This window comes from Microbacterium sp. JZ37 (assembly GCF_035188445.1).
In the GTDB taxonomy this organism is placed as follows: Bacteria; Actinomycetota; Actinomycetes; order Actinomycetales; family Microbacteriaceae; genus Microbacterium; species Microbacterium barkeri.
Genome location: NZ_CP045253.1, coordinates 854,430 through 910,869, shown reverse-complemented (window position 1 = coordinate 910,869; position 56,440 = coordinate 854,430). Strand labels below are relative to the sequence as shown.

50 protein-coding genes, 1 tRNA gene and 3 rRNA genes (2 of these 54 only partly in view) are annotated in these 56,440 nt (G+C 70.0%); 18 read left to right on the top strand and 36 right to left on the bottom strand.

The annotated features are described in order from the left end of the window. Window positions 1-93 carry the 5' end (the start) of an extracellular solute-binding protein gene (locus tag GC092_RS04075; RefSeq protein ID WP_324014175.1) on the bottom strand. Its footprint begins 1,179 nt before the window's first position, so 93 of the gene's 1,272 nt are visible here — the first part of the coding sequence; the start codon lies at window positions 91-93; the stop codon falls past the left edge of the window. Window positions 94-129: 36 nt separating this feature from the next. Further along, window positions 130-1,263, bottom strand: a complete 1,134-nt coding sequence (locus GC092_RS04070) for an ROK family transcriptional regulator (RefSeq protein ID WP_324014174.1) — start codon at window positions 1,261-1,263, stop codon at window positions 130-132. A 121-nt stretch (window positions 1,264-1,384) separates the two neighbouring features. On the opposite strand from GC092_RS04070, the gene GC092_RS04065 reads away from it, so the two are divergent. The 3 genes from GC092_RS04065 (at window position 1,385) to GC092_RS04055 (ending at window position 4,852) form a co-directional block, all read left to right on the top strand. Next, complete coding sequence (locus GC092_RS04065; protein WP_324014173.1) at window positions 1,385-2,812, top strand: family 20 glycosylhydrolase; 1,428 nt, start codon at window positions 1,385-1,387, stop codon at window positions 2,810-2,812. 88 nt (window positions 2,813-2,900) lie between these two features. Continuing rightward, window positions 2,901-4,379 carry a L,D-transpeptidase family protein gene (locus GC092_RS04060; RefSeq protein ID WP_324014172.1) on the top strand — a complete coding sequence of 493 codons (1,479 nt, stop codon included), beginning with the start codon at window positions 2,901-2,903 and terminating at the stop codon, window positions 4,377-4,379. Between the two features lie 20 nt (window positions 4,380-4,399). Next, the gene (locus tag GC092_RS04055) at window positions 4,400-4,852 is read left to right on the top strand and encodes a GNAT family N-acetyltransferase (protein WP_271174518.1); all 453 of its coding nucleotides are present in this window, start codon (window positions 4,400-4,402) and stop codon (window positions 4,850-4,852) included. Between the two features lie 183 nt (window positions 4,853-5,035). Here GC092_RS04055 and GC092_RS04050 read toward each other — a convergent pair whose 3' ends face one another. The 9 genes from GC092_RS04050 to GC092_RS04010 form a co-directional block, all read right to left on the bottom strand. Beyond that, complete coding sequence (locus GC092_RS04050; RefSeq protein ID WP_271174519.1) at window positions 5,036-6,850, bottom strand: ABC transporter ATP-binding protein; 1,815 nt, start codon at window positions 6,848-6,850, stop codon at window positions 5,036-5,038. Next, window positions 6,847-8,757 (bottom strand): ABC transporter ATP-binding protein, encoded by a 1,911-nt coding sequence (locus GC092_RS04045; RefSeq protein ID WP_324014171.1) that lies wholly within the window; start codon window positions 8,755-8,757, stop codon window positions 6,847-6,849. The genes GC092_RS04050 and GC092_RS04045 overlap by 4 nt, the downstream gene beginning before the upstream one ends. A 94-nt stretch (window positions 8,758-8,851) precedes the next feature. Beyond that, window positions 8,852-9,721: a sulfurtransferase gene (locus GC092_RS04040; protein WP_324014170.1), complete on the bottom strand. Its 870-nt coding sequence runs from the start codon at window positions 9,719-9,721 to the stop codon at window positions 8,852-8,854. Between the two features lie 33 nt (window positions 9,722-9,754). After that, complete coding sequence (locus GC092_RS04035) at window positions 9,755-10,297, bottom strand: methylated-DNA--[protein]-cysteine S-methyltransferase (RefSeq protein ID WP_324014169.1); 543 nt, start codon at window positions 10,295-10,297, stop codon at window positions 9,755-9,757. After that, window positions 10,294-11,769, bottom strand: coding sequence for an AlkA N-terminal domain-containing protein (locus GC092_RS04030; protein WP_324014168.1), 1,476 nt, complete (start codon window positions 11,767-11,769; stop codon window positions 10,294-10,296). Before GC092_RS04030 ends, GC092_RS04035 begins: the two co-directional genes overlap by 4 nt. A gap of 130 nt (window positions 11,770-11,899) precedes the next feature. Next, complete coding sequence (purH, locus tag GC092_RS04025) at window positions 11,900-13,507, bottom strand: bifunctional phosphoribosylaminoimidazolecarboxamide formyltransferase/IMP cyclohydrolase (protein ID WP_271174524.1); 1,608 nt, start codon at window positions 13,505-13,507, stop codon at window positions 11,900-11,902. 31 nt (window positions 13,508-13,538) lie between these two features. Then, complete coding sequence (gene purN / locus GC092_RS04020; RefSeq protein ID WP_271174525.1) at window positions 13,539-14,129, bottom strand: phosphoribosylglycinamide formyltransferase; 591 nt, start codon at window positions 14,127-14,129, stop codon at window positions 13,539-13,541. Window positions 14,130-14,138: 9 nt separating this feature from the next. Further along, window positions 14,139-15,443: a cell division protein PerM gene (locus GC092_RS04015; RefSeq protein WP_324014167.1), complete on the bottom strand. Its 1,305-nt coding sequence runs from the start codon at window positions 15,441-15,443 to the stop codon at window positions 14,139-14,141. A 58-nt stretch (window positions 15,444-15,501) separates the two neighbouring features. Next, window positions 15,502-15,954, bottom strand: a complete 453-nt coding sequence (locus GC092_RS04010) for a nitroreductase family deazaflavin-dependent oxidoreductase (protein WP_282980299.1) — start codon at window positions 15,952-15,954, stop codon at window positions 15,502-15,504. Window positions 15,955-16,124: 170 nt separating this feature from the next. On the opposite strand from GC092_RS04010, the gene dhaK reads away from it, so the two are divergent. The 4 genes from dhaK to ligD are packed head-to-tail and all read left to right on the top strand — an operon-like array spanning window position 16,125 to window position 19,509. Then, on the top strand, window positions 16,125-17,111 hold the full coding sequence (gene dhaK / locus GC092_RS04005) for a dihydroxyacetone kinase subunit DhaK (RefSeq protein WP_271174528.1): 987 nt from the start codon (window positions 16,125-16,127) through the stop codon (window positions 17,109-17,111). Window positions 17,112-17,115: 4 nt separating this feature from the next. After that, window positions 17,116-17,748 carry a dihydroxyacetone kinase subunit DhaL gene (gene dhaL, locus GC092_RS04000; RefSeq protein WP_324014166.1) on the top strand — a complete coding sequence of 211 codons (633 nt, stop codon included), beginning with the start codon at window positions 17,116-17,118 and terminating at the stop codon, window positions 17,746-17,748. Beyond that, window positions 17,745-18,449 carry a dihydroxyacetone kinase phosphoryl donor subunit DhaM gene (gene dhaM, locus GC092_RS03995; RefSeq protein ID WP_324014165.1) on the top strand — a complete coding sequence of 235 codons (705 nt, stop codon included), beginning with the start codon at window positions 17,745-17,747 and terminating at the stop codon, window positions 18,447-18,449. The genes dhaL and dhaM overlap by 4 nt, the downstream gene beginning before the upstream one ends. A 7-nt stretch (window positions 18,450-18,456) precedes the next feature. Continuing rightward, window positions 18,457-19,509 carry a non-homologous end-joining DNA ligase gene (gene ligD / locus GC092_RS03990; RefSeq protein WP_324014164.1) on the top strand — a complete coding sequence of 351 codons (1,053 nt, stop codon included), beginning with the start codon at window positions 18,457-18,459 and terminating at the stop codon, window positions 19,507-19,509. Between the two features lie 103 nt (window positions 19,510-19,612). On the opposite strand, the gene sucD is transcribed toward ligD, so the two are convergent. The 3 genes from sucD to GC092_RS03975 form a co-directional block, all read right to left on the bottom strand. Then, complete coding sequence (gene sucD, locus GC092_RS03985) at window positions 19,613-20,515, bottom strand: succinate--CoA ligase subunit alpha (RefSeq protein ID WP_271174532.1); 903 nt, start codon at window positions 20,513-20,515, stop codon at window positions 19,613-19,615. 21 nt (window positions 20,516-20,536) lie between these two features. Beyond that, the gene (gene sucC / locus GC092_RS03980; RefSeq protein ID WP_271174533.1) at window positions 20,537-21,703 is read right to left on the bottom strand and encodes an ADP-forming succinate--CoA ligase subunit beta; all 1,167 of its coding nucleotides are present in this window, start codon (window positions 21,701-21,703) and stop codon (window positions 20,537-20,539) included. A 194-nt stretch (window positions 21,704-21,897) separates the two neighbouring features. Next, entirely contained in the window at window positions 21,898-22,050 is a 153-nt protein-coding gene (locus GC092_RS03975; protein ID WP_271174534.1) for a hypothetical protein, read from the bottom strand. Window positions 22,051-22,120: 70 nt separating this feature from the next. Here GC092_RS03975 and GC092_RS03970 point away from each other — a divergent pair, with 70 nt between their 5' ends. The 3 genes from GC092_RS03970 (at window position 22,121) to bcp (ending at window position 25,461) form a co-directional block, all read left to right on the top strand. Continuing rightward, window positions 22,121-23,350, top strand: a complete 1,230-nt coding sequence (locus GC092_RS03970) for an acyl-CoA dehydrogenase family protein (RefSeq protein WP_324014163.1) — start codon at window positions 22,121-22,123, stop codon at window positions 23,348-23,350. A 43-nt stretch (window positions 23,351-23,393) separates the two neighbouring features. Continuing rightward, entirely contained in the window at window positions 23,394-24,851 is a 1,458-nt protein-coding gene (locus GC092_RS03965; RefSeq protein ID WP_324014162.1) for a phytoene desaturase family protein, read from the top strand. 139 nt (window positions 24,852-24,990) lie between these two features. Continuing rightward, entirely contained in the window at window positions 24,991-25,461 is a 471-nt protein-coding gene (bcp, locus tag GC092_RS03960) for a thioredoxin-dependent thiol peroxidase (protein WP_282980312.1), read from the top strand. A 75-nt stretch (window positions 25,462-25,536) separates the two neighbouring features. Here the strand turns inward: bcp and GC092_RS03955 are convergent, their stop codons facing one another. The 3 genes from GC092_RS03955 to GC092_RS03945 form a co-directional block, all read right to left on the bottom strand. Then, the gene (locus GC092_RS03955) at window positions 25,537-27,123 is read right to left on the bottom strand and encodes an HNH endonuclease signature motif containing protein (RefSeq protein ID WP_324014161.1); all 1,587 of its coding nucleotides are present in this window, start codon (window positions 27,121-27,123) and stop codon (window positions 25,537-25,539) included. Window positions 27,124-27,261: 138 nt separating this feature from the next. Next, entirely contained in the window at window positions 27,262-27,906 is a 645-nt protein-coding gene (locus GC092_RS03950) for a response regulator (protein ID WP_324014160.1), read from the bottom strand. After that, window positions 27,903-29,570: a sensor histidine kinase gene (locus GC092_RS03945; protein WP_324014159.1), complete on the bottom strand. Its 1,668-nt coding sequence runs from the start codon at window positions 29,568-29,570 to the stop codon at window positions 27,903-27,905. Before GC092_RS03945 ends, GC092_RS03950 begins: the two co-directional genes overlap by 4 nt. A gap of 174 nt (window positions 29,571-29,744) precedes the next feature. Here GC092_RS03945 and GC092_RS03940 point away from each other — a divergent pair, with 174 nt between their 5' ends. Next, entirely contained in the window at window positions 29,745-31,220 is a 1,476-nt protein-coding gene (locus GC092_RS03940; protein ID WP_324014158.1) for a CitMHS family transporter, read from the top strand. A 64-nt stretch (window positions 31,221-31,284) separates the two neighbouring features. Here the strand turns inward: GC092_RS03940 and GC092_RS03935 are convergent, their stop codons facing one another. Beyond that, window positions 31,285-31,557 carry a hypothetical protein gene (locus GC092_RS03935; RefSeq protein WP_310089637.1) on the bottom strand — a complete coding sequence of 91 codons (273 nt, stop codon included), beginning with the start codon at window positions 31,555-31,557 and terminating at the stop codon, window positions 31,285-31,287. A 78-nt stretch (window positions 31,558-31,635) separates the two neighbouring features. After that, window positions 31,636-32,241 carry an NUDIX hydrolase gene (locus GC092_RS03930; protein WP_324014157.1) on the bottom strand — a complete coding sequence of 202 codons (606 nt, stop codon included), beginning with the start codon at window positions 32,239-32,241 and terminating at the stop codon, window positions 31,636-31,638. Between the two features lie 77 nt (window positions 32,242-32,318). Here GC092_RS03930 and GC092_RS03925 point away from each other — a divergent pair, with 77 nt between their 5' ends. Beyond that, window positions 32,319-32,738, top strand: a complete 420-nt coding sequence (locus GC092_RS03925) for a GNAT family N-acetyltransferase (RefSeq protein WP_324014156.1) — start codon at window positions 32,319-32,321, stop codon at window positions 32,736-32,738. 57 nt (window positions 32,739-32,795) lie between these two features. On the opposite strand, the gene GC092_RS03920 is transcribed toward GC092_RS03925, so the two are convergent. The 5 genes from GC092_RS03920 to nrdH form a co-directional block, all read right to left on the bottom strand. After that, a complete protein-coding gene (locus GC092_RS03920) occupies window positions 32,796-33,524 on the bottom strand; it encodes a sunset domain-containing protein (protein WP_324014155.1) in 729 nt (242 codons plus the stop codon). Between the two features lie 186 nt (window positions 33,525-33,710). Next, window positions 33,711-34,685 (bottom strand): class 1b ribonucleoside-diphosphate reductase subunit beta, encoded by a 975-nt coding sequence (nrdF, locus tag GC092_RS03915; RefSeq protein WP_271174759.1) that lies wholly within the window; start codon window positions 34,683-34,685, stop codon window positions 33,711-33,713. Between the two features lie 25 nt (window positions 34,686-34,710). After that, window positions 34,711-36,870 (bottom strand): class 1b ribonucleoside-diphosphate reductase subunit alpha, encoded by a 2,160-nt coding sequence (nrdE, locus tag GC092_RS03910; RefSeq protein WP_324014154.1) that lies wholly within the window; start codon window positions 36,868-36,870, stop codon window positions 34,711-34,713. After that, window positions 36,849-37,307 (bottom strand): class Ib ribonucleoside-diphosphate reductase assembly flavoprotein NrdI, encoded by a 459-nt coding sequence (gene nrdI, locus GC092_RS03905; RefSeq protein WP_271174757.1) that lies wholly within the window; start codon window positions 37,305-37,307, stop codon window positions 36,849-36,851. Before nrdI ends, nrdE begins: the two co-directional genes overlap by 22 nt. A gap of 26 nt (window positions 37,308-37,333) precedes the next feature. Next, the gene (gene nrdH / locus GC092_RS03900; RefSeq protein WP_271174756.1) at window positions 37,334-37,567 is read right to left on the bottom strand and encodes a glutaredoxin-like protein NrdH; all 234 of its coding nucleotides are present in this window, start codon (window positions 37,565-37,567) and stop codon (window positions 37,334-37,336) included. Between the two features lie 352 nt (window positions 37,568-37,919). Here nrdH and GC092_RS03895 point away from each other — a divergent pair, with 352 nt between their 5' ends. Further along, a complete protein-coding gene (locus GC092_RS03895; protein WP_324014153.1) occupies window positions 37,920-39,125 on the top strand; it encodes an MFS transporter in 1,206 nt (401 codons plus the stop codon). Window positions 39,126-39,131: 6 nt separating this feature from the next. Here GC092_RS03895 and GC092_RS03890 read toward each other — a convergent pair whose 3' ends face one another. Beyond that, window positions 39,132-39,404 (bottom strand): metal-sensitive transcriptional regulator, encoded by a 273-nt coding sequence (locus GC092_RS03890; protein WP_271174754.1) that lies wholly within the window; start codon window positions 39,402-39,404, stop codon window positions 39,132-39,134. Window positions 39,405-39,480: 76 nt separating this feature from the next. Here GC092_RS03890 and GC092_RS03885 point away from each other — a divergent pair, with 76 nt between their 5' ends. Further along, window positions 39,481-40,752 (top strand): DUF445 domain-containing protein, encoded by a 1,272-nt coding sequence (locus GC092_RS03885; protein WP_324014152.1) that lies wholly within the window; start codon window positions 39,481-39,483, stop codon window positions 40,750-40,752. A 57-nt stretch (window positions 40,753-40,809) separates the two neighbouring features. Here the strand turns inward: GC092_RS03885 and rrf are convergent. The 8 genes from rrf to galU form a co-directional block, all read right to left on the bottom strand. Beyond that, window positions 40,810-40,926, bottom strand: a 5S ribosomal RNA gene (rrf, locus tag GC092_RS03880). 102 nt (window positions 40,927-41,028) lie between these two features. Continuing rightward, a 23S ribosomal RNA gene (locus tag GC092_RS03875) occupies window positions 41,029-44,133 on the bottom strand. 361 nt (window positions 44,134-44,494) lie between these two features. Next, window positions 44,495-46,018: ribosomal RNA gene (locus GC092_RS03870) — 16S ribosomal RNA — on the bottom strand. Together the 16S, 23S and 5S rRNA genes form the textbook arrangement of a ribosomal RNA operon. A 537-nt stretch (window positions 46,019-46,555) precedes the next feature. After that, window positions 46,556-46,628, bottom strand: a tRNA-Ala gene (locus tag GC092_RS03865). A gap of 55 nt (window positions 46,629-46,683) precedes the next feature. After that, the gene (locus tag GC092_RS03860) at window positions 46,684-47,286 is read right to left on the bottom strand and encodes an SGNH/GDSL hydrolase family protein (RefSeq protein WP_324014151.1); all 603 of its coding nucleotides are present in this window, start codon (window positions 47,284-47,286) and stop codon (window positions 46,684-46,686) included. An 89-nt stretch (window positions 47,287-47,375) separates the two neighbouring features. Continuing rightward, window positions 47,376-48,380, bottom strand: a complete 1,005-nt coding sequence (locus tag GC092_RS03855) for a large exoprotein (RefSeq protein ID WP_324014150.1) — start codon at window positions 48,378-48,380, stop codon at window positions 47,376-47,378. A gap of 66 nt (window positions 48,381-48,446) precedes the next feature. Beyond that, window positions 48,447-49,076: a GNAT family N-acetyltransferase gene (locus GC092_RS03850; protein ID WP_271173540.1), complete on the bottom strand. Its 630-nt coding sequence runs from the start codon at window positions 49,074-49,076 to the stop codon at window positions 48,447-48,449. Between the two features lie 34 nt (window positions 49,077-49,110). Next, the gene (gene galU / locus GC092_RS03845) at window positions 49,111-49,998 is read right to left on the bottom strand and encodes a UTP--glucose-1-phosphate uridylyltransferase GalU (RefSeq protein WP_271173541.1); all 888 of its coding nucleotides are present in this window, start codon (window positions 49,996-49,998) and stop codon (window positions 49,111-49,113) included. A 77-nt stretch (window positions 49,999-50,075) separates the two neighbouring features. Between galU and GC092_RS03840 the strand changes: the two genes are divergently transcribed. The 3 genes from GC092_RS03840 to mscL are packed head-to-tail and all read left to right on the top strand — an operon-like array spanning window position 50,076 to window position 51,427. Continuing rightward, complete coding sequence (locus GC092_RS03840; protein ID WP_324014149.1) at window positions 50,076-50,663, top strand: 5-formyltetrahydrofolate cyclo-ligase; 588 nt, start codon at window positions 50,076-50,078, stop codon at window positions 50,661-50,663. 31 nt (window positions 50,664-50,694) lie between these two features. Continuing rightward, window positions 50,695-50,967, top strand: coding sequence for an FmdB family zinc ribbon protein (locus tag GC092_RS03835; protein WP_282979386.1), 273 nt, complete (start codon window positions 50,695-50,697; stop codon window positions 50,965-50,967). A gap of 55 nt (window positions 50,968-51,022) precedes the next feature. Further along, the gene (gene mscL / locus GC092_RS03830; protein WP_324014148.1) at window positions 51,023-51,427 is read left to right on the top strand and encodes a large conductance mechanosensitive channel protein MscL; all 405 of its coding nucleotides are present in this window, start codon (window positions 51,023-51,025) and stop codon (window positions 51,425-51,427) included. 73 nt (window positions 51,428-51,500) lie between these two features. Here mscL and GC092_RS03825 read toward each other — a convergent pair whose 3' ends face one another. Beyond that, window positions 51,501-51,698 (bottom strand): hypothetical protein, encoded by a 198-nt coding sequence (locus GC092_RS03825; RefSeq protein WP_324014147.1) that lies wholly within the window; start codon window positions 51,696-51,698, stop codon window positions 51,501-51,503. Continuing rightward, the gene (locus GC092_RS03820) at window positions 51,698-55,387 is read right to left on the bottom strand and encodes an AAA family ATPase (RefSeq protein ID WP_416383303.1); all 3,690 of its coding nucleotides are present in this window, start codon (window positions 55,385-55,387) and stop codon (window positions 51,698-51,700) included. Before GC092_RS03820 ends, GC092_RS03825 begins: the two co-directional genes overlap by 1 nt. Before the next feature lie 168 nt (window positions 55,388-55,555). Between GC092_RS03820 and GC092_RS03815 the strand changes: the two genes are divergently transcribed. Beyond that, window positions 55,556-56,068, top strand: a complete 513-nt coding sequence (locus GC092_RS03815; protein ID WP_282979389.1) for a methylated-DNA--[protein]-cysteine S-methyltransferase — start codon at window positions 55,556-55,558, stop codon at window positions 56,066-56,068. An 82-nt stretch (window positions 56,069-56,150) separates the two neighbouring features. On the opposite strand, the gene GC092_RS03810 is transcribed toward GC092_RS03815, so the two are convergent. Continuing rightward, on the bottom strand, window positions 56,151-56,440 hold the 3' portion of the coding sequence (locus GC092_RS03810) for a monocarboxylic acid transporter (RefSeq protein WP_271173548.1). The gene runs 1,318 nt beyond the window's last position; the window shows 290 of its 1,608 coding nt (coding positions 1,319-1,608); the start codon falls outside the window, past its right edge; the stop codon is at window positions 56,151-56,153.

Sequence of the window (56,440 nt, the reverse complement as noted above, 5' to 3'; positions counted from 1 at the left end):
GCCGGCCGCGTCGCCGCCGGCGGCATTGCCGGAGCAGCCCGCGAGGGCGAGAGCGCCGAGGACGGCGCTCGCGCCGATGAGCTTCCTGTTCATGGGGGTTTCCTTCACTCGGATGGGTGGGGGTGGGGGTCAGCGGATGCCGAGTCGGGCATCCAGGACCATGGCGAAGGCGCCGCGCAGCACGACGTCGTCGCCCTGGGCGGACAGGCGCACGCGCGCGTGCGTCGTGAAGGGCTCGAGCGTGCGCGCGCGCAGGGTCTCGACCGCCGCGTCGCGCAGCGGGCCGTCGAGGAGGTCGGCTGGCCCCGACAGGACGATGTCGTCGATGTCGAGGGTGCCGACGACGGGCGCGAGCGCGATGCCGAGCCGCTCCCCCGCGTCCCGGAGCACGCTGTCGCGGTCGCCCTCGGCGATGCGGGCCTGCAGCGCCGGCACGGCGAGCCACGCCTCGAGGCAGCCGTCGCGTCCGCATGCGCAGCGCGGGCCGCCGTCGGTGCCCACCGTGACGTGCCCGATCTCGCCGGCGGCGTCCCGGCTCCCGCGCGTCAGCTCGCCGCGCACGAGCAGCCCCGAGCCGACACCGCGGCCGATCCGCACGAGCATGAGGTCGTCGCTCGCGCCGCCGAGGGTGTACTCGGCGAGCGCGGCGGCGTTCGCGTCGTTCGCGACGACGACGGGGATGCCGAGCTCCTCGGCGAGCAGCGCCCGCAGGGGCATGCCCGCCCAGCCGACGTTCGGCGCCGTCAGCACGACGCCGTCCGACGTGATGACGCCCGGGGCGCCCACGCCGACGCCGAGAAGGCGGGAGGTCGCCTCGCGCGCCACCGCCGACGCGAGCTCGAGCACGGCCGCGCGCGCGGCGTCGGCCTCGCCGTCGGCCGGTCGAGGCACGGCGGCGCGCGCGACGACGGCGCCCGTGAGGTCGAGGAGGGCCCCGCGGTACTCGTCCGCGGCGGAGAGGTCGATCGCGACGATCTGCAGGCCCTCGCGGTCGATGTCGACGAGCGTGGCCGGCTTGCCGGGGCCCGTCCGCGTCTGCACGCCCTGCTCGACGACGACGCCCTCGCCGATGAGCTCACCCGCGAGGTCGGACGTCGTGACGCGCGTGAGGCCCGTGGCGCGCGCGAGATCCGCGCGGCTCATCGCCCCCTCGTGGAAGAGCGCCTGCAGGACGAGCGCGCGGTTGTGCGCCCGCGCGTGCTCGGGCAGCACCTTCGCGCGGACGGCGCGGCGCGGTGCGGGGACGGTCTGCGGCTCGCTCATATTTGTAAGTTGTATTTACGAATACGACGCGGCGCAAGCCCTGCGATCGATTTACGCAGGGAAGTTTACATATTCGTTACGCCGAACACACGGGAGCGCGGCTCCCTGCTACCGTCCCCTCATGCCGCTCCCGCTCATCCCCTGGCCGCGACGTGTGACGCCGGGCCCCGGGTCTGCCCTGCAGCTCGCGGCTCGGACGCGGGACGAGGCGATCGACCGCGCGCGCTCCGCCATCCGGCACGCCGACGATCCGACCATCCCGCGGGAGGGCTACGCGCTCCGCGTCGACGCGGACGGCATCGCCGTGCGCTCGAGCGACGAGGCGGGCGCCGCCTACGCCGCGGCCACGCTCGCCCAGCTCGTCGAGTGCGACGACACGGGGAGCTGGGTCATCCGCGCCGTCGAGATCGAGGATTCCCCGCGCTTCCCCTACCGCGGGGCCATGCTCGATGTCGCGCGGCACTTCCACCCCGTGCCGACCGTCGCCTGGTTCATCGACCGGCTCGCCGAGCTGAAGCTCAACCACCTCCACCTCCATCTGACCGACGATCAGGGATGGCGGATCGCCCTGCGGTCACGGCCCGACCTCGTCGCACGCGGCTCCGCGACCGCGACAGGAGGCGACGCGGGCGGGTTCTACACGCAGGACGACTGGCAGGCGATCCTCGCCCACGCCGCGGCACGCCACGTGACGGTCGTGCCCGAGATCGACCTCCCCGGACACACCCACGCGGTCGGGCTCGCGCATCCCGAGCTCATGGCGCCGCCCGTCGTGAGCGACGAGGTCCGGGAGACCACGCGCCGGCTCGGCGGCGCGCTCCCCGAGCCGGGCGTCCCGTACACGGGCCTCGCGGTCGGGTTCTCCTCCCTGCGGCCGCTCGACGCCGAGGTCGACGCGTTCCTCGTCGACGTGCTCGGCGAGCTCTGCGCGATCACGCCGGGCCCGTTCGTCCACATCGGCGGAGACGAGGCCCTCGGGACGGCGCCGGAGGACTACGCGGCGCTCACCGCGCGCGCGGCGCGCATCGTCGCCGACGCCGGCAAGACGCCTATCGCGTGGCACGAGGCGGCGAGCGCTCCGCTTCCGGACGACGCGATCGGGCAGTACTGGGGCTTCCTCGTGCCGACGGACGGGCACGACGCGAAGGCGCGCGCCTTCGCCGCCCGCGGCGGCCTCATCCTCTCGCCCGCCGACGCGGTCTATCTCGACATGAAGTACGACGAGCGCACCCCGATCGGGCTCACGTGGGCCAACGGCCCCACGAGCATCGAGCGCTCGTACCGCTGGGAGCCCGACGACGTCGTGCCCGGTCTGCCCGCGCGCGCCATCCGCGGCGTGGAGGCGCCCCTGTGGACGGAGACCGTGCGCGACCGGGAAGACATCGAGCGGCTGGTCTTCCCCCGCATCGCGTCGGTCGCCGAGATCGCGTGGTCGACGGCCCGCGATCCCGAGCGGACCTGGCCGGCGTACCGCGCACGCCTCGCGGAGCTGGTGAGTCGCTGGGAGGATGACGGCATCCGGGTCGGCGCGATCGTGCCCACATCGTGATTCCGATGTGCCCTGAGGTAGGGTTCTCGCCCTTACGATGAAGATTCGGACCACGCCGTGCACATCGGCGCGCATCTGGGGGTAGAAGATGACCGATCTCGCGACCAAGCCCGCACCGGGGGCAGACGACGCCGGCGACGCCGCCGCGGCCGCTGCCGCACCCGTCGAGTGGGCGCCCGCGGAGCCCGAGCCGCGCAAGCGCCGCCTCGGCCTCTGGATCGGCATCCCCGCCGCCCTGCTGCTCGCGGGCGCGGGTGCGTGCTCGGCCATCCTCATCGCTCCCGGGGTGGAAGCCGCCGGCGCCGACATCGGCTGGCAGACCCCTGGCGCGGCCGGCGAGGCGATCGCCGCGGGCATCGCCGACACCGAGGTCACGATCACGACCGCGGCGGGCGAGGCGACCTTCACGGGCGCGGAGCTCGGCGCCTCCGTCGACGCGCAGGCGGTCGCCGAGAAGGCGTTCGGCGACCATCCGCTCTGGAACGTGGGCGCCTGGAACCCCGGCGCCGTCCCGGTCGACGTGGCCGTCGACGTCGACACCGCGCTCGCGGCCGTCGAGGCCGAGATCCCCGGCATCTTCACCGCGCCCGTGAACGCCGAGGTCACGTACGACGAGGGCGCCGGCACCTACTCCGTCGTGGACGCGAAGGCGGGCTCCGGGATCGACGTGGACGCGCTCGCGGCCGACATCTCGCGCGCGCTCAGCGCGGGCGGCGACGTCTCGGTCGAGGCGCAGGCCAGCGAGGTCGAGGCCGACATCACGACCGCCGAGGCGCAGGCCCAGGCCGAGGCCCTGAACGGGCTCATCCACGATGCGGGCTTCTACGTCGAGGACGAGAAGGTCGTCGGCATCGACCCCGCGCAGGCGGCCTCGTGGGTGCAGGTGAGCAGCGAGGGCGAGGAGATCGCCCTCTCCGTGGACCAGCAGGCGGTCGCGGCCGCTGTCGCCGACACGGTCGCCTCTCTGCCCGAGAAGGTGAACCGCGAGGTCGTGAACGAGGAGATCGTCACGAACTCCGCGGGAGACCACCTCCGCACGATCCAGGAGGGCCAGAACGGCTGGGGCCTCGAGTCGACCGACGGCATCGCGGAGAAGTTCGCCGAGCAGCTCGCCGCCGGCAACGGCGTGTACCAGCTGCCGGTCAAGGAGATCCCCTTCGAGACGACGCTCCTCCACCGCTGGATCGAGGTCGACAAGAGCGCAGGGACGACCATCCTCTACGAGAACGACAAGGTCGTCGACACCTACGCGATCGCGCTGGGCAAGCCCGGGCACGATACCCAGGAGGGCCGGTTCACGGTCTACGGGCAGCTCACCATCCAGGACATGGGCTCGTGCGACGCCGAGGGCAACTACGTGCCCGGCGGGAGCTTCGACTACTGCACGGCCGACGTCCCCTGGGTCACCTACTTCAACGGCGATCAGGGCTTCCACGGCACCTACTGGCACAGCAACTTCGGGTCGGGCGCGTACATGAGCCACGGCTGCGTGAACATGACGATCGCCGCCGCCGAGCGCGTGTACTACTTCGCGCAGACGGGCACCGAGGTGTGGGTGCACGCCTGATTGCGCGCTAGCCTGTCGATATGACCGAACTGCGCCTCGTCGAGCTCTCGGCCGACACCATCGTCCAGGTGAACAACCTGTCGCTCAAGCCGGGACAGGAGCAGTTCCTCGCGCCCGTCTCGTACGGCATCGCCGCCTCCGTCCTCAACCCGAAGACGACCTGGCAGCGCGTGGTGCTCGACGACTCCGACGTGGTCGGCTTCGTCAGCGCCAACTTCGACCGCGACGCCAAGCCCGAGTACTTCCAGTCGGTGCTGTGGCGCATCAACGTCGACGCCGACGACCAGGGCCGCGGCGTGGGGCGGTTCGCGGTCGAGGGTCTCCTCGACGAGGCCCGCAAGCGCGAGTTCGACCGCCTCAACGTGATCTACGAGGCGGGCGAAGGCGGCCCCGAGGCGTTCTTCCACCGTGTCGGCTTCACGCCCGTGGGCGAGACCGAGTACGGTGAAGTGATCGCAGAGATCCGCCTCTAGGCGCCCCGCGGCCCTGCCGCGGACGAACCCGAGAACCTCAGCACCGCGTCACCCGCCGCGGTGCCGACACCTGGCCGGCGGCGGGGCCTCGAATACCCCTCCCCCATCGAGACCCCGTCGCCCTCCTCATGAGAATCGCCCCGGACATCCGTCCGGGGCGATTCCCTTTCGCGCAGACCCGCGTCAGACGAGCGAGCCCTTCCACGCGGCATGGAGCTGCGCGAAGCGGCCCGTGCCGGCGATGAGCGCGTCGGGAGTGTCGTCCTCGACGATGCGGCCCTGCTCCATGACGAGCACGCGATCGGCGATCGCGACGGTCGACAGCCGGTGCGCGATGATGATCGCCGTCCGGTCGGCGAGCAGCGTCTGCAGCGCGTCCTGGATCATCCGCTCCGACGGGATGTCGAGAGACGCCGTCGCCTCGTCGAGGATGAGCACGGCCGGGTCGGCGAGGAAGGCGCGCGCGAACGAGATGAGCTGGCGCTGCCCGGCCGACACGCGCCCGCCGCGCTTGTTGACGTCGGTGTCGTAGCCGTCGGGGAGCGTCTCGATGAACGCGTCGGCGCCCACGGCCCGCGCCGCCTCCTTGATCTCGTCGAGCGTCGCGTCGGGCCGCCCGAGCGCGATGTTGTCGGCGACCGTGCCGCTGAAGAGGTACGCCTCCTGCGTCACCATGACGATCGCGCGGCGCAGGTCGCGCCCGTCGAGCTCGCGCAGGTCGATCCCGTCGAGCGTCACGCTGCCCGCGGTCGGGTCGTAGAAGCGCGACAGCAGCTTCGCGAGGGTCGACTTGCCGGCGCCGGTCGTCCCGACGAGGGCGACGGTCTGGCCGGCGGGGATGTCGAGGTCGAACGAGGGCAGGATGGTCCGCCCGCTCGCGTAGCCGAACGTCACGCGGTCGAAGCGGAGGTGGCCCCGCGCCTCCTCGAGTCGGACCGGACGCACCGGGTCGGGCACCGTCAGCTCCTCCTCCAGCACGCCCGAGACCTTCTCGAGCGCCGCGGATGCCGCCTGGAACGAATTCAGGAACATCGCGACCTCCTGCAGCGGGCTGAAGAAGTTGCGCACGTAGAGCACCGCGCTCAGCAGCAGGCCCGCCGTGAACTCGCCGGTCGTCACGCGCACTCCGCCCCACAGGACGACCGCGCCGATGGCGCACGCCGAGATCGCCATGAGCCCGGGCTCGAACGTGCCGAACAGGCGGATCGAGCGCATGTTGACCTCGCGGTACTCCTTCGCGAGGCCGCCGAACTCCACCTCGTTGCGCGGCTCGGTGCGGAAGGCCTTGCCGGCCCGGATGCCGGTCATCGTCTCGACGAACTTGACGATGAGCTTCGCGCTGACGACGCGCGAGACGCGGTACGCGCGCTGCGAGTTCACGTAGAACCAGCGCATGAGCAGCGCGAGCGGGACGAATGCCGCGACGAGCACGAGCGACGACCGCCAGTCGACGAGCGCGAGGGCGATGAAGGTGAACGCTCCGTAGAGGACGCCGTGCACGAGCTGGTTGAGCCCGCCGTTCAGCAGCTCGCGGATCGTGTCGAGATCGCTCGTCTGCCGGGAGATGATGCGGCCCGACGTGTAGGTCTCGTGGAACTCGAGGCTCAGGCGCTGGGTGTGCCGGAAGACGCGCGTGCGCAGGTCGAGCAGCACGTTCTGCGTCACCCGGGCGGCGAGCATGTCGTACCAGGCGAGCAGCGCCGCCCCGCCGAGCGCCGTGACGATGTAGGCCGTGCCGACGAACCACGCGGGGCCCCAGTCGGCGCGGTCCAGCACGGCGGGCAGCGCGCTGTCGATGCCGAGGCCGATGAGCGCGGGCCCGAGCACGCGCACACCGGTCTGCGCGACGACGACCGACGCGACGAGCACGACCTGCCACTTCAGCGGCGCGAGCAGCGACAGGAGGAGCCGCCACGAGCGCCGACGGATCGCGCGGTTCTCCTCGCGCGTGAACTCGGAGCGGTCCTCTCCCGCTGTGCCGTGGACCGTGCTGCTCATCGGAGCGCCCCCTCGTCGTTCTGGTCGTGCTCGCCCGCGGCGCCCCCGACGATCGGGATGGCGCCGGTGACGACGTCGAATCCGTGCTCGGGATCCATGCGCCGCGCGCTGTCCTCCGAGTCCTCCTTCTCGAAGCTCGATATGACGCTGCGGTAGTGCGCGGACGTCGCCATGAGCTCGGTGTGGGCGCCGACCGCCGTGATGCGCCCGCCCTCGAGCAGGGCGACGCGGTCGGCGAGCGCGACCGTCGACGGACGGTGCGCGACGATGAGCGCCGTCGTGCCCTGGAGCACACGGCGCAGGCCCACCTGGACGCGCTCCTCCGTGTCGACGTCGAGCGCCGACAGCGGGTCGTCCATGACGATGACGGTCGGGCGCGCGGCGACGGCGCGCGCGAGCGCGAGGCGCTGCCGCTGGCCGCCCGACAGGCTCATGCCCTCCTCGCCGATCATCGTCTCTGCCCCCTCTGGCAGGTGCGCCACGAACTCCGCCTGCGCGACGTCGAGCGCCTCCTGGAGGACGCGGTCGGCCTCGGGCGAGTGGATGTCGAGGTCGTCGCGCCCGAGGAGGACGTTCTCGCGCACCGATGCCGAGAAGAGCGTCGCGTCTTCGAACGCGGTCGCGATGTGCGTGCGCAGCTCGACGAGCGAGAGGTCGCGCACGTCGACGCCGTCGAGCGTGACCCGGCCGCCGGTGACGTCGTAGAGCCGCGTCGGCAGCGTCGTGAGCGTCGTCTTCCCCGAGCCGGTGAGCCCGACGAGCGCCATGGTCTCCCCCGGCCGCAGCGCGAGGTCGATGCCGTTCAGCAGGTCGGGCTCGTCGGCCCCCGCGTCCTGGTAGCGGAAGTGCGCATCCTCGAACACGAGGGCGCCCTGGGGGTCGGCGAGAGTCGCCGGCGCATCGGGATCGGCGATCGTGTCGACCGCGTCGAACACCTCGAACACGCGATCCGCCGCGGTGCGCGCGTCGAGGAGGAACGAGAAGAGGAAGCCGATCGACTCGAGCGGCCAGCGCAGCACGGTCGCCATCGCGAAGTACGCGAACAGCTGCGAGACCGAGATCTGATCCGTCGAGGCCAGCCAGATGCCGAGCACGAGCGAGATCGCGAAGGCGAGCTCGGGCGCCGCGACGAGCCAGAAGTCGATGCGCGCGATCGCCCCGGCCTTGCGCATCTCGGTCTCGCGGAGGTTCTCCGCCTGGCGCGTGAAGCGGCGCAGGGCGTGCGGACCGCGGCCGAAGGCCTTGAGCACGCGGATGCCGTGCACGCTTTCCTCAACACTCGTGGCGAGGTCGCCCTGCTGGTCCTGGCTCTGCCGGCTGAGCACGCCGTAGGTCTGCTCGAACCGGAACCCCTGGTACCACACCGGCACACCCGACGCGATGAACACGACCGCGAGCGCCCAGTGCCACTGGAACAGCAGCACGGCGCCGATGAGGATGGTGAGGACGTTCACGACGAGCATGACGAGGCCGAACGCCATCCAGCGTCGGATGAGGCCGATGTCCTGCATCATGCGGCTCAGGAGCTGGCCGCCCTGCCAGCGGTCGTGGAACTCGACGGGGAGACGCTGGAGGCGGTTGTAGAAGCGCGTGCGGATGTCGTACTCGACGCTCGTGGCCGGGCCGAGGATGAACCACCGACGCAGCCACACCATCGCGGCCTCGGCGAGGCCGAGCGCGAGCACGGCGGCGGCGCCCCAGACGATCGCGGAGACGACGCCGGAGGCGATCGGGCCGCCGACGACCCACTCGAGCACGATCGGGATGAGCAGGGCCAGCACCGCCGCGGTGAGCGCGCTGAGCCCGCCGAGCACGAGGCGCGGGAGAACCGGCTTCGCGAACGGGAGGAGACGGAGGAGGGAGCGGAGGGTCGACGGATTCTGGGGAGATGTGGTGGGGCGAGACATGATCCTCGAGGGGCCCGCGGGAGAGCGGGCCGGGAGATGGCTTTCCGACCACCCGAGCGGGGGTCAGCCTTTCAGCCTATCCACACCTCGGCCTTCAGGAAAGGGATTTCGCGTCTTCCCCGCCAAATCGATCGGAACCGATCGCGACGGGGCGCGCGGTGTTGCTCCATGCACTCCAGGACCCCGCGAAGAGGCGCGGCGCGAAGCCCGCGACCGTGAGCGCGACGAAGGCGTGCGAGGCCGTGACCCCCGAGCCGCAGTACACGCCGACGGGCTGATCAGGCCGCGCGCCGACGGCCTCGAACCGCGCGCGCAGTGCGTCGGGAGGCAGGAGACGCCCGCTCTCGTCGACCGTGTCGCCCGCGAACAGGTTCCGCGCGCCCGGCACGTGCCCCGCGCGCGGATCGATCGGCTCGACCTCGCCCCGGTAGCGCTCGGGCGCGCGCACGTCGATGAGCACGCCATCGCGCGCGAGCACGGCGGCCGCATCGATCGAGAGCTGCGGCAGCCGCCCCGCTGTGAGCGTGATCGAGCCGGGAGCGGGCACGACGTCGCCGCGCTCGAGCGCGTGACCCGACGCGACCCACCCGCGCAGGGCGCCGTCGAGGATCCGCACGTCCTGCACGCCCGCGTCGGTCAGCAGCCACCACGCACGCGCCGCGGACAGCGACTTGAGATCGTCGTACACGACGACCGTGTCGCCGTCGTCCAGCCCCCAGCGTCGGGCGGCCCGCTCGAGTGCGGGGGTGTCGGGCAGAGGGTGGCGTCCGTCCGACGCCGCCCCGTGCCCCGACAGCTCGCTCTCGAGATCGACGTAGACCGCGCCGGGGATGTGCCCCTCGAGGTACTCGGGGCGACCGTCCGGCCGGTCGAGGCGCCAGCGCACATCGAGGATGCGGACGCGCTCGTCGCGCGCGGTCAGCTCGGCCAGCTCGTCGGGGGTGATGAGGATCTCGGAGCCCATGACCGCCACGCTACGCGGCGCCCCCGACGCCCGTCACGACACGGGTAACGCTTCGACATCGGCTGCGGGTGCGCCCGCAGCGGCACCCGCGCGCTCGCGCGCGAGGAGCGACCGCTTGATGTCGACGCCCCACGCGAAGCCGCCCATGGAGCCGTCGCCGCGGAGCACCCGGTGACACGGGACGAACAGCGCGGGGGCGTTGCGCGCGCAGATCGACGCGGCGGCCCGCACGGCGCGTGGCGAGCCGAGCGCCGCGGCGAAGCCCGTGTACGTGAGCGGTGCCCCCGGCGCGATGTCGCGCAGCGCCGCCCAGCCCGCCTGCTGGAGCACGGTGCCCTGCTGCCGCACGGCCACCGCACGGATGGCCGCGAGGTCGCCCTCGTAGTACGCGGCGACGGCGTCGCCTGCTCCGGTGGGCTCCTCGCGCACGTCGGCGGGACGCAGGCGCGGGTGGATGCGCGCGAGCACGAGCGAGGCGTCCGCCGTCCAGCCCGAGGCGAGCACGGCGCCGTCGGCGTCGGCGATCAGGGTGAACGGGCCGTCGGGCGTCGCGACGGTCTGGAGGCGAGCGGTCATGACGGGGTCTCCTTGCGGGATCGGGCGGGCTGCGCGGCGAGGGCCGCGCGCCACAGGTGCATCGAGAGGTAGGAGCGCCAGGGCGCGACGCGCGCCGCCCACGCGACGAGCTCGCGCGGTGCGGCGGGCAGTCCCGCGGCGGCCGCACCCGCGCGGAGCGCGACGTCGCCGGGCAGGATGATGTCGGAGTCGGCGAGCACGCGCATCCGCACGTAGTCGGCCGTCCACTCCCCCACGCCCCGCAGCGCGAGGAGGCGCTCCCGCTGGGCGTGGGCGTCATCGCCCGCGCTGAGGGCGAGGCCGCCCGACGCGAGCGCGGCAGCCGCCTCGGTGATCGCGCGGATGCGGGCCGCGGGGCCGCGGAGCACGTCGGCTCCGCGCTCCGCGATCGTCACCATCCGCGGGAAGAGACGCCGCCGCTCCCCCGCGATCTCGACGTCCTCGCCGAGCGCCTCGACGAGACGCGTGAGATGGGTGCGCGCGGCCGACACGGAGATCTGCTGGCCGACCATCGCGCGGATGAGCATCTCGTGCGGGTCGGCGGCACCCGGCAGGCGGATGCCCGGCGTCGCCGCCACGAGCCCCGCGAGCTCGGGGTGCGCACCGAGCGCCGCGTCGATTGCGAGCGGGTCCGCGTCGAGGTCGAACAGACGCCGCACGCGGGCGACGAGCGTCGCGAGGTCCGCGAGGCTCTGCAGCTGCGCGTCGAGCCGCAGGCGCCCGTCGAGGCGCAGCCGAAACCATCCGGCCCCGGCGGGCAGGCGCACGGTGCGCGCGAACGACGCCTCGTCGCCGGCCTCGACGCCAGGGAGCGCGCGCACGGACATCCACGCGAACAGCCCGGCGTGGTCGAAGGGCTCGCGGACCGGCAGGGCGAGCGAGATGCCGGCCGAGGCCGTGCGACCGCGCCGCGTCGCGCGCAGCTCGGTCGGCGTCAGCCCGAACACCTCGCGCACGGTCTCGTTGAACTGGCGCACGCTCGCGAACCCCGCGGAGAAGGCGACGTCGGCGGCCGGCAGATCGGTGCCGACGAGCAGCAGCCGCGCGGTGTGGGCGCGCTGGGCGCGTGCGAGCGCGAGCGGGCCGGCGCCCAGCTCGTCGGCGAGCAGCCGCGACAGGTGGCGCGACGAGTACCCGAGCCGCCCCGCGAGGCCCGTGACGCCCTCGCGCTCGACGACGCCGTCGGCGATGAGGCGCATGGCGCGCGCCACGACGTCGCCCCGCAGATTCCAGTCCGGCGATCCGGGCGCCGCCTCCGGGAGGCAGCGCTTGCACGCGCGGTAGCCGGCCTCGTGCGCGGCGGCGCTCGTCGCGAAGAAGGTGACGTTCGCCGGCTTCGGCGTCCGCGCGGGGCAGCTCGGCCGGCAGTAGATCCCGGTCGAGCGGACGGCGGTGACGAACTGGCCGTCGAAGCGGGTGTCGCGCGACGAGATCGCGCGGTACCGCTCGTCGAAGGTCATGCTCGTCGTCATGGCTCCAGCCTGTCACGCTCCGAGGGCGCGGGCTGGCGGTTTTCGGACACGGCGGTGGGGACGGCGAGAACGGCGCGAGCCGACCTCGGGATGGTGCCGAGGTCGGCTCGCGAGGGCCGGAAGCCGCGTGTCAGTGGAAGAAGTGACGCTCGCCGGTGAAGAACATCGTCACGCCGTTGGCGCGGGCGAGCTCGATCGTCTCGTCGTCGCGCACCGAGCCTCCGGGCTGGATGATCGCGCGCACACCCGCGTTGATGAGCACCTCGGGTCCGTCCGAGAACGGGAAGAACGCGTCCGACGCGGCGATCGATCCCGCCGCGCGCCCGCCCGCGCGCTCGACGGCGAGCTTGCACGAGTCCACCCGGTTGACCTGGCCCATGCCCACGCCGACCGTCGCGGCGTCCTTGGCGAGCACGATCGCGTTCGACTTCACGGCGCGGCACGTCTTCCACGCGAAGATGAAGTCGCTCATCTCCTCGTCGGACGGGCGCTCGCCCGACACGAGCTGCCAGCTCTGCGCGACGGACTGGATGTCGTCGGGGAACCGGTCGGAGTCCTGCAGGAGCAGGCCGCCCGAGACGAGGCGCACGTCCATCGTCTCCTGGCGCCAGTCGGCGGGCAGCTTGAGGAGGCGCAGGTTCTTCTTCGTCTTGAACACCTCGAGCGCGGCGGGCTCGAAGTCGGGCGCGACGATGACCTCCGTGAAGATGTCGCGGAGGTTCTCGGCCATCTTGAGCGTGACCGGTCGGTTCGCGGCGATGACGCCGCCGAACGCCGAGAGCGGGTCGCACTCGTGCGCGCGCAGGTGGGCGCTCGCGATCGGGTCGAGCGCGTTCGGCGCCGACAGCGCGATGCCGCACGGGTTCGCGTGCTTGATGATCGCAACCGCGGGATTCACGTAGTCGTACGCGGCGCGGAGGGCGGCATCGGCGTCGACGTAGTTGTTGTACGACATCTCCTTGCCCTGGAGCTGCGTCGCCTGCGCGATCCCGTGGCCGTCCACGCGCGAGTAGATGGCGGCGCGCTGGTGGGAGTTCTCGCCGTAGCGCAGGTCGCCGAGCTTCTCGGCCTTGATCGTGAGGTGCTCCGGCAGGTCGGCGCCCTCGCCGAGCGTGCCTTCGGCGAACCATGCCGCCACGGCGGCGTCGTAGCCGGCGGTGTGCGCGAAGGCGCGCGCCGCGAGCTCGCGGCGCTGTCCGAGCGTCGTGCCGCCCGCGGCGACCGCGTCGATGATCGCCGGGTACGACTCCGGCGAGACGACGATCGCGACGTTCGCGAAGTTCTTCGCCGACGCGCGGACCATCGCGGGCCCTCCGATGTCGATCTGCTCGACGACGTCGTCGCCCGCGGCGCCCGAGCGGACGGTCTCCACGAACGGGTAGAGGTTCACCACGACGAGCTCGAACGGCGAGATGCCGAGATCGCCGAGCTGCTGCTCGTGGTGCTCAAGGCGGAGGTCGGCGAGGAGGCCCGCGTGCACGCCCGGGTGCAGCGTCTTCACGCGTCCGTCGAGCGACTCGGGGAAGCCCGTCACGCTCGCGACGTCGGTCACGTCGAAGCCCGCGTCGCGGATGGTCGACGCGGTCGAGCCCGTCGAGACGATCTCGACGCCCGCGGCCGCGAGCGCCTCGGCGAGCTTCAGGAGATCGGTCTTGTCGCTGACCGACACGAGCGCGCGCCGGATCGGGACGACATCGCGGTCGCGGTAGAGCGAGTGGTCGTGGCGGGGGCCGGCCATGAGGACTCCTTGTCGGGGTTCGGGGTTCGGGTCAGCGCGAGGGGTTCTCGAGATCGATCTCGCCCGCGGCGATCCCGCGGACGACGTCGATGAGCAGGCGGCGCTCGACGGGCTTGATGCGCTCGTGCAGCGCGGCCTCGTCGTCGCCCGGGAGCACGGGCACGCGCTCCTGCGCGAGGATCGGCCCGCTGTCCACGCCGTTGTCGACGATGATGACGCTCGCCCCGGTCTCCTCGACGCCCGCGGCGAGCGCGTCGCGCACGCCGTGCGCGCCCGGGAACTCGGGGAGGAAAGCGGGGTGCGTGTTGATCATGCGCGGCGCGAACTCGTCGACGAGCGCGGAGGGCAGCAGGCGCATGAGGCCGCTCAGCACGATGAGATCCGCGCCGATGCGGCGCAGCTCCTCGGCCAGCGCGGCGCCCCAGGCCTCGCGCGACGGATGGTCGCGATACGGGACCGTGAAGGTCGGGATGCCGAACTCCTCGGCGTGGGCGAGGCCCGCCGCGTCGCGGTCGGCGCCGACGGCGACGATCCGAGCGGGGAATCCGGGTTCGCTCGCGGCTTCGAGGAGGGCGCGGAGATTCGAACCGGTGCCAGAGATGAGGACGGCGACCGAGAGCACGCGGCCAGTCTACCGGCGCGCGAGTTCGTCCCCGTCGGCGAGCACGGCCGCCCCGTCCGCCGTCCCGGCGGCATGCCCGTGCGGGCGGGGCGAGAGGAGCAGGATGGCCGCGCCGACGAGCACCTCGAGGCCCACCGCGAGGGCGACCGGACCGGGATCGGGGCCGACGGTCGCGAGCCGCCCAGGGCCGATGGATCCCGATGAGAGAGCCGCGATGCCGGCCGCCCCGGCTCCCGCGATGGCGGCGATGGCGATCGCGAGCACGACCCGAGGCGACACCGGCTCGTGCGGCGAGGGATGGTCCTCGTCCTCGGGGCGTTCGATCTCCCACTCCGCCGCGAGCGCCGAGCGCACGTGCCACCCGGCCAGCGCGCCCGCCGCGACGGGCAGGAGCGCGACGAGCAGCAGCCATCCCGAGCCCTGCTCCGGGAGGAGGCCGAGCATCGGGATGCCGGGCACGACGCCGAGCTGCGTGCCGGCCGGGGAGACCGTGGTCGCCGCGCCGACCGCGAAGCCCGGCCCCGCGATCCAGGACACGGCCCAGCCGATGAGCGTCGGCAGGTACGCGACCTGCGCGAGCGCGACGGCGGTCGCGCCGAGGGCGTCGACCTGCGCCTGCTCGAAGAGGGCGACGACGGCGTCCGCGCGGACGAGCACGGCCACGACGACCGCGAGCGCGGCGGCGCCGACGACGGCAGCGAGGGCGACGGCGCCGCCGCGCACCGCGAGCGTGGGGATCTCGCGCCACTTCGACGACCATCCGTCGACCCGCTCGTGCACGAGGTCCGCGAGGCCGCCGTCGCCCTCGCTCCAGCCCTCGGCCCACGCGCCGGCGGCCGCCCCGACCGCGTAGACGGCGGTCGGCAGGAGCACAGCCTGCCAGGCCTCGACGCGTGCGAGCTCGCTCCCCGAGGTCGCGAGAACGACCGCCGCGATGATCGCGGTCATCGCGATGCCCGCGAGGACGCCGACCGTTCCGGCGCCCGAGCGGACGGCGCGACGGCCGGAGCGGGCCGCGAAGAACGCCGCGAAGACCGCGAACGCGAGCGGAGCGAGGGTCAGCGTGAAGGTGGCCGCCTCGTCGGGCAGGCCGAGCGCCACGACGGCGTCCTCGTCGAACGCGAGAGACAGCGGGACGAGGTTGCCGAGCTGCCAGATCCGCGCTGTCGTCGGCCACAGGCCTGCCCAGTCGGCCGTCAGGCCGAACGTGAACGTCCACAGGAGCGTCAGCGGCGCGAGGACGACGGCGAGGCCGACCAGCGCCGCCACGAGCGCGTCGAACGCGGCGAGCAGGGCGATGAGGATCCGATGCATGGCGTCACGACCCTACCCGCGGGCCCCGGGAGATCCCCGGACCCGCGCCGGGGCCGCGCTACGCCGCGATCGGCTCGAGGACGAAGACCGCGATCCGGCGCTCCGTGCGCTCCTGGTACTCGGCGTACGGCGGGTACGCCGCGACGGCGCGCTCCCACCACTGGGCGTACTCGTCGCTGTCGACGTCGAGCTCGCGCGCGAGGTAGTCGCGCTTCACGGCGCCGTCCTGCAGCTCGACGTGCGGGTGCGCGGCGATGTTGAAGTACCACGCGGGCGGCTTCGGCGCCCCGCCCTTCGAGGCGACGAGCGCGTAGACGCCCTCGTGCTCGACGCGCATGAGGGCCGTCTTGTGCAGCTTCCCGCTGCGGGCGCCGACGTTCGTCACGACGACGATCGGCCAGGACGTGCCCGGCAGGACGGAGGCCTCGGCGCCGTTCGACGCCTCGTAGGCCTCGGCCTGCTGACGTGCCCATTCGGATGTGCTCGGTGCGTACTCTCCCTGAAGCGGCATGCTCCGAGCCTACGATCCCCTCGGGCCATCGGCTCCGGCCATCCGCATGCACATCCGTCCCCTCCCCTTGACACCCCGCGATCGTCCTGCCGATAGTGAGGCGTACACGGCTGGCGCTGGCATCGACGCGAGGGAGCAGGGATGTCCGGATGGGCTCGGAGGAGCAGGCGATGAAGAAGCTGATCGGCGACACCGCGGCGGTCGTCACAGATGCCCTGGTCGGCATGGAGGCGGCCCTGCCGCAGCTCCGCGTGGACCACGAGAACCGGGTCGTCCTCCGCGCGACACCCAAGGACGCAGGCAAGGTGGCGCTCGTGTCGGGCGGCGGATCGGGACATGAGCCGCTGCACGGCGGCTACGTCGGCTACGGGATGCTCGACGCGGCGTGCGCGGGCGAGGTGTTCACCTCCCCCACCCCCGACCAGGTGCTGGCGGCCACGAGCGCGGTCGATCGCGGCGCGGGCGTGCTGCACATCGTGAAGAACTACACGGGCGACGTCATGAACTTCGAGATGGCGGCCGAGCTCGCGGAGGCGGAGGTCGCGTCCGTCCTCGTGCACGACGACGTCGCGGTGGAGGACTCGCTCTACACGGCCGGGCGCCGCGGGGTGGGCCTCACGGTGCTCCTCGAGAAGATCGTGGGCGCTGCCGCCGAGGAGGGCGCGCCCCTCGACGAGGTCGTGCGGATCGCGGAGGCGGTGTCGGCGCAGGGACGCTCGATGGGCATGGCGCTCACGAGCTGCACGGTGCCCGCGGCGGGCAAGCCCACGTTCGACCTGCCCGACGACGAGATGGAGATCGGCATCGGCATCCACGGCGAGCCAGGGCGACGCCGCGTGAAGGTCGCGCCCGCACCGGAGATCGCCGAGATGCTCGTCGACCCGATCCTCCACGACTTCGACGCGGCGGGCGGGCCGGTGATCGCGATGCTGAACGGCATGGGCGGCTCCCCGCTTCTCGAGCTCTACCTCATGTACGGCGAGGTCGCGAAGCTGCTCGAGAAGGCGGGCGTGCGCGTCGCACGCACCCTCGTGGGCGACTACATCACGTCGCTCGACATGGCGGGATGCTCGCTCACGCTCCTGCGCGCCGACGACGAGATGCTGCGTCTGTGGGACGCGCCCGTCGAGACGCCCGGCCTGCGCTGGGGGCGGTGATCGGATGGCGTTCGACATCGCAGCGCTCGGACGCTGGGTCGCGCTCTTCCGCGATCGCATCTCGGACGAGCAGGAGCGGCTGACGGCGCTCGACTCCGCGATCGGCGACGCCGACCACGGTGCGAACATGGCGCGCGGCACCGCGGCGGCCGTCGCGAAGCTCGAGTCGGCGACGCCCACGACCGTCGGCGAGTTCGGGAAGGCGGTGGGGATGGCGCTCGTCTCGACCGTGGGCGGTGCGAGCGGCCCGCTGTACGGCACCTTCTTCCTGCGCTTCGGCGCGAGCGGCGGCGACGGCGCCGAGCTGGATGGCCCCGCGCTCGCCGCCGCGCTGCGCGCGGGCCTCGAGGGCGTCGTGTCGCGCGGCAAGGCGGAGCCCGGCGACAAGACGATGATCGACGCGATGGCCCCGGCGGTCGACGCGTTCGAGGCGGGCCCATCCGACCTCGTCTCCGCCGCGCGCTCGGCCGCGCAAGCCGCGCGGGCGGGAAGCGACGCGACCGAGCCGCTCGTCGCACGCAAGGGACGCGCGAGCTATCTCGGCGAACGCAGCGCGGGGCACCTCGACCCCGGTTCGGTCTCGACCGCGCTCCTGTTCGAGGCGCTCGCCGCGGCGGCGGAGGAGGTCTCGGCATGATCGGCTTCGTCGTGGTCTCGCACAGCGTCGCCCTCGCGGAGGCGGCTGTCGCGCTCGCGAGCGAGATGGCCGGCCCTGTGGCGCCCCGGATCGCCGTCGCGGCCGGAACGGCGGAGGGCGGGATGGGCACGGATGCCGCGCTCATCGCGCGGGCGATCGAGTCGGTCGCCTCGCCCGACGGCACTCTCGTCTTCACGGACCTGGGATCGGCCATCCTCAGCGCCGAGCTCGCCTTCGATCTCGCGGGCGCCGCCGAGGGGCCGGTGCGACTCGCTGCGGCTCCGCTCGTGGAGGGCCTCGTCGCCGCGGTGGCGCGAGCCGGCGCGGGCGGCGACCTCGTCGAGGTCGAGCGCGAGGCGCGCCGCGCCCTCGACGCCAAGCTGCGGCACCTCGGCGTGGAGGGCGAGTCCGTCCCCGCTGAGGAGAAGCCCACGGGGCACTCGGAGTCGTTCCTGCTGACGAACGAGATCGGGCTCCATGCGCGGCCGGCGGCCGCGCTCGCGGGCGCCCTGCGCGGCCTCGACGCGGTCGTCCGCATCGGCACCGCCACGAAGCCCGCCGTCGACGGGCGCAGCCTCGTCGGACTCATGGCGCTCGGCGCCCGCAAGGGCGACACGATCGACGTGACCGCCGACGGGCCCGACGCGGAGCGCGCGATCTCGGCCATCCGCGACCTCGTCGCGTCGGGCTTCGGCGAGTAGGCGCGCTGTGGCCTCCGAGCGCGTCACGCTCACGATCCCCGGACCGGATGGCGACCGCGAGGTGAGCCTGTCGAGCCCGGGGCGCGTCGTGTGGCCCGAGGCCGGGGTGACCAAGCGCAACCTCGCGGAGTACCTCATCGCGGTGTCGGGCCCGTTCCTCGCGCACAGCGGCCATCGGCCCGTGTCGCTCGAGCGCTTCCCCGGGTCCGTCGACGGCGAGAGCTTCTTCTCGAAGAACCCGCCCAAGGGCGCACCCGCCTACGTCGAGTCGGTGCCCGTGACGTACAACAGCGGCAGGCGCCATCCGCAGCTCGTCCTCACCGAGCCGGCGTCGGCCGTGTGGGCCGCGCAGATGAACACCGTCGTGTTCCACCCGTGGGCGTCTCTCGCGAGCGACGCCGACCATCCCATCGAGCTGCGGATCGACCTCGACCCGCAGCCGGGCACCGACTTCGCCGACGTCGCCTTCGCGGCGCACGCGATGCGCGAGGTGCTCGACGAAGCCGGCCTCACGTCGTGGATCAAGACGAGCGGCAGCCGCGGGATCCACCTCTTCTGCCCGATCGAGCCTCGGTGGGAGTTCCTCGAGGTGCGCCACGCGGTGATCGCCGCGGGGCGCGAGCTCGAGCGGCGCCATCCGTCGCGCGTGACGATGAGCTGGTGGAAGGAGGAGCGCGGCGAGCGCGTCTTCATCGACTTCAACCAGGCCAACCGCGACCGCACGATGGCGGGCGCCTACAGCCCGCGGGCGCTCCCGCAGGCGACCGTGTCGACGCCGCTCTCCTGGGACGAGCTCGACGACGTCGATCCGCTCGCGCTCACCGTGCGCACCGTGCCCCGGCGCCTCGAGGAGGTCGGCGACCCGTGGGCCGCGTTCGGCGATGCGCCCGCCCGCATCGACACGCTCCTCGAGTGGTGGGAGCGCGACCTCACCGACGGCCTCGGCGAGCTGCCGTTCCCGCCCGACTTCCCGAAGATGCCCGGCGAGCCGCCGCGCGTGCAGCCCTCGAAGAAGGTCGCCGAGCACTGGGATGCGCAGGGCAACCGCGTCGACGACTGAATGCAGAGAGCCGCCCCCGGGATGATCCCGGGGGCGGCTCGCTGCGTTTCGACTCGCTGCGCTCGCTCAACGACCGGAGGCGGCTCGCTGCGCTCGCTGAGTATTACAGGGACTCGATGATCTCGCGCATGAGGGCGGCCGTCTCGCTCGGGGTCTTCCCGACCTTGACGCCGGCGGCCTCGAGGGCCTCCTTCTTCGCCTGCGCGGTGCCGGCCGAGCCGGACACGATCGCGCCCGCGTGGCCCATCGTCTTGCCCTCGGGGGCGGTGAAGCCCGCGACGTAGCCGACGACCGGCTTCGTGACGTTCGCCTTGATGAACTCGGCCGCGCGCTCCTCGGCGTCGCCGCCGATCTCGCCGATCATGACGATCGCCTTCGTCTCGGGGTCGGCTTCGAACGCCTCGAGGGCGTCGATGTGCGTCGTGCCGATGACGGGGTCGCCGCCGATGCCGATGGCCGTCGAGAAGCCGAGGTCGCGCAGCTCGAACATCATCTGGTAGGTCAGCGTGCCCGACTTCGAGACGAGGCCGATCGGGCCCTTGCCCGTGATGTTCGCGGGCGTGATGCCGACGAGCGACTCGCCCGGCGTGATGATGCCGGGGCAGTTCGGGCCGATGATGCGGGTCTTGTTGCCCTTCTCGATCGCGTACGCCCACGCCTCCGCGGTGTCGCCGACGGGCACGCCCTCGGTGATCACGACGAGGAGGGGGATCTCGGCGTCGATGGCCTCGACCATGGCGTCCTTCGTGAACGCGGGCGGCACGAACGCGATCGACACGTCGGCGCCGGTCTTCTCGATCGCCTCGGCGACCGATCCGAAGACGGGGAGCTCGACCTCGCCCTCGCCGGGCTTCTCGTGCGTGACGGTGGTGCCTGCCTTGCGGGCGTTCACGCCGCCGACGATGTTCGTGCCGGCCTTGAGCATGAGGGCGGTGTGCTTGGTGCCCTCGCCGCCCGTGATGCCCTGGACGATGACCTTGGAGTCCTTGTTGAGGTAGATCGACATGTCTCTAGTCCCTTTCCCGGCTCAGGCGTTCGCCAGCTCGGCGGCCTTGTCGGCGCCCTCGTCCATGCCGGCCGCGAGCGTGACCAGCGGGTGGTTGGCCCCCTGCAGGATCGCGCGGCCCTCTTCGACCTGGTTGCCGTCGAGGCGCACCACGAGCGGCTTGGTGGCGTGGTCCCCGAGGATCTCGAGGGCCTTCACGATGCCCTCCGCCACGGCGACGCACGACGTGATGCCGCCGAAGACGTTGACGAAGACGCTCTTGACCTGCTCGTCGCCGAGGATGACGTCGAGGCCGTTGGCCATGACCTGCGCGTTCGCGCCGCCGCCGATGTCGAGGAAGTTGGCGGGCTTCACGCCGCCGTGCTTCTCGCCCGCGTACGCGACGACGTCGAGCGTCGACATGACGAGGCCCGCGCCGTTGCCGATGATGCCGACCTGGCCGTCGAGCTTGACGTAGTTGAGGCCGTTGGCCTTGGCCTTCGCCTCGAGCGGGTCGGCCGCCTCCTTGTCCTCGAGCTCCTCGTGCTCGGGGTGGCGCACCTCGCTCGCGTTGTCGTCGAGCGAGACCTTGCCGTCGAGGGCGACGATGTCGCCGGCGCCGGTGAGCACGAGCGGGTTCACCTCGACGAGCGTCGCACCCTCGGTCTTGTAGACCTCGTAGAGCTTGACGAACACGTCGGCGACCTTCTCGACGAGCTCCTCGTCCCAGCCGCCCGCGCGGGCGATCTCGACGGCCTTCTCCTTGTCGATACCGCGCAGCGGGTTCACCTCGACGCGCGCGAGCGCCTCGGGCTTCTCGACGGCGAGCTGCTCGATCTCCATGCCGCCCTCGACGCTCGCGAGCGACAGGTAGGAGCGGTTGGCGCGGTCGAGGAGGACCGAGAAGTAGAACTCGCGCGCGATGTCGGCGCCCTGCGCGACCATCACGCGCTTGACGATGTGGCCCTTGATGTCGAGGCCGAGGATGGCCTTCGCGGCCTCGTATGCCTCGTCGGGGGTCTTCGCGACCTTGACGCCGCCGGCCTTCCCGCGCCCGCCGGTCTTGACCTGGGCCTTGACCACCACGACGCCGCCGATCTTCTCGGCTGCCGCCTTCACCTCCTCGGGGGTGTCCGCGACGATGCCGGCGAGCACCGGCACCTCGTACTTCTCAAAAAGGTCTCGAGCCTGGTACTCGTACAGATCCACGTTGCATTCCTTCGATGGGGCCACGGGACAAGACGCGTGGAAACGTCTCGACGTCGAGAGATCTCGACCGATGCTCAAGCCTACTACCGCGCGGTGACCGCTCCCTGCGGGCCTCCCGGTGAGCGGCGCGAGCGGGCATGAAGAAGGCGGCCCCGGATCATCCGGAGCCGCCTGCACGCGGAGGGAGGGCGGTGCTACCTCGCCTTGGTGTGCATGGGCAGGGCCATGGCGAGGCACACGAGCAGGATGCCCGCCGCGAACACCAGGGCCTGGAACGCCGGCACCATGAAGGCGACGCCGAACAGCGCCAGCCCGCCGAGGAAGAGAACCAAAGCGACGATGAACATCTCTGCTCCTTTTTGAAGACTTCCTCCAGCTTAGATGATCCCGGGCGGGGCCCCTGCCTAGCCTGTCGCCATGGCAACGGAGCTCCTCCCCGGCGAGAAGGTGTCGACGTACGACGTCGCGAAGGTTCTGGACATCGACTACTACGCGGTGTTCTCGGATGTCTCGGGCGAAGACCGCGAGGTCTGGTCCCGCGCGCGCGAGATCGGGCAGCGCCTCGCTCCCCGCATGCGCGAGGCGTGGGAGCGCGCGGAGTATCCGCTCGAGGTCCTGCCTGAGCTGGGAGCCGCCAGCCTCTACGCGGACGGCATCGATCATCCGGCCATCCCCCGCCTGTCGCCGCTGGCCGCGGGGCTGGTCAACATGGAGATGTCTCGGCACGACGGCTCGCTCGGAACGATCCTCGCCGTCCAGGGCGGGCTCGCCCTCCGCACGCTCGCGCTGTTCGGCAGCGAGGCGCAGCAGGAGCGCTGGCTCGGGCCGCTGCAGACGGGCGAGGTGCTCGGCTCCTTCGCGCTGACGGAGCCCGATCACGGATCGGATTCGACGTCGCTCGAGACCGTCGCGCGTCGAGACGGCGACGGGTGGGTGCTGCGCGGCGCCAAGAAGTGGATCGGCAACGGCGCATCGGGCGGCATCACGTTCGTCTGGGCGCGCGTGGATGACGAAGGCGACCCCGACCATGGCGCCGTCCGGTGCTTCCTCGTGGAGCAGGACGCGCCAGGCTATGCCGCCGACGTCATCGCGGGCAAGGTCGCGCTGCGCGCCATCCATCAGGCGCACATCCGCCTCGACGACGTGCGGGTGCCGGCCGACGCCGTGCTCCCGGGCGCGCACTCGTTCAAGGACGCGACGACGGTGCTCTTCGCGACCCGCTCGGGGGTCGCCTGGTCGGCGCTCGGCCACGCGACGGCCTGCTTCGAGGCCGCCCTCTCGTACTCGACGCAGCGCGAGCAGTTCGGCCGCCCGCTCGCGCGCTTCCAGATGGTGCAGGAGCGCCTGACGCAGATGCTCGCCCAGCTCACGTCGATGCAGCTGTTCCTGCGCCGCCTCGCCGACCTCGAGGCGGCCGGCGGCATGCGCGCGACGCAGGCGTCGCTCGCGAAGTACCACTGCACGCGGACGGCGCGCGATGTCGCCCGGACCGCGCGCGACATGCTCGGCGGGAACGGCATCCTCCTCGAGAACGTCGTCATGCAGCATCTCGCCGACATCGAGGCGATCCACACCTACGAGGGCACCGAGAGCGTCCAGGCGCTGCTGCTCGGCCGCGACCTCACCGGGATGAGCGCGTTCGTCTGACCTCGGCGGCCCGGCCGTCGCGGGCCCCTGGCAGGATGGGCCTATGACGACTCGGCGCGCGACGGTGGTGGGCAGCGGACCGAACGGGCTCTCCGCCGCGGTGGCGCTCGCGCGGGCCGGCTTCGACGTCACCGTGATCGAGGCGCACTCCGGGATCGGCGGCGGAACCCGCACGGCCGAGCTCACGCTCCCGGGGTTCCGTCACGACGTGTGCTCTGCCGTGCATCCGGCCGCGTTCACCTCGCCCTTCTTCGACGCGTTCGGCATGCGCGAGAAGGTCGGATGGCTCGTTCCCGACGCGTCGTACGCGCATCCGCTCGACGGCGGCCGCGCCGCGATCGCCTGGCGCGACATCGCGCGGACCGCCGACGGGCTCGGGGTCGACCGCAGGGCGTGGAACGCGATGCTCCGCCCGCTCGCGCGCCACATCGACGCAGTCGCCGACGTGACCGGCAATCAGATGCTGCGCGTGCCGCGCCATCCGGTCACCTTCGTGCGCTTCGGGCTCAGGGCGCTCGAGCTCGGCTCACCGCTCGGCCGGCACTCGTTCCGCAGCGAGGAGGCGCACGCGCTCCTCACGGGCGTGATCGCGCACGCGAACACCGCTCTGCCCTCGGTCGCCGCGTCGGCGGCAGGGCTGCTGCTCGCCTCCCAGGCGCATGCCGGGGGCTGGGGATTCCCCGTCGGCGGCGCCCAGGCCATCCCCGACGCCCTCGCGGAGGATCTGCGCGCGCACGGCGGCCGGATCGAGACGGGTCGCCGTGTCGACGATCTGTCCGCGCTCGACTGGGGCGACCCGGCGCGCGGCGACGTCCTCGTCCTCGACACCTCGCCGCGTCTCGCGCTCACGCATCCCGACGCGCACGGCTCCTGGGCCGCGGCCATCCGCCGATTCCGGTACGGGCCGGGGGCCTCGAAGGTCGACTTCGCGCTCGACGGGCCCGTGCCGTGGGCGCACCCCGATGTGCACCTCTCCCCCACCGTGCACATCGGCGGAACCCGCGCCGAGATCGAGGCGGGCGAGAACGCCGTCGCCCGCGGGCGCGTGCCCGAGCGGCCGTTCGTGCTCGCCGCCCAGCCGTCCATCCTGGACCCCACGCGCGCTCCGAAGGGCAAGAGCGTGCTGTGGACGTACATCCACGTGCCGCCGGGGTCGAGCGTCGACGCGACCGAGACGGTGACGCGGCAGATCGAGCGCTTCGCACCCGGCTTCCGCGACCGCATCCTCGCGTCGCACGCCACGACCGCCACCGAGTTCGCCGTGTACAACCCGTCGGCCGTGGGCGGCGACTTCGCCGGCGGCGCCGTGACCTTCCGGCAGCTGATCGGCCGCCCCGTCCTCTCCACCTCGCCGTGGCGCACCCCGATGAAGGGCGTCTACCTCGCGTCGGCGTCGACCCCTCCCGGCCCGGGCGTGCACGGGATGGCCGGCTGGTTCGCCGCGCGTCTCGCGATCGCCGATGCGACGGGTGAGCGCGTCGAGCTCGAGGACCTGTTCTAGGGCGGGCCGCTCAGACCCCACCCCATCTCGCGCGGGCGATCCGGGCCGCCTGCGCGCGGTTGGACGCGCCGGGCGTGCGTCTGACGCCTGGCTTGCTCAGAGCGGCCGCCCGGCCGGCGCCGCTTAGGCTGGGAAGCCTATGACTTCGCGCCTCGAACCCGGTACCGTCGCTCCTGCCTTCACGCTGCTCGACCAGGATGAGAAGAGCGTCTCGCTCTCCGACCTCCGCGGGCGGAAGGTCGTCCTCTACTTCTACCCGGAGGCGCTCACGGTCGGATGCGCCAAGCAGGCGTGCGACTTCCGCGACAGCCTCGGCTCGCTGCAGAGCGCCGGGTACACGGTGGTCGGCGTCTCGCGCGACGAGCCCGAGAAGCTGCGCCGCTTCCGTGAGCGCGACGGCCTGACCTTCGACCTGCTGAGCGACCCCGACCACGCGGTGCACGATGCGTACGGCACGTGGGGCGAGAAGAACAGCTACGGCCGGATCATCGAGGGAGTCATCCGCTCGACGTTCGTGCTCGACGAAGAGGGCGTCATCGAGAAGGCCCTCTACAACGTCAAGGCGACCGGGCACGTCGCGCGGCTGCGCCGCGACCTCGGCATCGACTGACCCGCCTCAGCGCTCGCGCCCGCGGTCCCCGACACTCTCGTCGGCGGCCGCGGCGCTGTGCCATTCCGTGGTGGGTCAGGTGCGGATGCGGGTGAGGGTGCGGCGGATGCGGGTGCGTATGCGGGTGGCGGATCCTTGTGCGGGGCGGGGTGTGCAGTCGCGGTCGATCCATCGTGGCGGGACGATGTAGGGCACGCCGTGGTGCATGTGGATGTTCCAGCCGGAGGTGTCGAGGTGGTGGTGGTGCCACCAGCAGAGCAGGACGCCGTTGTCGGTTTCGGTGGGTCCGCCTCGGGCGTGGTCTTCGACGTGATGGATCTCGCACCAGGCGGCGGGGATGGTGCAGCCGGGGATGATGCAGCCGCCGTCGCGGGCGACGATGGCTTTGCGCTGGGTGGGGGTGAAGCAGCGTTGGATGCTGCGCAGCTCCAGGATGCGCCCTTCGGGGCTGAACACGGCGCGGAGGATGTCTCCGGTGCATCCGATCCGGCGGGCCACGGTCGCGGGGACGGGCGCGTCGACCCCGTCGAGGTGCGCGATGCCGTGCCGGCCGGTGTCGGTGTCTGTGGTGGTGAGGTCGTCGGCGGTGATGTGGATCATGACGGTGGGGGCGGCGCCGCCGAGGGTGGGGGTCTCGGCGGCGCGTGAGGCGGCCTGGATCATCGCGAAGAACGCGTCGTGCCGCTTCTGCGCCGGCGAGCGGGTGTCCGGCATGACCGGACCGAACTCCCCGCCATCCGCGCCCGGGTCGTTGCTCGGATCGACTTCGCCTGAGCCCGCGTCGTCTTCGTTCGTGTCGCCGTCTGTGGTGGGGGTGAAGGTGACGTTGCGGGCGGGGTTGGTGTGGGCGGAGAGGAGGTTCTGCAGGAGGGCGCCGGCTTCGGGGACGAGGGTGCCGTTGACCCGGAAGGCTCCGCTGGGCAGGGGGGCGAGGTTCAGGGTGCGGTCGCGTTCGGGCCGGTCGGGGTCGGGTTCGGTGCCGTCTGCGGTGAGCACGTCGATCCACGCCTGCGCGTGCACGTTCACCACCGACAGCGGCGGGACCGGCGCGAGCTCCTCCAGCGGATCCCGCCCCGCGCCCGCGTCGGCCGCGTCCGCGTCGGCAACGCCCGTGTCGGGGGCGGTGTCGGGGGTGATGGTGCCGGTGGCGAGGGCGACGAGGTGGCGTTCCATGAGCTCGACCCGGTCGGGATGCCCGCCGCCGCGGCGGGCGGTGTCGACGGCCTTCACGATCCCCGCGGCCGCTTCCACACCGAGCAGTCCGGACGCGAGCCCGGCGGCCACGTGCACGCACCGGGGATCGAGGTCCTCCCCGGTCAGGGCGGTGCGGGTGCGGGTGGCTTCATCCAGCCGCACCCGCCCGCGCAGCTCCCGGTTCGACGCCCCGGTGAGCCGTTCGAGCAGCTCGAGCCCGGTGCGGCACCCGTACCGGCCCGCGAGCGGGTCGTCGTCACCGCGGCGGGAGCGGGCATCGATCTCTCCCGCGACCCGGGTGCGCAGCGCATCGAGCGTGCGCCCGAGGTGCTCGACCTCCCCCGCGAACGCGATCAGGTCCGCGTCCGTCACCCCGCGCACGCCCTCGGCCAGCCCTTCCAGCCGCGTCAGCGCGTCCCGGACCGCCGCGCCCGGGAAGAAAGGTTCGAATCCTGGCTCCTTCGCCATAAAGCCAGCATAGAACATCGATACGGCAAGCGCAATACTTTTCTTCCCCTGATCGGGATGTTTCTGCGACGAGCGCTAGCACACACCACCGACATCCACCCAGCACACCAGACGACAGCACACCAGACGACGGAGGACTCAGCTCACGCGATACCGGTGCTCAGGGCGTCCGGCCGATCCGTACTGCAGCGCCACCTCCACGGCGCCGCGGGCCGCGAGCTCTGCGAGATGCCGCTGCGCGGTCGCGCGCGAGACCCCCACGCGCTCGGCGAGCTCGACGCTCGAGGCCTCCCCCTCGGCGAGCGCGTCGAGGATGAGCTGCTGCGTGCCGGCGCGGGCAGGCGTCGTCGCCGCTCCCCCGTGCAGCACGGCCATCGCGCGGTCGATCGTCTCCTGCGTCGCGCTTCCGGAGGCGAGGAGGTTGCGGAACCGGGCGTACCGATCGAGCCGGTCCTGCAGCGCCCGCGGATCGAAGGGCTTCACGAGGTAGTGCAGCGCACCGGAGCCGAGCGCGCGGCGGACGGTGGGCACGTCGTCGGCCGCACTCAGCACGAAGCGATCGATGCCGGACTCCCGCCCGATCTCGATGCCATCGCCATCCGGCAGGTAGACGTCGAGGAGCAGCAGATCCGGACGGAGGTCGCGGATGGCCGTGCGCGCCGATGACGCGTCGCGCACGGGCGGGAGCGCCTCGAAGCCGGCGCGCGCCGCCACGATGTCGCGATGGATGCCGCTCACGCGGAAGTCGTCGTCGACGATGAGCACTCGGATGTCGCCGGTCACGTCGCGTCCCCCTCTGCCGTCATCCCATCCTCCCCGTCGTCGGCCGTTCGCGAGCGCATGACGCCGGGCAGACGCGCCGCGAACACAGCGCCATACCCGACGCCGCGCGCCTCGGCCAGCCACAGCTCGCCGCCGCGCCGTCGAGTGAAGCGCCGCGCGAGGGGCAGCCCGATCCCGCGGCCGTGCACGCGCGACGATACGTCGTCCTCGGCCGCCCGCGCGCGCTCGAACACGCTCTCGGGATCGTCGACGCCCGGCCCGGAGTCGACGACCGTCACCGCGAGCTCTTCCCCCGCATCGAGGAGCGATACCTCGACCCACCGGGGCTCCGCTCCGGCCGCGGCGGCTGTGACGGCGTTGTCGACGAGGTTGCCCAGCACGGCGGCGACGTCCTCTGGCTCGGCGACCGCCCCGACGAGGAAGGTGTCGGCCCCGATCCGCAGCTCGACGCCCCGCTCCCCCGCTTCGACCCGCTTGGCCGCGAGGAAGGATCGCAGGAACGGATCCGCGACATCGATCCCGGCCTCCTCCGGCAGAGCGCCGCGATCCGCGAACTCGCCGAGCAGGCCCTGCGCCTCGTCGATGCGCCCTGCCGCGAGCATGCCGCGAACCGCATGCACCCGGTTCGCGAACTCGTGGCGCTGCGCGCGCATGGCGTTCGTCGCGGCGCGCACGGCATCGAGGCGCTCCGCGAGCGCGACGACATCCGTCCTATCCCGCAGCACGGCGACGACGCCGAGCGAGCGCCCCTCGTGTCGGACCCGCCGCACCTCGACGTAGGCGACACGGTCGGCGAGCACGAGCTCGCCGGTCACGAATGCCTCGCCGTAGAGCGCCCGTGTGAGCGCGGCCCGCAGCCGCGGCGGCAGATCGAGCTCTTCGAGGCGGCGCCCGACCGCCTGCGCGTCCCCGACGATCTCGAGGGCGGCCTCGTTCGCCGCGCGCACGCGGCCATCGTCCGATACCGCGAGCACCCCGTCGTGCACGCCCTCGAGGATGGCGGCGCGGCTCTGCAGCAGACCACCGAGCTCCTCCGGCTGCACGCCGCGCGTCAGCCGCTCGAGCCGTCGGCGGATGAGGGTCGACACGAGCGCCGCGACCGCGAGGGCGACCACCGCGATCGCGACGAAGAGCGCCACGAGCAGAGGAGCATCCGCGAAGACGCGAGCGGGTGCGAAGCCGACGCTCACCTCGCCCACGATCGCCTCGCCATCCGGAGAGCGGACGGGCACCTTCGCGCGCACCGACTCGCCGAGGGTCCCGCGCTCCCAGGCCACGACCTCGTCGCCCGCGATCACCCGCGTGAAATCGGTGCTCACCCGCTCGCCGAGCAGCGCGGGGTCCGGGTGCGCGAGCCGGAGGCCGAGGTCGTTCGCGATGACGACGAAGAGCGTCTCGGTGCGCTCGACGATCTCAGCCGCATAGTCCTGCAGCGCGCCTTCGGCGAGCGCTTCGCCATCCAGCCGTTCCCGCCCCGCGTACGACGCGACATCCGCCCGCACCTGGGGGTCGCTCGCGACCGTCCGCGCGACCGCGAGCGCCGTCGACTCCGCCTCGTCGCGCAGCTGGCCGATCCCGAGCAGCGCGAACGCCGAGACGCACACCGCGATGACGACCGCGGCGGCGATGAGCTGCATCGCGAACACCCGCGTCGTGAACCGCATAGGTCGAGTATCCTCTCCGCGCCGCGCGAGCAGAATGCGCACAACCGACTCAACGCGCAGATCCCTGCGCAATGCGCGCATCCCCTCGTGCGCCGAGCCGATTCCGTATCGTCGCCGCGTACGCTCCACCGCCGCACGCGACGACGCGCTGCGACACGACGACAAGGACGTCACATGCTCGTCATCCTCGGTTTCACCATGATCCTCGCGTTCATGGTGCTCATCATGACCAAGCGGCTCACGCCCATGGTCGCGCTCATCCTCGTGCCCACGATCTTCGGGCTCTTCGCGGGCGCCGGGCTCGGCCTCGGCGACATGGTCATCTCGGCCATCGGCGACATGGCGCCGACGGCCGCGCTGCTCATGTTCGCGATCATGTACTTCGGCATCATGATCGACGTCGGACTGTTCGATCCGCTCATCCGCTTCATCACCCGCGCGCTCGGCGACGACCCCGCCAAGGTCGTGCTCGGCACGGCGCTCCTCGCCGGCGCGGTCTCGCTCGACGGCGACGGCTCCACGACCTTCATCATCACGACGTCGGCGATGCTCCCGCTCTACCTGCGTCTCGGGATGAGCCCGGTCGTCCTCACGTGCGTCGCGGGACTCATGAACGGCACGCTCAACATCGTGCCGTGGGGCGGTCCGACCGTGCGCGCGGCGACCGCACTCGGCCTCCAGCCGACCGACGTCTTCGTCCCGATGATCCCCTCGCTCGCCGTGGGTCTCGCCGTCGCGCTCGGCCTGTCCTGGCTGCTCGGGCTCTCGGAGCGCCGCCGCCTCGGCAAGCTCAGCCTCACCGGGCTCGACGAGTCGCAGGCGGATGGCGGCAGCACGCGAGCAGGACGCTTCGGCATGCGCGTTCCGCGGCTGCGGTCGGGCGTCGGAACGCCCGGTGCGCGTGCCGTGCTCGGCACGACGAACGTCCTCACGGTGAAGGGATCGGGCCTCGCGGCGCCAGCCGTGATCGCCGAGGACGAGCGCGATACGGCGATGGCCGACACGATGCTCAGCCCCGACCGTCCCACCCTGCGCCCGAAGCTCATCTGGTTCAACCTCGCCCTCACGGTCGCGGTCATGGTCCTGCTCGTCATGGACGTCCTGCCCCTCGCGTTCGTCTTCATGATCGGCACGGGCATCGCGCTCATCCTGAACTTCCCGAAGCTCAAGGAGCAGAGCGCCGAGATCGTCGCGCACGCCCCCAGCATCGTGGGCGTCGTCTCGATGGTGCTCGCGGCGGGCGTGCTCGTCGGCGTGCTGGATGGCACGGGCATGGTCACGGCCATGGCGGACTGGGTCGTCGACATCGTCCCGCCCGCGCTCGGCCCGTTCTTCGCCGTGATCACGGGTCTGCTGTCGATCCCCATGACGTTCTTCATGTCGAACGACGCGTTCTACTACGGCATCCTGCCGATCCTCGCCGAGAGTGCGGCGACGTACGGCATCTCCCCCGCCGAGATGGCCCGCGCATCCGTCATCGGGCAGCCGGTCCACCTGCAGAGCCCGCTCGTGCCGGCCATCCTGCTGCTCGTGTCGCTCGCGAACGTCAACCTCGGCGATCACCACAAGAAGGTGCTGTGGCGCGCGACGGTCGTCTCGCTCGTCATGCTCGCCGTCGGCATCCTCGTCGGCTCGGTTCCGCTGGGCTGAGGCCCTCCTCGACGCGAAGGCGCCGCCCGCAGGTCTCGCGGGCGGCGCCTTCGCGCATGCGGACTCAGAGCCGGCGCACCGACAGGAGCGACCATCCCTCGGGCACCTTCGCCTCGAGACTCGCCATGTCGTCGGCCTCGATCTCCGCGATCTCGGTGCTGCGGTACACGCCCACGGCGCTGATCCGCGTCGAGCGCTTGGCCATGGCGACCGTCGCATCCGTGAGGACGTGCCCAGCCGGGACCTGCGCCTCGAGTGCCTCGCGGACCTCCGCCTGCGTCTCCGCCTCGGCCTCGAGCTTGCCGCTGTCGTTTCGTCTGATCACACCCACGAGCACGCATTCCAGGGTACGAGGCGTCACCGACACGCTTCGCTGCGAGGAGGGGATGTCGTCGAGCCGCCGCGCGTCACTGGATCACCGGGGTGCGGCTCCCGCCCGATGCGGGTCCTGCGCGGTCGCGCCGAGAGGTGGCAGAAGCCCGCTCGCGGCCGCGCACGCGCGGGCCACGATCAGGGAGGGGTCGACGATCTCGCCGCTCGCGATCGCCGCGTCGAGCTCGTGCAGCGCCATGCGGACGAGGCGCACCTCCTCGGACGGGTCGGACGCGTCCGCGGGTCCGACTGACGTCCAGGCTTCGCAGAAGAAGAGGTGGACGGACCACGCGGAGCGCCCGGGATTGACGGCGAACGTATGCAAGGGCTTCAACGTATGGGGCGTGAGACCGAGCTCCTCCTCGAGCTCGCGGCGCGCGGCAGCGCTCGGCGACTCGGTCGCGGCGCCGGCGCCACCCGGAAGGTCGTGGATCCACCGGTCGAGCGGATACCGGTACTGGCGCGTGAGGATGACGTCGCCGTCGTCGACGACGAGCGTCGCGACCGCGAAGGGAATGCTCTCGTCGACCTCGTAGTGCGTTCGCGTCCCGTCCGGGAGGACGACGGCGTGGTCGACAAGGCGGACACGTCCCGCGTAGACCTCGGTGCGCCCGGTCGTCTCCCAGTGCGCTTCGATCTCACTCCTCATGAAGCCACCGTACGACGCGCGTTCCATCGGGCCGATCGCCTCGGCTGTCCCGGGAGGCACTCCCCTACGCTGAGGGGATGCGCTGGACCCTCCGCCCCGCCGTCGCGTCGGACGCCGCGTGGATCGCCGAACTGCGGGCCGACGTGCTCCGCGCCGACCTCGAGCGCCTCGGCCGCTACGACCCGGAGCGTGTGCGCACGCGCTTCCTCGCCGCCTTCGATCCCGCTCTCACGAAGGTGATCGTCGTCGAGGGAGCCGACGCCGGAACCGTCGCGATCCGGCCATCCGCCGACGGCACGTGGATCGAGCACTTCTATCTGTCGCCGCACCTGCAGGGGCGCGGAATCGGGACGGCGGTGCTCACGGCGGCGCTCGACCACGCAGGGCCCTTCCGGCTCAACGTGCTGCAGGGCAGTCCCGCACGTCGGCTCTACGAGCGGATGGGATTCGCGCTCGACAGCGAGGACGAGGTCGACGTGTTCCTCGTCCGACGCTGAGACGGACATGCGAAGAGGGCGGCTCCCGAAGGAGCCGCCCTCTTGGCATGCACGGGATCAGCGCTTCGAGGCGCGGTAACCCGCCGCTCGAGCGTCCTCGGGGGTTGCGAAGCACTCCTCGGGGTTCGTCGCCTCGTAGAACTGTCCACCGGGCACGTGATAGATCCACTCGCCCGAGCTCGAGCGGTTCCCCTTCACCGGGAATCCGGCGGGGCAGTTCCACGTGCCAGGGACGGGCGACCGCGGAGCTCGCAGGTCCGGGACAGAGGGGCCCGAGGCCGGCGCGTACATGGCGATGCCCTCGTAGTTCCAGTTCCGATCCGACGAGCGGAGCCGCTGCGCCTCATCCGCGTTCGCGGTGTAGAAGTGCTTGCGGAAGTTCGGGCTCCAGAATCGGAACACCGGAACCGTACCCGCGCCCGCAGACGGGGCCGAGCAGAAGGCCGTTCCCTCGTAGGACCAGTTCTTATCCGTGGAGCGCACCTTGGCTGCCTCGTCTGCGCTCGTCGTGTAGAAGTGCGACTCGAAGGCGGAAGACCAGAACCTGTGCACCGCGATGGTGCCCGCGGGGCAGACGCCGTTCGAGACGGGCCACACGCGGAAGTCCTGCCCCTCGTACTTCCAGTTCGGGTCGGAGGTGTGGAGCTTCAGCGCTTCCGCGGCGTTTGCGGTGTAGAAGTGCGCATTGTCGAACGTGGCGCTCCAGAAGCGGTAGACCGGCTGGCTGGCCGCGGGGTCCGCGCTGGCAGCCTCAGGCGCCGGCGCCGCGTGCGAGGCAATCGGCACCCCGGGAACGAGGGACAGAGTGAGAAGAAGCCCGAAGGCCAGAGAGAGGGCGCGTCGCATCAGATTCCTGAGAGAGGAAGGGAGAGAGGGAGGGCACCAGCATATCGACATGCTGAAGCGGCGAAACGCCGGGCAGACGCGAAGAGGGCGGCTCCCGAAGGAGCCGCCCTCTTCGCATGCACGGGATCAGAAGTCCCAGTCGTCGTCCTCGGTCGCGACGGCCTTGCCGATCACGTACGACGAGCCCGACCCGCTGAAGAAGTCGTGGTTCTCGTCGGCGTTCGGCGACAGGGCCGAGAGGATGGCCGGATTCACGTCGGTCACGGTCGACGGGAACATCGCCTCGTAGCCGAGGTTCATGAGCGCCTTGTTCGCGTTGTAGTGCAGGAACTTCTTGACGTCCTCCGTGAGGCCCACGGAGTCGTAGAGGTCCTGTGTGTACTGCACCTCGTTGTCGTAGAGCTCGTAGAGCAGCGAGAACGTGTAGTCCTTGATCTCGGCCTGCTTGGCCTCGTCGACCTTCTCGAGCCCCTTCTGGAACTTGTAGCCGATGTAGTAGCCGTGCACGGCCTCGTCGCGGATGATGAGGCGGATGAGGTCGGCCGTGTTGGTGAGCTTCGCGCGGCTGGACCAGTGCATCGGGAGGTAGAAGCCCGAGTAGAAGAGGAAGCTCTCGAGCAGGGTCGAGGCGACCTTGCGCTTGAGCGGCTCATCGCCCCGGTAGTACTCCATGATGATCTGGGCCTTCTTCTGGAGGTTGGGGTTCTCCACCGACCACCGGAAGGCCTCGTCGATCTCCTGCGTCGAGCACAGCGTCGAGAAGATCGACGAGTAGCTCTTCGCGTGCACCGACTCCATGAACGCGATGTTCGTGTAGACGGCCTCCTCGTGCGGCGTCACCGCGTCGGGGATGAGCGAGACGGCGCCGACCGTCGCCTGCACCGTGTCGAGCAGCGTCAGACCCGTGAACACGCGCATGGTCAGCAGCTGCTCGTGCTCGGTGAGCGTGTTCCACGACTGGATGTCGTTGGAGAGCGGCACCTTCTCCGGCAGCCAGAAGTTGCCCGTGAGGCGGTTCCACACCTCCACGTCCTTCTCGTCCTCGATGCGATTCCAGTTGATCGCCTGGACGTGGTCCAGAAGCTGCAGCTTCTCGGTCATCCTCTTCGTTCCTCTTTCTTCGCCGTCAGAGCGTGCAGCTGACGCACATGTCGAGCTCGGTGCCCTCGAGGGCCATCTGACGGAGTCGGATGTAGTAGATCGTCTTGATGCCCTTGCGCCATGCGTAGATCTGCGCCTTGTTGATGTCGCGCGTGGTCGCCGTGTCCTTGAAGAACAGCGTGAGCGACAGGCCCTGGTCGACGTGCTGCGTCGCGGCGGCGTAGGTGTCGATGACCTTCTCGTAGCCGATCTCGTACGCGTCCTGGTAGTACTCCAGGTTGTCGTTCGTCATGAACGGCGCCGGGTAGTAGACGCGACCGAGCTTGCCTTCCTTGCGGATCTCGATCTTCGACGCGATCGGATGGATCGACGACGTCGAGTTGTTGATGTACGAGATCGAGCCGGTCGGCGGCACCGCCTGCAGGTTCTGGTTGTAGATGCCGTGCTTCTGGATGGACTCCTTGAGCTCGACCCAGTCCTGCTGCGTCGGGATGTGGTGGTTCGCGAAGAGCTCCTTCACCTTCTCCGTCTGCGGCACCCACTCCTGCTCGATGTACTTGTCGAAGAACTCGCCCGTGGCGTACTTCGACTCCTCGAAGCCGTCGAACGCCTGGCCGCGCTCGATGGCGAGCTTGTTCGACGCCCGGAGAGCGTGGAACAGCACCGTGTAGAAGTAGATGTTCGTGAAGTCGATGCCCTCTTCCGAGCCGTAGAACACGCGCTCGCGAGCAAGGTAGCCGTGCAGGTTCATCTGGCCGAGGCCGATCGCGTGCGAGCGGTCGTTGCCGTCCTCGATCGATCGGACCGAGCGGATGTGGCTCTGGTCGCTGACCGCGGTGAGCGCGCGGATCGAGGTCTCGACCGTCTGGCCGAAGTCGGGCGAGTCCATCGCGAGCGCGATGTTGAGCGACCCGAGGTTGCAGGAGATGTCCTTGCCGATCTGGTCGTACGAGAGGTCCTCGTTGAGCGTCGTCGGCGTGTTCACCTGCAGGATCTCGCTGCAGAGGTTCGACATGTTGATCCGGCCCTTGATCGGGTTCGCCCGGTTCACCGTGTCCTCGAACATGATGTACGGGTAGCCCGACTCGAACTGGATCTCGGCGAGCGTCTGGAAGAACTTGCGCGCGTTGATCTTCGTCTTCTTGATGCGCGGGTCGTCGACCATCTCGCGGTACTTCTCGGTCACCGCGATGTCGCCGAACGGCACACCGTAGACGCGCTCGACGTCGTAGGGCGAGAACAGGTACATGTCCTCGTCGTTGCGCGCGAGCTCGAACGTGATGTCGGGCACGACGACACCCAGCGACAGCGTCTTGATGCGGATCTTCTCGTCCGCGTTCTCGCGCTTGGTGTCGAGGAACTTCATGATGTCGGGGTGGTGAGCCGACAGGTACACCGCGCCGGCGCCCTGACGCGCCCCGAGCTGGTTGGCGTAGCTGAACGAGTCCTCGAGCAGCTTCATGACCGGGATGATGCCGCTCGACTGGTTCTCGATCTGCTTGATCGGCGCACCGGCCTCGCGGATGTTCGAGAGGAGGAGCGCGACACCGCCGCCGCGCTTCGAGAGCTGCAGGGCCGAGTTGATGCCGCGCGCGATCGACTCCATGTTGTCCTCGATGCGCAGGAGGAAGCAGCTGACGAGCTCGCCGCGCTGCGCCTTGCCGGCGTTGAGGAACGTCGGCGTCGCAGGCTGGAAGCGACCCGAGATGATCTCGTCCACGAGCTTCCACGCGAGGTCCTGGTCGCCGTCAGCGAGGGCGAGGGCGGTCATGACGACGCGGTCCTCGAAGCGCTCGAGGTAGCGCTTGCCGTCGAACGTCTTGAGCGTGTAGCTCGTGTAGTACTTGAAGGCGCCGAGGAACGTCTCGAAGCGGAACTTCTTGCCGTACGCGAAGGCGTTGAGCTTCTCGATGAACTCGAACGGGTACTTCTCGATGACCGAGCCCTCGTAGTACTCCTTCTCCACGAGGTAGTCCAGGCGCTCCTTGAGCGAGTGGAAGAACACCGTGTTCTGGTTCACGTGCTGCAGGAAGTACTCCCGCGCCGCCCGCTTGTCGGCGTCGAACTGGATCTTCCCGTCCGCGTCGTACAGGTTGAGCATGGCGTTGAGGGCGTGGTAGTCCATGCCGTCGAACTTCACGTTGTGCTTGAAGTCCGCTTCTGTCAGTGCTGTCGTTTCCACCATCGTTCCAATCCGTCGCTCACGCGGTCGACGTCCTCGGGCGTGCCGAACAGTTCGAGCCGGTACAAGTGCGGCACGTGGCACTTGCGGCTGATGATGTCGCCGGCGAGGCAGAACGCATCGCCGAAGTTGGTGTTGCCCGCGGCGATCACACCGCGGATGTGTCGTCTGTTCCGCTCGTCGTTGAGGAAACGGATGACCTGCTTGGGGACGGCGCCCTTCTCCTCGCCGCGTCCTTGGCCCCCGCCGTAGGTGGGGGTCACGAGCACGAAGGGCTCGTCGACGAGGAGGGGCGCCTCCCACGAGTGCAGCGGGATGCGGACGGATCGGATGCCCTCCGAGTGCCGCTCGAGCTTCTCGATGAATCGCGCCGTGTTGCCCGACACGCTCGAGAAGTACACGAGCAGGGGCGCCGTCGTGGCCGAGAGCGTCGCGGTCATGGGGACATCACTCCCGCGCTCCCGGTTCAGACCAGACGGGCGGCGAGCTCGTCGATCTTGTCGGGACGGAAGCCCGACCAGTGGTCCTCGTCGGTCACGACGACCGGCGCCTGCATGTAGCCGAGGGCCTTGACCTGCTCGAGCGCGTCAGCGTCCTGCGAGAGGTCGGTGACCTGGTACTCGATGCCCTTCGCGTCGAGTGCGCGGTAGGTCGCGTTGCACTGCACGCACGAAGGCTTGGTGTAGACCGTGATCGCCATGTCTTTCCCCTCAGATCCGTGTTCGGCCGGCATACCCCTGCCGGGCTCTCAATACTACATATGGGTGCCGACGTTCGGGGGCACCACAAGGGCTAGTAGTTACATCCGTGTGATTTTCCACCGTTCACCACAGCTCCATCCACCGACGCCTCCACAGGGATACAACGCCCGAGCACCCTCGAAAATGCCCGGATCACGCGGTTCTCGCACCTCTCGGCGGAGGTTCTCCACAGGCGCGAAGCTACGCCCGGCCACCGACATCCGACGTCCTGTGGAGAAGCTCCTTCGGCGTGTCTCGGCGTGTCGTCCGCGGCGCGCCTCGCCCCCATCCCGACGGGATAGCGTGAGAGGCGTGTCTGGCTATCGTGATCTGCTGCGCACGCCCGGCGTCGGCCGCATCATCGCGGCTCAGCTGGCCGCGCGCTTCCCGGGAGGGATGGTCGCACTCGCCGTTCTCCTCCACGTCGAGCACACCCACCACTCCTACGGCGCGGCCGGCACCGTGCTCGCCGCCGTGTCGATCGGCCAGGCCGTCGCCGGACCCGTGACGAGCCGCTGGATGGGCCGCTGGGGCATGCGGCGCGTCCTCGCCCTCACGACGCTCGTCACGTCCGCCGCCATCGCGGCGCTCGCGCTCGTGCCCGCGCCGCTGCCCGTGACCATCCTCTTCGGCCTCATCGCCGGTCTCGCGTCGCCTCCCGTGCAGTCGGCCGTCCGCACCATCTACCCGAAGATGGTCAACGCGTCGCAGCTGACCGCCCTGTACTCGCTCGACGCGTCGCTGCAGGAGATCATCTGGATCGCAGGCCCCGTGCTCATCACCTTCGTGTCGACGCAGATCTCGACCGTCGTGGGCCTGGTCATGATCGTGGGCTTCACGATCGCGGGAGGCACGTGGTTCATCCTCTCCCCCGAGCTCGGACGCGTGCGCATCCCCCGCAGCCGGCGCTCGTTCGGACGCGTGCTCCGTGGGCCGACCGTCGTGCTGACCACCGTGCTCGGCTTCCTCCTCATCGGCGCGTGCGCCGCGGCGGAGGCGGGCGTCGTCGCGTCGTTCGGGGAGGGCGCGGTCGAGTCGGGCTTCATCCTCGCGGTCTTCGCCGTCGGGAGCTTCGTGGGCGGCCTGGCCTTCGGCAACCTCCCCATGTCGCCGTGGTCCATGGCCCGCCGCTACGCGATCATCGCGGTCGGCATGGGGCTCACGCTCGTCTCCCTCGACGCGTGGTGGCTGGGCGGATCGCTCGTCATCGCGGGGCTCGGCATCGCCCCCGTGCTCGCGATGTCGTTCGCCATCACCTCGGCGAGTGTGAAGTTCAGCGAGACGGCCGAGGCCTACGGATGGATCAACACCGGCCAGCTCATCGGCGCCGCGCTCGGCTCGGCGATCGCCGGCTTCATGATCGACGGCATCGGGCCGCGCGGCGCCATGATGACCGCCCTCGGCTTCATCGTGCTCGGGCTCGTCGTCGCGATCGTGTGCGTGCGCGGCTTCCCGGATCTGCGAGGCCGGGACGCGTCTCCGATCCCCGACACCGAGCCGGTCCAGACCCTCCCGTAGAGCGGGTCACTTCCCGTCGAAGTCGAAGGCGCGCAGGAGCTCGGCGACGGCCTGCTCGCGGTGGTCGCCTCCGCTCTCGAACATGTGCGTGACATGCGTGCGCAGGTGGTTCTCGAGGAGAAGCCTGTTGAGCGATTCGAGCGACCGCTGGATGGCCCGGGACTGCGTGATGATGTCCATGCAGTAGTCCTCGTCCTCGATCATGCGACCGAGACCGCGCAGCTGCCCCTCGAGGATGCGCGTGCGGTGCAGGGCACGCTTCTGGATGTCGTCGATCACCGCGCCAGCGTACCGCGCGCAGCAGGGTGCGGGCTCAGCTCGTCCGGCCTCCGGACCCGCGTGCGAGGATCGAGCCATGCCGCGCACACCGACTGAGCTGCTGTCTCCCGCTGACCGCGAGCGCCTCGCCTCGCTGCGTCGGATGAAGGCCGTCGCCCTCGGCGCTCTCCTCCTCATGGCCGCCCTCTTCGTGCTGGGCTTCGCGCTGCAGGAGTCCGTCCCGGCGCTCGCCTACCTGCGCGCGGCGGCAGAGGGCGGGATGGTCGGCGCACTCGCCGACTGGTTCGCGGTCACCGCGCTGTTCCGGCGTCCGCTCGGCCTTCCCATCCCCCACACCGCGATCATCCCGTCGCGGAAGGACGAGATCGGGCGCTCGCTCGGGGAGTTCGTCGAGACGAACTTCCTCTCCTCACCCGTCGTCCGCGGCAAGCTGCAGTCGGCGCGCATCTCGGAGCGCCTCGGCGCCTGGCTCGCGCAGCCCGCGCACGCCGAGCGGGTGTCCTCCGAGGGCGCGGCGATGGCGCAGGGCGTGCTGCGGGCGCTGAGCGACGACGACGTGCAGGACCTCGTGGCGGCGCTCGCCCGCGAGCACCTCATCGAGCCGGAGTGGGGCACGCCCGCCGGCGTGTGGCTCGAGCGCATCGTGGAGACGGGAGCGCACCACGCCGCCGTGGATCTCGCCGCGGACAGCCTCTCGAGCTGGCTCGCCGACAACCGCGACGCCTTCGCGGGCCTCGTATCCCGGAGGCTTCCCTCCTGGGTGCCCTCGCTCGCCCACCGCGTCGTCGACGGCGCGCTCTACAACGAGACCGTGACCTTCGTCGATGCCGTGCGAGCGGATGGCGCCCATCCCGCCAGGAAGGCGATCGACCGCTATCTCGCGCGTCTCGCTGACAGCCTCCAGCACGACGCGGAGACCCGCGCGAAGCTCGAGGGCGCGAAGGTCGCCGTGTTCGACAGCCCGCGCGTCCGAGAGCTCGCCGGAAGCGCATGGGAGACCGCGAAGAACGGCCTCATCGTCTCGCTCGGCGACGACCGCAGCGCGCTGCGCACGCGGATGCGCGAGGCGCTCATCGAGATCGGCGGGCGCCTGGGCTCCGATCGCGCCATCCAGCGTCGCGTCGACGGATGGGTGGTGGACGCGGCGGGATTCCTCGTCGAGCGCTACCGCCACGACATCGCGTCGATCATCACCGACACGGTCGAGAAGTGGGACGCCGAGGAGACGACCGAGAAGATCGAGCTGCTCGTGGGCCGCGACCTGCAGTACATCCGCCTCAACGGAACCGTCGTGGGCGCGCTCGCGGGCCTCGTGATCTTCTCCGTGGCCCACGCGGTGTTCGGGTGAGTGCCGTGTGATGCACGAAAGGCCACCCGGCGTTGGGTGGCCTTTCGTTCAGGTTAAGTCCGGCGGTGTCCTACTCTCCCACAAGGTCCCCCTTGCAGTACCATCGGCGCTGAGAGGCTTAGCTTCCGGGTTCGGAATGTGGCCGGGCGTTTCCCTCTCGCTATGACCGCCGAAACATCTGGTGATGTGTTCGACATCAAGCTTTCTCTATGAAAGTTTCTGGTGCCCGTACATCGGGAACCACAAAGTGGACGCGAGCACCGCAGAAGACGGTGTGTTATCAAGTCATCGGCTTATTAGTACCAGTCAGCTGCACCCATTGCTGGGCTTCCACGTCTGGCCTATCAACCCAGTAGTCTGCTGGGAGCCTCTCCACCCGAAGGTGATGGAAGTCTCATCTTGAGGCCGGCTTCCCGCTTAGATGCTTTCAGCGGTTATCCATCCCGAACGTAGCCAACCAGCGGTGCCCTTGGCAGGACAACTGGCACACCAGAGGTTCGTCCAACCCGGTCCTCTCGTACTAGGGTCAGATCCTCTCAAACTTCCTACGCGCGCAGCGGATAGGGACCGAACTGTCTCACGACGTTCTAAACCCAGCTCGCGTACCGCTTTAATGGGCGAACAGCCCAACCCTTGGGACCTACTCCAGCCCCAGGATGCGACGAGCCGACATCGAGGTGCCAAACCATGCCGTCGATATGGACTCTTGGGCAAGATCAGCCTGTTATCCCCGAGGTACCTTTTATCCGTTGAGCGACAGCGCTTCCACAAGCCACTGCCGGATCACTAGTCCCGACTTTCGTCCCTGCTCGACCTGTCAGTCTCACAGTCAAGCTCCCTTGTGCACTTACACTCGCCACCTGATTGCCAACCAGGTTGAGGGAACCTTTGGGCGCCTCCGTTACTCTTTGGGAGGCAACCGCCCCAGTTAAACTACCCACCAGGCACTGTCCCTGAACCGGATCACGGTCCGAAGTTAGATATCCAGAGTGACCAGAGTGGTATTTCAACAACGACTCCACAATGACTGGCGTCACTGCTTCACAGTCTCCCACCTATCCTACACAAGCCACACCGAACACCAATACCAAGCTGTAGTAAAGGTCACGGGGTCTTTCCGTCCTGCTGCGCGTAACGAGCATCTTTACTCGTAATGCAATTTCGCCGAGTTCGTGGTTGAGACAGTTGGGAAGTCGTTACGCCATTCGTGCAGGTCGGAACTTACCCGACAAGGAATTTCGCTACCTTAGGATGGTTATAGTTACCACCGCCGTTTACCGGGGCTTAAATTCTCAGCTTCGCCTTGCGGCTGACCGGTCCTCTTAACCTTCCGGCACCGGGCAGGCGTCAGTCCGTATACATCGTCTTGCGACTTCGCACGGACCTGTGTTTTTAATAAACAGTCGCTACCCACTGGTCTCTGCGGCCCACACACGCTTTCGAAGCAAGTTCTAATACGCGCTGGGCCCCCCTTCTCCCGAAGTTACGGGGGCATTTTGCCGAGTTCCTTAACCACGATTATCTCGATCTCCTCGGTATTCTCTACCTGACCACCTGAGTCGGTTTGGGGTACGGGCGGCTAGAACCTCGCGTCGATGCTTTTCTCGGCAGCATAGGATCACCCACTTTTCATCCCCATCACATCTCAGCCTATGTGAGCCACGGATTTGCCTATGGCTCGGCCTACATGCTTGGACCAGGACAACCATCGCCTGGCTTGGGCTACCTTCCTGCGTCACACCTGTTAATACGCTAACCGCACCAGCATGGGGTCGCGCGCTCCACCAGACGGTGCCACCCGAAGGCGGCGATGTCTGGCTTTGGGCGCTTAGCACCACTGGATTGATTGGGGCGGTTCTTCGCCGGTACGGGAATATCAACCCGTTGTCCATCGACTACGCCTGTCGGCCTCGCCTTAGGTCCCGACTTACCCAGGGAAGATTAGCTTGACCCTGGAACCCTTGGTCTTCCGGAGGACGTGTTTCTCACACGTCTTTCGCTACTCATGCCTGCATTCTCACTCGTGTGGCCTCCACGGCTGGATCACTCCGCCGCTTCACCGCCCACACGACGCTCTCCTACCCATCAACACGGCTGGACCACGAAGGCCTACCAAAAATGTCAATGCCACAACTTCGGTGGCGTGCTTGAGCCCCGTTACATTGTCGGCGCGGAATCACTTGACCAGTGAGCTATTACGCACTCTTTCAAGGGTGGCTGCTTCTAAGCCAACCTCCTGGTTGTCTGAGCAACTCCACATCCTTTCCCACTTAGCACGCGCTTAGGGACCTTAGATGGTGGTCTGGGTTGTTTCCCTCTCGACGATGAAGCTTATCCCCCACCGTCTCACTGCTGCGCTCTCACTTACCGGCATTCGGAGTTTGGCTGACGTCAGTAACCTTGTAGGGCCCATCGGCCATCCAGTAGCTCTACCTCCGGCAAGAAACACGCAACGCTGCACCTAAATGCATTTCGGAGAGAACCAGCTATCACGAAGTTTGATTGGCCTTTCACCCCTATCCACAGCTCATCCCCTCAGTTTTCAACCTAAGTGGGTTCGGCCCTCCACGACGTCTTACCGTCGCTTCAGCCTGGCCATGGATAGATCACTTCGCTTCGGGTCTAGGACACGCGACTGTATCGCCCTATTCAGACTCGCTTTCGCTACGGCTGCCCCACACGGGTTAACCTCGCCACGTATCACTAACTCGCAGGCTCATTCTTCAAAAGGCACGCCGTCACCCCAACAAGGAGGCTCCGACGGTTTGTAAGCAAACGGTTTCAGGTACTATTTCACTCCCCTCCCGGGGTACTTTTCACCTTTCCCTCACGGTACTTGTCCGCTATCGGTCATCTGGGAGTATTTAGGCTTACCAGGTGGTCCTGGCAGATTCACACGGGATTTCACGGGCCCCGTGCTACTTGGGATACCACTCGCGGCAGGCAACGCATGTCGACTACGGGGCTACCACCCGCTCTGGCCGGCCATTCAAAACCGTTCGTCTATACGCACCTGTACCACCGAGACCTGCGGCAGCGGTCTCAGAATGGTCCCACAACCCCGAACGTGCAACACCTGCCGGCTATCACACACGATCCGGTTTAGCCTCATCCGCTTTCGCTCGCCACTACTCACGGAATCACTGTTGTTTTCTCTTCCTGTGGGTACTGAGATGTTTCACTTCCCCACGTTCCCTCTACCCGCCCTATATATTCAGACGGGAGTCACCAGGTCAGCACGCCGCCTGGCGGGGTTTCCCCATTCGGAAATCCTCGGATCACAGCCCGCTTATCGGCTCCCCAAGGCTTATCGCAGATTGCTACGTCCTTCTTCGGCTCCAGATGCCAAGGCATCCACCGTTTGCTCTTAAAGACTTGAAATCACATGAGCCACAGAACCCCCGAAAGGATCCTGCGTTCGCTTCTTTAAGATGCTCGCGTCCACTGTGTAGTTCTCAAAGTACGGGCGGCACCCCACCCTCCCCGACCAGACAGCCGGCTCAGACGAGGCCCACGAAGACCAGCCACCAAAGGTGCCTGAGCCCTCAGGACCCAACAACGTGCACGCGCCCCACCCGCAACCAGCACCCCGTTCCCACCACACCCCGAAGGACATGACGTACTGAGAGCACCAGCGCAGCTGAGGCGCCTTGTCAAATGTTCCACCCATGAGCAACCCGTCGAGAACATCCGTCTCGAAACGGGCCTCTGCGAACCCCGAAGGGCCCGAGATGCTCCTTAGAAAGGAGGTGATCCAGCCGCACCTTCCGGTACGGCTACCTTGTTACGACTTAGTCCTAATTACCGATCCCACCTTCGACAGCTCCCTCCCACAAGGGGTTAGGCCACCGGCTTCAGGTGTTACCGACTTTCATGACTTGACGGGCGGTGTGTACAAGACCCGGGAACGTATTCACCGCAGCGTTGCTGATCTGCGATTACTAGCGACTCCGACTTCATGAGGTCGAGTTGCAGACCTCAATCCGAACTGGGACCGGCTTTTTGGGATTCGCTCCACCTCACGGTATTGCAGCCCTTTGTACCGGCCATTGTAGCATGCGTGAAGCCCAAGACATAAGGGGCATGATGATTTGACGTCATCCCCACCTTCCTCCGAGTTGACCCCGGCAGTATCCCATGAGTTCCCACCATAACGTGCTGGCAACATAGAACGAGGGTTGCGCTCGTTGCGGGACTTAACCCAACATCTCACGACACGAGCTGACGACAACCATGCACCACCTGTACACCGACCAAAAAGGGGCGACTGTTTCCAGACGTTTCCGGTGTATGTCAAGCCTTGGTAAGGTTCTTCGCGTTGCATCGAATTAATCCGCATGCTCCGCCGCTTGTGCGGGTCCCCGTCAATTCCTTTGAGTTTTAGCCTTGCGGCCGTACTCCCCAGGCGGGGAACTTAATGCGTTAGCTGCGTCACGGAGACCGTGGAAAGGCCCCCACAACTAGTTCCCAACGTTTACGGGGTGGACTACCAGGGTATCTAAGCCTGTTTGCTCCCCACCCTTTCGCTCCTCAGCGTCAGTAACGGCCCAGAGATCTGCCTTCGCCATCGGTGTTCCTCCTGATATCTGCGCATTCCACCGCTACACCAGGAATTCCAATCTCCCCTACCGCACTCTAGTCTGCCCGTACCCACTGCAGGCCCGAGGTTGAGCCTCGGGTTTTCACAGCAGACGCGACAAACCGCCTACGAGCTCTTTACGCCCAATAATTCCGGATAACGCTTGCGCCCTACGTATTACCGCGGCTGCTGGCACGTAGTTAGCCGGCGCTTTTTCTGCAGGTACCGTCACTTACGCTTCTTCCCTGCTAAAAGAGGTTTACAACCCGAAGGCCGTCATCCCTCACGCGGCGTTGCTGCATCAGGCTTCCGCCCATTGTGCAATATTCCCCACTGCTGCCTCCCGTAGGAGTCTGGGCCGTGTCTCAGTCCCAGTGTGGCCGGTCACCCTCTCAGGCCGGCTACCCGTCGACGCCTTGGTGAGCCACTACCTCACCAACAAGCTGATAGGCCGCGAGCCCATCCCCAACCGAAAAATCTTTCCCACCACAGACCATGCGGCCATGATGCATATCCGGTATTAGCAACCGTTTCCGGCTGTTATCCCAGAGTCAGGGGCAGGTTGCTCACGTGTTACTCACCCGTTCGCCACTAATCCACCCAGCAAGCTGGGCTTCATCGTTCGACTTGCATGTGTTAAGCACGCCGCCAGCGTTCATCCTGAGCCAGGATCAAACTCTCCGTAAAAAACGTAAAGCAGACACCCACCCGGGAAAACGGGACAGGCACCTGCGAGTTCAATCATGACCAAAAAGGATGTCAAAAACTGACAACCATAAAATTTGATCCAAAGGAATTCTCAACCCAACCCAAACGGGTCAGGACGAGGATAATTTGGCATTTGACAAGTGCACGCTGTTGAGTTCTCAAGGATCAGACGCACCCAGCCCCACGACTCCCGCCGCGGCCCTCCGGGGCAACCATCCACCCCCAGCACCAGCAAGACCAAAGCCTCACCAGAACCAGGGATTGTGTTGTACGTCGCAGACCTGGGGCGGGGAACCTTCCGGCTCAACCTCACCGCTTGGCGGCGACAAGGGAATACATTACGCCGAACCCCCACCCCCAGCAAACCCACCCACCACCCGGGCGTGTCGCAACCCGGAAGCAGGGCCAGCACGGCCGCGCCCCGACGACTCCTGCTCGGCGCCGACGTGCCGGGCGCCGGATACGACGAAGCCCCCGTCCGATGGACGGGGGCTTGTCGACTGTCTCAACTCAGTGTGGACCCAGGGGGATTCGAACCCCCGACCTTCTCATTGCGAACGAGACGCGCTACCAACTGCGCCATGGGCCCTTGCAACCCGAGATACATTACCAGACCCCGAGCCGCTTGCCGAAACCGAGGCGCGTCAGGCGCGTCGCCAGGCGTCGAGCCATGCGTCCGCGATCCGTCGCGCGCCCTCGGCAGAGGGGTGGACGCCGTCAGGCGCGAGCGCGGCAGCACCCACGGTGCGGGCGGCCTCGGTGAGCGGACGGTGCAGCGGCACGAAGGACGCGCCGTGCTCCTCCGCGAGACGCGCGATGACCTCTCGCTTCGCCGCGAGGTCGTCGAGCCACCCCTCCTGATCGTCGCGCACGGGCAGGACGAACGGCTCCACGAGGATGAGCCGTGCGCGGCGCGCGGCGTCACTCGCGAGCAGCCGGCGCACGGTCGCCTCGAAGTCCTCGGCGCTGGTGGGGTCGTCGCGATCGAAGCGCCGCCAGGTGTCGTTGACGCCGATGTAGACGGTGAGCACGTCCGGCTCGGCTGCCTCCACGTCCTCGTTCCAGCGGCGCTCAAGGTCGACGGCGCGGTCTCCCCCGACCCCGACGTTCACCACGTGCGCCTCATCGCCGAGCGCCTCGGCGATGAGGTGCACGTAACCGTGTCCGAGCGAGGCGGCGTGCGAGCGATCGCGACCGGCATCGGTGATCGAGTCTCCGACGAACACGAGTCGAGCGGGGCGGGTCATCGTTCTCCTTCGAGCGGGACGGACGGGCTCCGACCCGCCGAGAGCGTCTCACGATCGGGGCGTCGCCGCACCGGATCGGACATCTGCGGTCATCCGGCCGCGCGGCGGGCGAGCAACTCGCGCACGTGCGCCTCGATCTCGGCGTCGTCGACGAACCCCATGCGCGCATACGGCGACGCCGGCTGCTGCTGACGGGCCGCCGTGATCGGCACCGGCGCGGGAGTCTGAGCCGCGATCTGCGTGCGCAGCCCCTCCTCGCGCGCGGCCGCGCGGAGCGCCTCGTGTGCGCGCGCGCCGTCGAGCGCGAGCGCGGCGCGTGAGCCGGAGACACTCGTCAGCGGCGCCGGGAGCGAGCGCGGCGTCCAGCCGCGGTCCTCGGGGTCCATGAGCGCGGGCGCGACCCGGCGGACCGCCGGGGCCGCCTCGGCGATCGGCGCAGCCGCCGGGGCCGCCGGGCGCTTCGCGCGACGCGCGACCGCGGCCATCCGATTCAGCGTCTGCAGCGCCACGAGCGTCGCGACGGCACCGCCCGCCAGCCACCACCCGGCTCCGCCCTGCGCGAGGGCGGCGACGCCGACGGCGATTGCCGCGAGGCCAGCGAGCAGGACGACGGTGGCGGCCATCCGCACGGCGCGACGGGCGCGCGCCTGGCGCGCGCGGAGCACCTCGGGAGCGCGGCGCGCGGCGTCGAGCTCCCGTCGGCGGCGCTCCGCCTCGAGCTCCAGCTCACGGCGCCGGCGTTCGCGACCGGCCGCGGCCTCGTCGCGCTCGCGCTCGAGGCGCGCCTGCACCTCCATCCGCTTGCGCTCGAGCTCGAGGCGGTCGCGCTCGGCGCGCAGCCGCTCGTCCTCGGCGCGCAGCTGGCGCACGAGCTTCTCCTGCGCACGTGCCTCGCGCGCGCTCAGCTCGACGCGGATCTCGTCGGGTGTCTCGCTCGTCTCCGCGAGCACGCGCAGAGCCTGGTTGAGCCGGACCGCGTTGCGCTCGGCGGCGTTGTAGCGCATGCGCGCCTGCCAGGTCGGGAGGAGGTAGACGATCCAGAGCAGCACGGCGACCGCGATGATCACGCCGCCGCCCAGCATCTGCCCGCCCATGAAGACAAAGGTAGGCGACGACGGTGCGCCGCCCGCGCTCGCGCCCGCGTGTCGCGCGCGGAGCGGTCAGGAGGCGAGGGTGTCGCTCGGCGGGATGGCCGCGGCGTCGGTGGGCGCGCGACCGCTGACCCACCGGGCGAGGACGCCTTCCGGCACCTCCTCGCGGACGAGCGCGAAGGCGTAGTGGTCGCGCCAGTCGCCGTCTATGTGGATGTACCGACGGCGCAGCCCCTCGTACCGGAATCCGAGCTTCTGGACCACGCGCAGGCTCGGCACGTTCTCGGGCCGGATGCAGATCTCCATGCGGTGCAGACGGAGATCGGTGAAGCAGAGGTCGGTCGCGAGCGCGACGGCTGTCGGGGTGATGCCGCGGCCCGCGAACCGCTCGCTCACCCAGTAGCCGATCGTCGCCGACGAGAGGGAGCCGCGGGCGATCCCCCACACGTTGAGCTGACCGCAGATGACGCCCTCGTACTCCATGACGAGGGGCACGCCGACGCCGTCGCGGTACTGCTGCAGCAGGCGCCGGATGCCGGCGCGCATGTCGAAGGAGATGGCGCCGTCGGGGTTCGTGGCCTCCCACGGGCGCAGCCACGAGCGGTTCGCGAGCAGCTCCTGCTGGAGCGTGCGCGCGTCCCGCGGACGCACGAGTCGGATGGACACCGCGCCGTGCTCACGCCACGCCTGGGTATCCATCCGACTCCTCGGCAGATGTCTCGAGCGACCGGGCTCAGAGAGTGGTCGCGAACTCCTTGAACCAGGGTCGCAGGTCCGGGCCGAGGTCGGCGCGGTCCGCGGCGAGCTGGACGATGGCCTTGATGTAGTCGAGGCGGTCGCCCGTGTCGTAGCGGCGCCCGCGGAAGATGACGCCGTAGACCCCGGGGCCCGCTTCGTCGGCCGCGACCTCCTGCAGCGCGTCGGTCAGCTGGATCTCGCCGCCCTTGCCGGGCTCCGTGCGCTCGAGCACATCGAAGATCGCGGGGGTCAGCACATAGCGGCCGATGATCGCGAGGTTCGACGGCGCGTCCTCCTTGGCGGGCTTCTCGACGAGGCCCTTCACGCGGACGACGCCCTCGGTGTCGGTCGGCTCGACGTCGGCGCAGCCGTACATGTGGATCTGGTCGGGGTCGACCTCCATGAGGGCGATGACCTGCGCGCCGCGCTTGGCCTGCTCGTCGATCATCGTCGTGAGCAGCTCGTCGCGCTCGTCGATGAGGTCGTCGCCCAGGAGGACGGCGAACGGCGAGTCGCCCACGTGAGCCTGGGCGCGCAGCACCGCGTGACCGAGGCCCTTGGGGTCGCCCTGGCGGACGAAGTGGATGTCGGCGAGGTCGCTGGATGCCTGGACGCGCTCGAGACGGCCCGTGTCGCCCTTCTTCTCGAGGTTGCGCTCGAGCTCGGGGACCGAGTCGAAGTGGTTCGCGAGCGCGTTCTTGTTGCGCCCGATGATCATCAGCACATCGCGGATGCCGGCGGCGACAGCCTCTTCGACGACGTACTGGATCGCCGGCTTGTCGACGACCGGCAGCATCTCCTTGGGCGTGGCCTTCGTCGCCGGAAGGAAGCGCGTGCCCAGCCCGGCGGCGGGGATGACCGCCTTGATCTTCGGTGAATCCATGCTGACAGCCTAGGCGATGCCCCGTTATCCGCCTGTGATCGCCCTGCGACACGGGGCGCGTCTCCTAGGATCGGGACATGCTCGGAGAGCTCGATCAGGCCAAGCGCGCCCTGCGCGCGGAGATCCGCGAGCGCCGCCAGCTGCTCTCGCCCGCGCAGCGCGAGGCGGCGGGAGAGGGCGTCCACCGCGAGCTCGACGCGCTCGTCGCGCGTCTGGGCGCGCGCTCCCTGTCCTGCTATCTGTCGGGCCCGACCGAGCCGGACACGCGCCCGTTCATCCGCTCCGCCCTCGAGCGCGGCCTCCGCGTGCTGCTGCCGATCACGCGTGCGGACGGCCTCCTGGACTGGACGGCCGCGAGCGCGGACGGCGACGAGATCGAGAGCGCGTACGGCGTTCCCGAGGCCGTCGGCGAGGTGCTCGGCCCGATCGCGGTCAACGACGTCGACCTCCTCGTCGTGCCCGCGTCGGCAGTGGACGGCGAAGGGCTGCGGATGGGCTGGGGCCGGGGCTTCTACGACAAGACGCTCGGCTCGATGGCGCACAGGCCGCCTGTATACGCGGTGATCTATGATTCCGAGTTGGTCGATCGCGTTCCGCGCGATCTCCATGATCAGTCCGTCGACGGCGTCGTGACCCCGACGCGCACCGTCGCGTTCCGCGGCTGACGACTCCGCTCCATCATCCGAACGAGGACCCATGCCCACATACGCCTACGCCTGCAAGTCCTGTGGCCACCGGTTCGACGCCGTCCAGGCCTTCAGCGACCCTTCGCTCACCGAGTGCCCCGAGTGCGGGGGCGAGCTGCGCAAGCAGTACGGCTCGATCGGCGTGACGTTCAACGGCGCGGGCTTCTACCGCACGGACTCGCGGAATACTGCGTCCTCCTCCGGCGCGGGTGCTGGATCCGCGTCCTCGTCTGCGCCATCATCGGGGTCGGGAGCCTCCGCTCCCGCCGCGGCCGGCGCCTGACGCCCCGCGGTTCGACTTCTCGCCGGCGTCGTCGGCAGATGGGGGAACCACCACCATGATCCAGGGCTTCAAGGAGTTCATCTCCCGCGGCAACGTCATCGACCTCGCGGTCGCGGTCATCATCGGCGCCGCGTTCGCCGCGATCGTCACGGCCGTCGTCGACAACCTCGTCAACCCGCTCATCGGCGCCTTCGTGCCCTCGGGCGACCTCGCCAGCTGGGTCATCCCGATCCCGGGCCTCTTCGCCACGGCGAACCTCGGCATCGGCGGCATCATCTCGGCGATCATCAACTTCCTCGCGGTGGCCGCCGTCGTGTACTTCGCGCTCGTGCTGCCGATGAACAAGCTCGCCGAGCGCCGCAAGGCCAAGCTCGGCGTCACCGAGGACGTCCCCGCTCCCACGCAGGAGGAGCTCCTCGCGGAGATCCGCGACCTGCTCGCGAAGCAGACCTCCCGCTGACCCGCGCGCACATGACGAAGGGCGCCTCCCGTTCGGGAGGCGCCCTTCTCCGTCTGAGGGGCGGATGGCCGCGTCACCAGTGCGGCGGACGATCCCTCCGGAGCCGCTCGTCGTTGGCGCCCTTCTCCCCCGCAGCGGGGCGACCGCCCGCGTCCGCGTCGCGCAGGGTCGCCTCCGCATCCGCGTCGGCGAGCGTGCCCTCCACGCGCGTGAGGCGGGCTCGACGCGCGCCGGCGACGCGCTCGACCCGCTGACGAGGCTCGTCCGGCATCAGAAGGCGAGCGGCTCGGTGTCCGGGTCGACGCGCGGCGTGTCGGCGGAGACGCCCAGCACGGCCGCGATGCGCTCGGCGACCGCGGCAGGGTCGCTGTACAGGTCGAAGGCGTGCACGCGGACGTAGTGCCAGCCGAGCCGCCGCAGGGCGTGCGGGCGCAGCCGGAGCGACTCGCGCAGCGACGCGTCCTGCGATTCGGGGTCGCTCTCCACGACGACGGCCTTGCCGCTGCGCTGCGCGACGAGCGGGAGCATCCCGTGGTAGTCCACGTCGACGGCGACGCCCAGTCGGCGCAGCTCGCGCGCGAGCACGCGCGTGAGCGGATCCGCGTCGTCCTCGCGCCGCGCCTCGCGGCCCCGCCCGTCGATGCTCGCGAGGATGCCCATGAGGATGGCCGCGCCGTGCTCGAGGCGGCCGTCGTCGGCCGCGGGCCGGATCGACGACACGATCACCATCGAGCGCCGCGCGCGGGTCATGCCGACGGTCAGGAGCCTCTCGCCGTCCGGCGTGGAGAGGTCGCCGAAGTCGCTCAGCACGCGGCCGTGCTTGGTCACACCGTACCCGAGCGAGAAGATCACGCGGTCGCGGCTCTCGGCGACCGACTCCTCGAGCGTGAGCACCGTGAGCGGCTCGGTCGTGTCGCGCGCGACGAAGTCCGCGACATCCGAGCGGCCCGCGAACGCGGTCGTCACGGCGGAGCGGATGCGCTCGGCGTGCCGACGGCTCGCGGTGATCACCATGAGCGACTCGTGCGGGCGGTTCACGGCGTGCTCGACGACGAGCGTCACGACGCGCTGGACCTCGGCATCGGGGCTCTCGACGGCGCCGCTCTCCGGGTCGGGCGCGCCGTAGCCGCCCTCGACGTAGTCGACCGACAGGCTGCCGCGGCCGAGATACGACCCGGCCCACGGGAGCGACACGATCTCGCCGCCGTAGAACGCGTCGTTCACGAGCTCGGCGAGGTCCTCGCCGCCCGCCCGGTAGCTGCGGGTCAGGGTCTCGACCGGAAGCACGTCGGCGAGGCGCTCGAACGCACTGGCCTGCTCGCCGCCCGCGGGAGGGCTCTCGAGCACCGCGACGGAGAAGGGCAGGGGCCGCTGCGTCACAGGATCGCCGAAGGCGACGACCTGCCGTGCGCGGCGGATGGCCGGGGCCGCCTCCGCGAGGCCGATCGCCCCGGAGTCGGCGATGAGCACGACGTCGAAGCCCGGCGCGTCGGGGATGAGGGGCACGTCGTAGGGCGACGCGATCCAGACCGGCGCGATGACGCGCGACAGGGTCGGCGCGATCGAGGCGAGCGCCTCGGCGCTCACGTCGCCGCGCGTGAGGGAGCGCTTGAGCGCCTCCGCCTCGCCCGGCTCGTCGACGATGCCGATCTTCCACTGCGTCGCGAGCTGCCAGGCGAGCAGCGGGCCGGATGCCGCGGCGTGCGCCTCGTCGACGAGACGGAAGTCGCGCTCGAGCCGGTCGACGACCGACGTGTTGGCGCCCAGCAGCGCGCGGTCGCTCTGCAGAAGGTGCTCGAGGGCCGACTGCCACCACGCGAACTCGAGCTCCTCGCCCACGCGCTCCTCGTCGACATGCCGGACCGACAGCTCGGTCAGGAGCGGCTCGAGGCCGAGGCGCGACAGCTCGGCGCGCAGCTCGGCGCGCTCGACGATGTTGTCGAAGACGTCGGAGTCGGCGGCGAGCCCGGCGAGCGTGCGCACGAGACGCTCCACGGGCATCGATGCGAGCCGCGACCCGCGCCCGAGGGCCGCGTCGAGCTCGCTCAGCTCGGCCTCCACGCGCTGCCACTCGACCTGCACGTCGGCGAGTCCGAGCGGCAGCTCGGGGATCGTCCCGACGTCGACGAGCTGCTGCCACTGCTGACGCTGATGCTGGATCCGCGACAGCGCGGCATGCATGTCGGTCACGTGCACACCGGGGCGCAGGTACTCCTTCGAGAGGCGCTTGAGGCGCCGGCGCTGCGCGCCGGGCAGGCCCGACTCCCGTCGCGGTCCGAAGGCCTTGATCATGTCGCCGAGCGGGCGCTCGAACACCGATGGCGTGAACCGGTCGAGCGAGTCGCGGATCCCGTGCAGGAGCCGCAGGTACTCCCCCAGCTCGTCGATCGTCGTGAACGGGCGCATCCGCGTCTGCGAGATGAGCTCGTATCCGCGCTCGAGGAGGTTCGGCACGCTCGTGCGGTGCAGCTTGCCGGCCATCCGATGCGCTGCACGGGCGTCGTCGGTCGACGAGAAGGAGACGCCGTACCACGGCGAGTCGTCGGGGCCCACGCGGAACTCGCCCAGGCGCGCGGCGAGCGCCAGGGTCGATGCGGCCTTCGAGCGGTCGCCCGCGAGCTGCTCGAGGGCCCGGATGCCGAGGCGGGCGGATGTCGACGGCGGGGTCGGCAGGGCCGCGAGCCGCGTGAGGGTGCGCGTCGCCTCGAGCACCGAGATGCCGAGCCCGTCGTGCACGCGCGTGAGCGCGTGGCGGTAATCGCGCAGCACCGAGCGGAGGCGCACGAGGGCGTCGTCGATGTCGGAGACCTTGGGCTGCGTCGCCTTCTCGTTGCGGCCGATCGCGCGGATGAGGTCGCGCCGCAGGTCGGTCGGCGACACCGCGAGGGCGTCGAGCCCGATGCCCGCGAGACGATGGCGGATGCCCTCGAGGGTCGAGCGGCGCGCGCTCACGACGAGGACCCGCTTGCCGTCGCGCACGAGCGCGCCCACGGCGTTGATGATCGTCTGCGTGCCGCCCGTGCCGGGCAGGGTGTGCACCGCGAGAGACTGTCCGGCCGTGATGCGCGCCAGCACGCGCTCCTGTTCGGCATCCGCATCGAGCAGGAGCATGTCGGATGCCGGCGCGCGCTCATCGGGGTGCGGCACGGCGGGTGCCGGGCGCTGGGCGCCCAGGGCAGCGAGGTCGTCGGGGTGGCCGGCGAGCGCGTTCAGGACCGGATGGTCGAGCTCGCGCATGTCGCGCGCCATGACCTCGCCGACCTCCGCGAACGTCGAGACGATGAGCCGCGGCTTGACGCTGAAGGTGTCGACGTGCGCGACGAGGCCGCGCAGGCGGTCGATCACGGGCTGGGGCTTGAACACGCCCTCGTCGTAGGCGAGCTCGGCGAGCGCGTCGCCGTCGATGTCGATCCCGAAGTGGTCCTGCGCGATGCGGACGAGCTCGGGGTTCACGGCGAAGCGGCCGTGGAGCTTCAGCTCGAAGTCGGAGTGATGGCGGCGGATGGCGAGCGGGCGCAGGAGGACCGGCGCGACGAACTCCTCGTCGCCGACGCGCCACGTCGCGAGGCCGACCGCGAGGCGCACGGCGTCGATGCCGCGCACGGTGCGCAGCTCGAGGTTCTTCGCCGTGATCCGCTCCGCGGCCAGGCGGGCGGTGCGCAGCGCGACCTCGTCGCGGAAGAGGTTCGACAGCAGCGTCGACCGTCCCGTGATGAACTGCGGGAGGCTGCCGGGGTGCGCCTTCGTGATCTCGATGCCCGACTCGGGCGCCGGCCGATAGCGCAGGAGCGGCGACCGTCCGCCGAGCGCCCCGGCCAGCGACCGCAGCTGCTCCCGTTCGGAGGACGCGACATGCGCGACCGACACGTCGGGGTCGGCGACGCGGAGGTCCGCGGGCGTCACGGGCACGAGCCTCGTGGTCTCCACGGCGTCGTCTTCAGCGGGCAGCACACCAGTCAGGGTAGGCGGACGCGCCTCAAAGTCACCCGCGTGCCGCGGAGTTTCGCCGGATTACCCGGGCGCACGGCCCCTGCGACGCCGTCTGCACAGGCGCTCTCCATCGGCGCGTCGGCTCCCGGCCGCTCCGCGCGAGCGCCGCACGGCCGTCCGCCCCTTCAGGATGGACGCATGACCTACCGGTACGCGATCCTCCCCACGCCCGTCGGCGACGCGGTCTCGGCGTTCTCCGACGAGGGCCTCGTCGCGCTGCGTCTCGCCGCCGAGCCCGAGTGGGCGCTCGAGTCCGTCTCCCGCGAGCTGCGCGGCGCCCTCCTTCCCGACGACGGCTCGGACGCCGCCGAGGAGCTCGCCGCGCAGCTCGAGGGCTACTTCGCGGGCGAGCGCCGGCGCTTCGACCTCGCGCTGGACTGGCGCCTCGCGACGGGCTTCACGCGAGAGGCCCTCGAGGCGGTGCGCGAGATCCCCTACGGCACCACGGCGAGCTACGGCGAGGTCGCCGCCATGGCGGGGCGCCCGCGCGCCGCCCGCGCGGTCGGCACGGCCTGCCGCACGACGCCCTACTCGCTGATCGTCCCGGTGCACCGGGTCATCCGCGCCGACGGCACGATCGGCGGCTACGGCGGCGACATCGAGCTGAAGCGCCACCTCATCGAGCTCGAGCAGGACGCGCTCGGCGCCTGAGGCCATCCGCCCGCCGCACACGGGAGCGCCGACCCGCGAGTAGGCCGCGGGTCGGCGCTCCTTCCGCCTCAGTGGACGCCGCTCAGTGCTCGACCGCCTTCTCGGCACCGAACCCGGTGAGCGAGCGCACCTCCATCTCGGCCGCGAGACGCGGGTCCTCCGCCGAGCGCGAGGTCAGCGAGCCGATCCACCCGAGGAGGAACCCGACCGGGATCGAGACGATCCCCGGGTTGCTCAAGGGCCAGATCGCGAAGTCGGCGGCGGGGAACACGCTCGTCTCGGTGCCCGAGAACACGGGCGAGAAGATGATGAGCACCAGGGCCGTGCCGAGGCCGCCGTACATGCTCCACACCGCGCCGCGCGTCGTGAAGC

Bases quoted from the DNA above. Each gene is read 5' to 3' on its own strand.
- nrdH (WP_271174756.1), bottom strand. From the start codon at position 37,567: ATGGCGATCACGGTCTACACCAAGCCTTCGTGCGTGCAGTGCAACGCG.
- nrdE (WP_324014154.1), bottom strand. From the start codon at position 36,870: ATGGTGGAAACGACAGCACTGACAGAAGCGGACTTCAAGCACAACGTG.
- nrdI (WP_271174757.1), bottom strand. From the start codon at position 37,307: ATGACCGCGACGCTCTCGGCCACGACGGCGCCCCTGCTCGTGTACTTC.
- mscL (WP_324014148.1), top strand. From the start codon at position 51,023: ATGATCCAGGGCTTCAAGGAGTTCATCTCCCGCGGCAACGTCATCGAC.
- GC092_RS03945 (WP_324014159.1), bottom strand. From the start codon at position 29,570: ATGCGGTTCACGACGCGGGTGTTCGCGATGCAGCTCATCGCCGCCGCG.
- GC092_RS04060 (WP_324014172.1), top strand. From the start codon at position 2,901: ATGACCGATCTCGCGACCAAGCCCGCACCGGGGGCAGACGACGCCGGC.
- purH (WP_271174524.1), bottom strand. From the start codon at position 13,507: ATGGCCGGCCCCCGCCACGACCACTCGCTCTACCGCGACCGCGATGTC.
- nrdF (WP_271174759.1), bottom strand. From the start codon at position 34,685: ATGACCGAGAAGCTGCAGCTTCTGGACCACGTCCAGGCGATCAACTGG.
- GC092_RS03815 (WP_282979389.1), top strand. From the start codon at position 55,556: ATGACCTACCGGTACGCGATCCTCCCCACGCCCGTCGGCGACGCGGTC.
- GC092_RS04010 (WP_282980299.1), bottom strand. From the start codon at position 15,954: ATGCCGCTTCAGGGAGAGTACGCACCGAGCACATCCGAATGGGCACGT.
- GC092_RS04015 (WP_324014167.1), bottom strand. From the start codon at position 15,443: ATGCATCGGATCCTCATCGCCCTGCTCGCCGCGTTCGACGCGCTCGTG.
- GC092_RS03940 (WP_324014158.1), top strand. From the start codon at position 29,745: ATGCTCGTCATCCTCGGTTTCACCATGATCCTCGCGTTCATGGTGCTC.
- dhaK (WP_271174528.1), top strand. From the start codon at position 16,125: ATGAAGAAGCTGATCGGCGACACCGCGGCGGTCGTCACAGATGCCCTG.
- GC092_RS03855 (WP_324014150.1), bottom strand. From the start codon at position 48,380: ATGGGCGGGCAGATGCTGGGCGGCGGCGTGATCATCGCGGTCGCCGTG.
- GC092_RS04070 (WP_324014174.1), bottom strand. From the start codon at position 1,263: ATGAGCGAGCCGCAGACCGTCCCCGCACCGCGCCGCGCCGTCCGCGCG.
- GC092_RS04045 (WP_324014171.1), bottom strand. From the start codon at position 8,757: ATGTCTCGCCCCACCACATCTCCCCAGAATCCGTCGACCCTCCGCTCC.
- GC092_RS03975 (WP_271174534.1), bottom strand. From the start codon at position 22,050: ATGTTCATCGTCGCTTTGGTTCTCTTCCTCGGCGGGCTGGCGCTGTTC.
- GC092_RS04035 (WP_324014169.1), bottom strand. From the start codon at position 10,297: ATGACCGCTCGCCTCCAGACCGTCGCGACGCCCGACGGCCCGTTCACC.
- GC092_RS04055 (WP_271174518.1), top strand. From the start codon at position 4,400: ATGACCGAACTGCGCCTCGTCGAGCTCTCGGCCGACACCATCGTCCAG.
- GC092_RS03860 (WP_324014151.1), bottom strand. From the start codon at position 47,286: ATGACCCGCCCCGCTCGACTCGTGTTCGTCGGAGACTCGATCACCGAT.
- galU (WP_271173541.1), bottom strand. From the start codon at position 49,998: ATGGATTCACCGAAGATCAAGGCGGTCATCCCCGCCGCCGGGCTGGGC.
- GC092_RS03840 (WP_324014149.1), top strand. From the start codon at position 50,076: ATGCTCGGAGAGCTCGATCAGGCCAAGCGCGCCCTGCGCGCGGAGATC.
- GC092_RS03925 (WP_324014156.1), top strand. From the start codon at position 32,319: ATGCGCTGGACCCTCCGCCCCGCCGTCGCGTCGGACGCCGCGTGGATC.
- dhaM (WP_324014165.1), top strand. From the start codon at position 17,745: ATGATCGGCTTCGTCGTGGTCTCGCACAGCGTCGCCCTCGCGGAGGCG.
- GC092_RS04040 (WP_324014170.1), bottom strand. From the start codon at position 9,721: ATGGGCTCCGAGATCCTCATCACCCCCGACGAGCTGGCCGAGCTGACC.
- dhaL (WP_324014166.1), top strand. From the start codon at position 17,116: ATGGCGTTCGACATCGCAGCGCTCGGACGCTGGGTCGCGCTCTTCCGC.
- GC092_RS03930 (WP_324014157.1), bottom strand. From the start codon at position 32,241: ATGAGGAGTGAGATCGAAGCGCACTGGGAGACGACCGGGCGCACCGAG.
- sucD (WP_271174532.1), bottom strand. From the start codon at position 20,515: ATGTCGATCTACCTCAACAAGGACTCCAAGGTCATCGTCCAGGGCATC.
- bcp (WP_282980312.1), top strand. From the start codon at position 24,991: ATGACTTCGCGCCTCGAACCCGGTACCGTCGCTCCTGCCTTCACGCTG.
- GC092_RS04050 (WP_271174519.1), bottom strand. From the start codon at position 6,850: ATGAGCAGCACGGTCCACGGCACAGCGGGAGAGGACCGCTCCGAGTTC.
- GC092_RS04030 (WP_324014168.1), bottom strand. From the start codon at position 11,769: ATGACGACGAGCATGACCTTCGACGAGCGGTACCGCGCGATCTCGTCG.
- GC092_RS03850 (WP_271173540.1), bottom strand. From the start codon at position 49,076: ATGGATACCCAGGCGTGGCGTGAGCACGGCGCGGTGTCCATCCGACTC.
- GC092_RS03835 (WP_282979386.1), top strand. From the start codon at position 50,695: ATGCCCACATACGCCTACGCCTGCAAGTCCTGTGGCCACCGGTTCGAC.
- GC092_RS03955 (WP_324014161.1), bottom strand. From the start codon at position 27,123: ATGGCGAAGGAGCCAGGATTCGAACCTTTCTTCCCGGGCGCGGCGGTC.
- GC092_RS04065 (WP_324014173.1), top strand. From the start codon at position 1,385: ATGCCGCTCCCGCTCATCCCCTGGCCGCGACGTGTGACGCCGGGCCCC.
- GC092_RS03825 (WP_324014147.1), bottom strand. From the start codon at position 51,698: ATGCCGGACGAGCCTCGTCAGCGGGTCGAGCGCGTCGCCGGCGCGCGT.
- GC092_RS03885 (WP_324014152.1), top strand. From the start codon at position 39,481: ATGCCGCGCACACCGACTGAGCTGCTGTCTCCCGCTGACCGCGAGCGC.
- GC092_RS03970 (WP_324014163.1), top strand. From the start codon at position 22,121: ATGGCAACGGAGCTCCTCCCCGGCGAGAAGGTGTCGACGTACGACGTC.
- GC092_RS03965 (WP_324014162.1), top strand. From the start codon at position 23,394: ATGACGACTCGGCGCGCGACGGTGGTGGGCAGCGGACCGAACGGGCTC.